General features: G+C 68.5%; 52 protein-coding genes and 1 pseudogene (1 of these 53 cut by a window edge). 23 read left to right on the top strand and 30 right to left on the bottom strand.

What is annotated here, in order from left to right:
* Window positions 1-47 precede the first annotated feature (47 nt).
* Entirely contained in the window at window positions 48-620 is a 573-nt protein-coding gene (locus tag JK358_RS20815; protein WP_201949369.1) for a TetR/AcrR family transcriptional regulator, read from the top strand.
* A 335-nt stretch (window positions 621-955) separates the two neighbouring features.
* Here the strand turns inward: JK358_RS20815 and JK358_RS20810 are convergent, their stop codons facing one another.
* Complete coding sequence (locus JK358_RS20810) at window positions 956-2,164, bottom strand: cation:proton antiporter (RefSeq protein WP_201949368.1); 1,209 nt, start codon at window positions 2,162-2,164, stop codon at window positions 956-958.
* Between the two features lie 567 nt (window positions 2,165-2,731).
* On the opposite strand from JK358_RS20810, the gene JK358_RS20805 reads away from it, so the two are divergent.
* From JK358_RS20805 to JK358_RS20780, 6 genes are all read left to right on the top strand, one after another.
* The gene (locus JK358_RS20805; protein ID WP_201949367.1) at window positions 2,732-3,685 is read left to right on the top strand and encodes an ABC transporter ATP-binding protein; all 954 of its coding nucleotides are present in this window, start codon (window positions 2,732-2,734) and stop codon (window positions 3,683-3,685) included.
* A complete protein-coding gene (locus JK358_RS20800) occupies window positions 3,682-4,494 on the top strand; it encodes an ABC transporter permease (RefSeq protein ID WP_201949366.1) in 813 nt (270 codons plus the stop codon). The genes JK358_RS20805 and JK358_RS20800 overlap by 4 nt, the downstream gene beginning before the upstream one ends.
* Before the next feature lie 5 nt (window positions 4,495-4,499).
* Entirely contained in the window at window positions 4,500-5,633 is a 1,134-nt protein-coding gene (locus JK358_RS20795) for a sensor histidine kinase (RefSeq protein WP_201949446.1), read from the top strand.
* Complete coding sequence (locus JK358_RS20790) at window positions 5,630-6,247, top strand: response regulator transcription factor (RefSeq protein ID WP_201949365.1); 618 nt, start codon at window positions 5,630-5,632, stop codon at window positions 6,245-6,247. The genes JK358_RS20795 and JK358_RS20790 overlap by 4 nt, the downstream gene beginning before the upstream one ends.
* A gap of 243 nt (window positions 6,248-6,490) precedes the next feature.
* Window positions 6,491-6,760 (top strand): three-helix bundle dimerization domain-containing protein, encoded by a 270-nt coding sequence (locus JK358_RS20785; protein WP_201949364.1) that lies wholly within the window; start codon window positions 6,491-6,493, stop codon window positions 6,758-6,760.
* A 231-nt stretch (window positions 6,761-6,991) separates the two neighbouring features.
* Window positions 6,992-7,705, top strand: coding sequence for a hypothetical protein (locus tag JK358_RS20780; RefSeq protein WP_201949363.1), 714 nt, complete (start codon window positions 6,992-6,994; stop codon window positions 7,703-7,705).
* A 13-nt stretch (window positions 7,706-7,718) separates the two neighbouring features.
* On the opposite strand, the gene JK358_RS20775 is transcribed toward JK358_RS20780, so the two are convergent.
* Both JK358_RS20775 and JK358_RS20770 read right to left on the bottom strand, forming a co-directional pair.
* On the bottom strand, window positions 7,719-8,144 hold the full coding sequence (locus JK358_RS20775) for a tautomerase family protein (RefSeq protein WP_201949362.1): 426 nt from the start codon (window positions 8,142-8,144) through the stop codon (window positions 7,719-7,721).
* 36 nt (window positions 8,145-8,180) lie between these two features.
* Entirely contained in the window at window positions 8,181-8,882 is a 702-nt protein-coding gene (locus JK358_RS20770; RefSeq protein ID WP_201949361.1) for an SDR family oxidoreductase, read from the bottom strand.
* Between the two features lie 93 nt (window positions 8,883-8,975).
* Here JK358_RS20770 and JK358_RS20765 point away from each other — a divergent pair, with 93 nt between their 5' ends.
* From JK358_RS20765 to katG, 3 genes are all read left to right on the top strand, one after another.
* Window positions 8,976-9,455 (top strand): winged helix-turn-helix transcriptional regulator, encoded by a 480-nt coding sequence (locus JK358_RS20765; protein ID WP_201949445.1) that lies wholly within the window; start codon window positions 8,976-8,978, stop codon window positions 9,453-9,455.
* A 142-nt stretch (window positions 9,456-9,597) separates the two neighbouring features.
* Complete coding sequence (locus JK358_RS20760) at window positions 9,598-10,014, top strand: Fur family transcriptional regulator (protein ID WP_201949444.1); 417 nt, start codon at window positions 9,598-9,600, stop codon at window positions 10,012-10,014.
* A gap of 10 nt (window positions 10,015-10,024) precedes the next feature.
* A complete protein-coding gene (gene katG / locus JK358_RS20755; protein WP_201949443.1) occupies window positions 10,025-12,235 on the top strand; it encodes a catalase/peroxidase HPI in 2,211 nt (736 codons plus the stop codon).
* Window positions 12,236-12,343: 108 nt separating this feature from the next.
* Here the strand turns inward: katG and rho are convergent, their stop codons facing one another.
* The 13 genes from rho to JK358_RS20690 form a co-directional block, all read right to left on the bottom strand.
* The gene (gene rho, locus JK358_RS20750; protein ID WP_201949360.1) at window positions 12,344-13,492 is read right to left on the bottom strand and encodes a transcription termination factor Rho; all 1,149 of its coding nucleotides are present in this window, start codon (window positions 13,490-13,492) and stop codon (window positions 12,344-12,346) included.
* Window positions 13,493-13,732: 240 nt separating this feature from the next.
* Window positions 13,733-14,920: a TetR/AcrR family transcriptional regulator gene (locus JK358_RS20745; protein ID WP_201949359.1), complete on the bottom strand. Its 1,188-nt coding sequence runs from the start codon at window positions 14,918-14,920 to the stop codon at window positions 13,733-13,735.
* Window positions 14,921-15,013: 93 nt separating this feature from the next.
* Complete coding sequence (locus tag JK358_RS20740) at window positions 15,014-15,844, bottom strand: SDR family NAD(P)-dependent oxidoreductase (protein ID WP_201949358.1); 831 nt, start codon at window positions 15,842-15,844, stop codon at window positions 15,014-15,016.
* 27 nt (window positions 15,845-15,871) lie between these two features.
* Window positions 15,872-16,285, bottom strand: coding sequence for a MaoC/PaaZ C-terminal domain-containing protein (locus JK358_RS20735; RefSeq protein ID WP_201949357.1), 414 nt, complete (start codon window positions 16,283-16,285; stop codon window positions 15,872-15,874).
* The gene (locus JK358_RS20730) at window positions 16,282-16,740 is read right to left on the bottom strand and encodes a MaoC family dehydratase N-terminal domain-containing protein (protein ID WP_201949356.1); all 459 of its coding nucleotides are present in this window, start codon (window positions 16,738-16,740) and stop codon (window positions 16,282-16,284) included. The genes JK358_RS20735 and JK358_RS20730 overlap by 4 nt, the downstream gene beginning before the upstream one ends.
* A gap of 4 nt (window positions 16,741-16,744) precedes the next feature.
* Window positions 16,745-17,929, bottom strand: coding sequence for a lipid-transfer protein (locus JK358_RS20725; protein WP_201949355.1), 1,185 nt, complete (start codon window positions 17,927-17,929; stop codon window positions 16,745-16,747).
* 94 nt (window positions 17,930-18,023) lie between these two features.
* Window positions 18,024-18,392 (bottom strand): DUF3703 domain-containing protein, encoded by a 369-nt coding sequence (locus tag JK358_RS20720; protein WP_201949354.1) that lies wholly within the window; start codon window positions 18,390-18,392, stop codon window positions 18,024-18,026.
* An 85-nt stretch (window positions 18,393-18,477) separates the two neighbouring features.
* Window positions 18,478-19,260: a helix-turn-helix transcriptional regulator gene (locus JK358_RS20715; RefSeq protein WP_201949353.1), complete on the bottom strand. Its 783-nt coding sequence runs from the start codon at window positions 19,258-19,260 to the stop codon at window positions 18,478-18,480.
* Between the two features lie 95 nt (window positions 19,261-19,355).
* Window positions 19,356-20,762: a lipase family protein gene (locus tag JK358_RS20710; RefSeq protein ID WP_232851568.1), complete on the bottom strand. Its 1,407-nt coding sequence runs from the start codon at window positions 20,760-20,762 to the stop codon at window positions 19,356-19,358.
* Between the two features lie 282 nt (window positions 20,763-21,044).
* Window positions 21,045-23,651 (bottom strand): winged helix-turn-helix domain-containing protein, encoded by a 2,607-nt coding sequence (locus tag JK358_RS40065; RefSeq protein ID WP_307817644.1) that lies wholly within the window; start codon window positions 23,649-23,651, stop codon window positions 21,045-21,047.
* Window positions 23,652-23,896: 245 nt separating this feature from the next.
* Window positions 23,897-26,542, bottom strand: a complete 2,646-nt coding sequence (locus JK358_RS20700) for an AAA family ATPase (RefSeq protein ID WP_201949352.1) — start codon at window positions 26,540-26,542, stop codon at window positions 23,897-23,899.
* Between the two features lie 156 nt (window positions 26,543-26,698).
* Entirely contained in the window at window positions 26,699-27,208 is a 510-nt protein-coding gene (locus JK358_RS20695) for a TerD family protein (RefSeq protein ID WP_504739718.1), read from the bottom strand.
* Between the two features lie 112 nt (window positions 27,209-27,320).
* Window positions 27,321-28,340 (bottom strand): DNA topoisomerase IB, encoded by a 1,020-nt coding sequence (locus tag JK358_RS20690; RefSeq protein WP_201949350.1) that lies wholly within the window; start codon window positions 28,338-28,340, stop codon window positions 27,321-27,323.
* A 146-nt stretch (window positions 28,341-28,486) separates the two neighbouring features.
* Here JK358_RS20690 and ligD point away from each other — a divergent pair, with 146 nt between their 5' ends.
* Both ligD and JK358_RS20680 read left to right on the top strand, forming a co-directional pair.
* Entirely contained in the window at window positions 28,487-29,452 is a 966-nt protein-coding gene (gene ligD, locus JK358_RS20685; RefSeq protein ID WP_201949349.1) for a non-homologous end-joining DNA ligase, read from the top strand.
* Window positions 29,453-29,511: 59 nt separating this feature from the next.
* Window positions 29,512-30,117 (top strand): TetR/AcrR family transcriptional regulator, encoded by a 606-nt coding sequence (locus JK358_RS20680; protein ID WP_201949348.1) that lies wholly within the window; start codon window positions 29,512-29,514, stop codon window positions 30,115-30,117.
* Here JK358_RS20680 and JK358_RS20675 read toward each other — a convergent pair.
* Together JK358_RS20675 and JK358_RS20670 are read right to left on the bottom strand one after the other, a co-directional pair.
* Window positions 30,111-31,580, bottom strand: coding sequence for an aldehyde dehydrogenase family protein (locus tag JK358_RS20675; protein ID WP_201949347.1), 1,470 nt, complete (start codon window positions 31,578-31,580; stop codon window positions 30,111-30,113). The genes JK358_RS20680 and JK358_RS20675 overlap by 7 nt on opposite strands.
* Entirely contained in the window at window positions 31,577-33,262 is a 1,686-nt protein-coding gene (locus JK358_RS20670; RefSeq protein ID WP_201949346.1) for an FAD-dependent oxidoreductase, read from the bottom strand. The genes JK358_RS20675 and JK358_RS20670 overlap by 4 nt, the downstream gene beginning before the upstream one ends.
* Window positions 33,263-33,377: 115 nt before the next feature.
* Here JK358_RS20670 and JK358_RS20665 point away from each other — a divergent pair, with 115 nt between their 5' ends.
* The 3 genes from JK358_RS20665 (at window position 33,378) to JK358_RS20655 (ending at window position 36,557) form a co-directional block, all read left to right on the top strand.
* Entirely contained in the window at window positions 33,378-34,811 is a 1,434-nt protein-coding gene (locus JK358_RS20665) for a cytochrome P450 (protein ID WP_201949345.1), read from the top strand.
* Between the two features lie 26 nt (window positions 34,812-34,837).
* Window positions 34,838-36,079 carry an oxygenase MpaB family protein gene (locus JK358_RS20660; protein WP_201949344.1) on the top strand — a complete coding sequence of 414 codons (1,242 nt, stop codon included), beginning with the start codon at window positions 34,838-34,840 and terminating at the stop codon, window positions 36,077-36,079.
* A gap of 205 nt (window positions 36,080-36,284) precedes the next feature.
* A complete protein-coding gene (locus tag JK358_RS20655; protein ID WP_201949343.1) occupies window positions 36,285-36,557 on the top strand; it encodes a hypothetical protein in 273 nt (90 codons plus the stop codon).
* An 8-nt stretch (window positions 36,558-36,565) separates the two neighbouring features.
* Here JK358_RS20655 and JK358_RS20650 read toward each other — a convergent pair whose 3' ends face one another.
* Genes JK358_RS20650 through JK358_RS20635 form a run of 4 tightly spaced genes read right to left on the bottom strand, consistent with a single transcriptional unit; the run spans window position 36,566 to window position 40,119 of the window.
* Window positions 36,566-37,534 (bottom strand): glycine betaine ABC transporter substrate-binding protein, encoded by a 969-nt coding sequence (locus JK358_RS20650; protein ID WP_201949342.1) that lies wholly within the window; start codon window positions 37,532-37,534, stop codon window positions 36,566-36,568.
* The gene (locus JK358_RS20645) at window positions 37,531-38,310 is read right to left on the bottom strand and encodes an ABC transporter permease (protein WP_201949341.1); all 780 of its coding nucleotides are present in this window, start codon (window positions 38,308-38,310) and stop codon (window positions 37,531-37,533) included. Before JK358_RS20645 ends, JK358_RS20650 begins: the two co-directional genes overlap by 4 nt.
* Window positions 38,307-39,479 carry an ABC transporter ATP-binding protein gene (locus tag JK358_RS20640; protein WP_307817643.1) on the bottom strand — a complete coding sequence of 391 codons (1,173 nt, stop codon included), beginning with the start codon at window positions 39,477-39,479 and terminating at the stop codon, window positions 38,307-38,309. The genes JK358_RS20645 and JK358_RS20640 overlap by 4 nt, the downstream gene beginning before the upstream one ends.
* Window positions 39,472-40,119, bottom strand: a complete 648-nt coding sequence (locus JK358_RS20635) for an ABC transporter permease (protein WP_201949440.1) — start codon at window positions 40,117-40,119, stop codon at window positions 39,472-39,474. Before JK358_RS20635 ends, JK358_RS20640 begins: the two co-directional genes overlap by 8 nt.
* Window positions 40,120-40,250: 131 nt before the next feature.
* Here JK358_RS20635 and JK358_RS20630 point away from each other — a divergent pair, with 131 nt between their 5' ends.
* Window positions 40,251-41,915 (top strand): bifunctional 3'-5' exonuclease/DNA polymerase, encoded by a 1,665-nt coding sequence (locus JK358_RS20630; protein WP_201949340.1) that lies wholly within the window; start codon window positions 40,251-40,253, stop codon window positions 41,913-41,915.
* A gap of 16 nt (window positions 41,916-41,931) precedes the next feature.
* On the opposite strand, the gene JK358_RS20625 is transcribed toward JK358_RS20630, so the two are convergent.
* The gene (locus JK358_RS20625) at window positions 41,932-42,189 is read right to left on the bottom strand and encodes a hypothetical protein (RefSeq protein WP_201949339.1); all 258 of its coding nucleotides are present in this window, start codon (window positions 42,187-42,189) and stop codon (window positions 41,932-41,934) included.
* 181 nt (window positions 42,190-42,370) lie between these two features.
* Here JK358_RS20625 and JK358_RS20620 point away from each other — a divergent pair, with 181 nt between their 5' ends.
* The 3 genes from JK358_RS20620 (at window position 42,371) to JK358_RS20610 (ending at window position 45,920) form a co-directional block, all read left to right on the top strand.
* A complete protein-coding gene (locus JK358_RS20620; protein ID WP_201949338.1) occupies window positions 42,371-42,907 on the top strand; it encodes a hypothetical protein in 537 nt (178 codons plus the stop codon).
* Between the two features lie 105 nt (window positions 42,908-43,012).
* On the top strand, window positions 43,013-44,497 hold the full coding sequence (locus tag JK358_RS20615) for a glyceraldehyde-3-phosphate dehydrogenase (RefSeq protein WP_201949337.1): 1,485 nt from the start codon (window positions 43,013-43,015) through the stop codon (window positions 44,495-44,497).
* A gap of 166 nt (window positions 44,498-44,663) precedes the next feature.
* Window positions 44,664-45,920, top strand: coding sequence for a cytochrome P450 (locus tag JK358_RS20610; RefSeq protein WP_201949336.1), 1,257 nt, complete (start codon window positions 44,664-44,666; stop codon window positions 45,918-45,920).
* Between the two features lie 9 nt (window positions 45,921-45,929).
* Here JK358_RS20610 and JK358_RS20605 read toward each other — a convergent pair whose 3' ends face one another.
* Complete coding sequence (locus JK358_RS20605; RefSeq protein ID WP_201949335.1) at window positions 45,930-47,327, bottom strand: ABC1 kinase family protein; 1,398 nt, start codon at window positions 47,325-47,327, stop codon at window positions 45,930-45,932.
* A 312-nt stretch (window positions 47,328-47,639) separates the two neighbouring features.
* Here JK358_RS20605 and JK358_RS20600 point away from each other — a divergent pair, with 312 nt between their 5' ends.
* Complete coding sequence (locus JK358_RS20600) at window positions 47,640-47,870, top strand: hypothetical protein (RefSeq protein WP_201949334.1); 231 nt, start codon at window positions 47,640-47,642, stop codon at window positions 47,868-47,870.
* Between the two features lie 33 nt (window positions 47,871-47,903).
* Here the strand turns inward: JK358_RS20600 and JK358_RS20595 are convergent, their stop codons facing one another.
* The 5 genes and pseudogenes from JK358_RS20595 to JK358_RS20575 form a co-directional block, all read right to left on the bottom strand.
* Window positions 47,904-48,728: a TIGR03619 family F420-dependent LLM class oxidoreductase gene (locus JK358_RS20595; RefSeq protein ID WP_232851651.1), complete on the bottom strand. Its 825-nt coding sequence runs from the start codon at window positions 48,726-48,728 to the stop codon at window positions 47,904-47,906.
* 46 nt (window positions 48,729-48,774) lie between these two features.
* Window positions 48,775-49,281, bottom strand: a complete 507-nt coding sequence (locus JK358_RS20590; RefSeq protein WP_201949332.1) for a winged helix-turn-helix transcriptional regulator — start codon at window positions 49,279-49,281, stop codon at window positions 48,775-48,777.
* Window positions 49,278-51,526, bottom strand: a pseudogene (locus JK358_RS40060) (molybdopterin-dependent oxidoreductase). The gene JK358_RS20590 and the pseudogene JK358_RS40060 overlap by 4 nt, the downstream one beginning before the upstream one ends.
* 55 nt (window positions 51,527-51,581) lie before the next feature.
* Window positions 51,582-52,589, bottom strand: a complete 1,008-nt coding sequence (locus JK358_RS20580) for a serine hydrolase (RefSeq protein ID WP_201949331.1) — start codon at window positions 52,587-52,589, stop codon at window positions 51,582-51,584.
* Window positions 52,586-53,461, bottom strand: coding sequence for a LysR family transcriptional regulator (locus JK358_RS20575; protein WP_201949330.1), 876 nt, complete (start codon window positions 53,459-53,461; stop codon window positions 52,586-52,588). The genes JK358_RS20580 and JK358_RS20575 overlap by 4 nt, the downstream gene beginning before the upstream one ends.
* 234 nt (window positions 53,462-53,695) lie before the next feature.
* Between JK358_RS20575 and bla the strand changes: the two genes are divergently transcribed.
* Window positions 53,696-54,559 carry a class A beta-lactamase gene (gene bla, locus JK358_RS20570; protein WP_372440693.1) on the top strand — a complete coding sequence of 288 codons (864 nt, stop codon included), beginning with the start codon at window positions 53,696-53,698 and terminating at the stop codon, window positions 54,557-54,559.
* 299 nt (window positions 54,560-54,858) lie between these two features.
* Window positions 54,859-55,410 (top strand): cutinase family protein, encoded by a 552-nt coding sequence (locus JK358_RS20565; RefSeq protein WP_201949328.1) that lies wholly within the window; start codon window positions 54,859-54,861, stop codon window positions 55,408-55,410.
* Between the two features lie 17 nt (window positions 55,411-55,427).
* Here JK358_RS20565 and JK358_RS20560 read toward each other — a convergent pair whose 3' ends face one another.
* Complete coding sequence (locus JK358_RS20560) at window positions 55,428-55,928, bottom strand: hypothetical protein (RefSeq protein WP_201949327.1); 501 nt, start codon at window positions 55,926-55,928, stop codon at window positions 55,428-55,430.
* 356 nt (window positions 55,929-56,284) lie between these two features.
* Between JK358_RS20560 and JK358_RS20555 the strand changes: the two genes are divergently transcribed.
* A protein-coding gene (locus JK358_RS20555; protein ID WP_201949326.1) for a non-ribosomal peptide synthetase crosses the window boundary here: on the top strand, window positions 56,285-57,272 show its start. The gene runs 2,042 nt beyond the window's last position; only the first 988 of its 3,030 coding nucleotides appear in the window; its start codon is at window positions 56,285-56,287; its stop codon lies off the right edge, out of view.

The raw sequence follows: 57,272 nt of genomic DNA, 5'->3' as shown, positions 1-57,272 counted from the left end.
ACCAAGCCGTGTGCGCTACCTCGCACTTCGATTGGTACGGTGACCGCATGGCTCGACCCAGACAGTTCAGCGAAGCGGATTTGCTCGACGCCGCGACCGAGCTGTTCTGGACCAAAGGCTTCGACAGCACCTCGGTCGAGGACGTCTCGCGCGCCAGCGGCATCGGCAACGGCAGCATCTACGGTGCCTACGGCAGCAAGCGCGGTCTCTTCCTGGCTGTCTTCGAGCGCTACTGCGACGGTCGCACCCGCTTCATCCGCGACACCCTGGCCGCCGCACCGGGCTCGGCGCGCACCGGGATCCAGGTTCTCCTTCGAGCCGTGATCGACGACTGCGCCGCCTACCCGGACCGCCGCGGCTGCCTGATGATCAACAGTATCGCCCAGCTCGGCACCAGGATCCCCGAAGTCTCCACCATCGGCACGATCACCACGACGGCCATGGAACAGGCTGTCGCCGAACACCTCCGACGCACCCCGGGCTCCGACACCACGGACCTGTCGGCCCTCAGCGCCAACATCATCGTGGTAGCCCAGGGCCTGATCCAATTGAGCCGCTTGGGAACCACACCCGAACGCCTCCGCGCAGTAGCCGACGTCTCCTGCGCGTCGCTCCCCTGACCTGACCCCATGATTTCGGTCCGGTGATGTGACTGCCGCCGCCCTCACCTGGCTCGGAAATCGCTGACGTCGGGCTTTCACACCGAAGCGGCAGTCGTCGAAGTGATTGCGCCGCGTGGTCTTTCCGCTCCGTCCCAGCTTTCGGTGGCCAGGGTGAGGAGTACTACGCCATGTGGTGTCAGGTTCGAAGTAGCGCCGCGTGCCGTACAGGATTTGACCGACGACCTGCACAAGTCCGGTTCATCCATTGCCGTTGCCCTTCAACGGTTGTCCGGTTCACTGATGGCTGCCGCCTGGTGGAAGGGCAGTGAGGACCATGCGAATCCCTTTGTCCCTCAATGTAGTAACTCTACGCGCTGGTCAGGCGGAGACGGGGTGCGGTTGTCGAATTTTCGGAGGAGGGGCTCGACTACGCGGGCGGCCACCGGGCCGAGGACGGCCATCAGGAGGACGTAGGTGGTTGCGAGGGCGGCGAATTCGGTGGGGACCGCGCCGGCGGAGACGGCTAGGCCCGCGATGACTATGGAGAATTCGCCTCGGGCTACGAGGGCGGCGCCGGCTCGGGCGCGGCCGTAGCGGGAGGCGCCGGCGCGGCGGGCGGCCCACCAGCCGGTGAACAGCTTGGCTGCCGTGGTGGTGATGGCCAGGGCTATGGCCCAGGCGAGGACCGGGGGGATGCTGCGGGGGTCGGTGCTGAGGCCGAAGAGGACGAAGAAGAGGGCGGCGAAGAGGTCTCGGAGGGGTTCGAGGAGTTTGGTGGCGTTGTGGGCGGTGGAGCCGGAGATGGCGATGCCCAGGAGGAAGGCGCCTACGGCTGCCGATACCTGCAGGGAGGAGGCGATGCCTGCTACCAGCAGGGCTGAGCCGAGGAGTTTGAGGAGGAAGATCTCGCGGACTTCGCTGTCGACGATTTTCGACACGTACCTGCCGTAGCGGAGGGCTACGACCAGGACGACGGTGACCGCGGTCAGCGCGATACCAACGGTTTTCATGCCCGCGAGGAAGCCCGCGCCTGCCAGGACCGCGGTGAGGACCGGGAGGTAGGCGGCCATGATCAGGTCTTCGAAGACGAGAATCGAGAGGATGGTGGGGGTTTCGCGGTTGCCCAGGCGGCCGAGGTCGGCGAGGACCTTGGCGACGATTCCGGAGGAGGAGATGTAGGTGACGCCGGCCATCGCCACCGCGCCGGTGAGGCCCCAGCCGAGCCACAGGGCCACCAGGATGCCGGGGGTGGCGTTGAGGACCAGGTCGAGGACGCCCGCTGCCCAGGAGTTGCGCAGGCCGGTGACGAGTTCGCTTGCGCTGTATTCCAATCCGAGCAGGAGTAGGAGCAGGACCACGCCTATCTCGCTGGCGAGGTGAATGAATTCGTCTACGTTGCCGCCCAGTTCGATGAGGCCGCCCTTGCCGAACATCAGGCCGCCGACGAGATAGAGCGGGATCGGGGACATTCCGATGCGGGCGGCCAATTTGCCGAGCAATCCCAATCCGAAGAAGACCGCACCCAGCTGCATGAGCGCGAGCGCGGTGTCGTGTGCCACCATGTATCTTTCCGCCATCCATCACGAAATCAGCGGGGGCCGAACGGCTTTCCGCTGTGCCAACAACTACCGGGACGTCATCGTGGATCGGGAGGGTCCGCGGCGCTGTCGTCGGCGCACCGCGATGATCGGGGTGGCGACAGTCGGGTACGACGCCGTTGTGCCGGTGGTGCAGGCGGTTTCGGCGTGCGGGGGAGTGGAGTGGCTGCGGGGAAGGCTCGGGTCAGCAGCCCGGAGACGGGGGAAAGAGGTATGACATTGTCGAGTACGCGAGATGCGTGAATGCCACGGGCGGCTCCTCTCGGTTCGATTCGCCATGAAACGGACGTACGGAGTCAGGTTGCGACAGCAACTCGCCGGAGCACCTGCTTGGTAATGATTCCGTAAAGGCGCACCACGTGCAAATCGGCGTGGAAGCGCAGATCGATCAAACTCCCGCGGGTATGGGTCAACCTCGATCCCGGCATCTCCGGCGATGACATTTGTCATGGCTCACCCATGCGGAACCCGCCGGAGTTCGGTGACTGCGCTTACTACTCGCGGCGGGCGGCGTCCGCGAGGGTTGAAGGCATGAGAAGTACGAATCAGCCTGCGCACGAGGTTATTACGGCGCGGGGTCTGCGCCGGACCTACGGGCAGGGCAAGAATGCGTTCGAAGCCGTACGGGGAGTGGATCTGAGCGTGCGGGAGGGGCAGGTCTTCGCGCTGCTGGGCACCAATGGCGCGGGGAAGACCTCGACCCTCGACCTGCTCGAGGGACTCGCCGCACCGTCGGCGGGCGAGGTCGAGATCTTCGGGCTCGATCCGCGGCGGGATCGGGCCCGGGTGCGCGCGCAGGTCGGCATCATGCTGCAGTCCGGGGGACTGCCCGCCGAGCTGACCGTTCGCGAAACCCTCGAGATGTGGCGGGGGACATGCACCGCGCCGACCACCGCCGATCAGGTGCTTCGGCAGGTCGCGCTGGTCGACCGGGCCGAGGTCCGGGTCGGCTCGCTGTCGGGCGGCGAGCAGCGGCGGGTCGATCTGGCGTGCGCGCTGCTCGGGCAGCCTCGGTTGCTGTTCCTCGACGAGCCGACCACCGGACTCGATCCGGAGAGCCGGCGCGGCACCTGGCAACTGCTCGCCGATCTCAAGGCATCCGGGGTGACCATGGTGCTCACCACGCACTATCTGGACGAGGCCGAGGCGCTGGCCGATCGGATCGCGATCATGCACCGGGGCGAGGTGGTGCGCGCGGGCACGCTGCGCGAGATCGTCGAGGGGCATCCGTCGCGGATCGCGTTCGATCACCCCGGGCTGCCGCTGCCGACCCTGCCCACCGCGCGGGTCGACGCGGGAGCGCGCGTCATGGTCGATACCCATGATCTACAGGGGCACCTGTTCGACCTGCTCGTGTGGGCGCGTCAGCAGGGCGTGCCGCTGGGCGGGCTCGAAGCCCGCGCCGCCTCCCTCGAATCGGTCTTCCTGGATATCGCCAGCGAATCGGCCGGAACCCCCGTCGAATCGATCGGAGCACTGCGATGACCACCCTGACCCCTGCCCGGAACTCGCGCCGCCGCCCGCTGACGGCCCTCGCGAAGGCCGAATATCTGCAGTTCCGGCGGAACAAGACGCTGGTGTGGATGGCGCTGTTCTTCCCGGTCGGCATCTCGCTGTCCATGTATTCCATTGCCACCCGCCACGATGCACCGACCGCGTCCACCGTGGCGATGACCTTCGAGCTGATCGCCCTGGTCGCCCTGTTGTTCGTGCAGTACTACTCGGTGCTGTCGATGGTGACGACACGCCGGGGCGAGGGTGTGCTGAAACGATTGCGTACGGGTGAGGCGGCCGACTGGCAGATCCAGACGGCCCCCGCCGTGCCCGGCGCGCTGGTGACCATCGCCTCGGTACTCGTGGTCGCCGCGGTGGTGTACGGGACGGGCGCGCCCGCACCGGTGAACCCGCTCGCGATCGGGCTGGGCATCGTCGGCGGAATCGTGCTGTTCTCGCTGCTGGCGCTGGCGACCAGTGCCGTCACGAAGAATGCCGAGGCCGCGCAGATCACCTCGCTGCCGGTGATAACGGTCGCGATGCTCGGCGTCGCATCCTTCCGCGGCGCGCTGCCCGATCGCCTGGCCGAGCCGGCCGACTGGACGCCGTTCGCCGCCATCTCCGATCTCGTCTCCCTCGGCGCGGCAGGGCGGACGGCCACCGCCGCGGACACCGAGCAGGCGCTCGACTTCGCGGGCACCTTCGGCGAACTCGGGCGGCCGTTTGCCACACTGGCGATATGGACGGCCCTGGCATTCGTGCTGACTCGCAAGAGCTTCCGCTGGGACGACCGCGGTTGAGCAGCGTGACATCCTGGTGGCAAGCGCTGCCGGGATCCGCCAAGTTCCGGCTCTACAGCCGGATCACCCTGCAGATGGGTCTGGTCGTGACCGTCCTCGCGATGGCGGCCACGGCCGGCACGGTGTGGTCGGCGGCCGGACTGCTGGTCGCCGGTCTCGCGGCGATCGCCGCGGTGGAACTGCAACCCGAATTCGCCCTGTCGCCGCCCAAGCAGCCGTGGCGCTGGGTATTCCTTTGTGCCTCGGTGATTCTGGCGGTGGTGTGGGGCGCCTCCGCCGTGGCCATCCGGCTGGCGACGAGTGAGCCGGTCGTCGACTCAGCCCGTCTGACCGGGATCTATGTGGCGGTGCTCGCCATGTTCTCGGTGGTGCCGTTCGCCCGCCGCCGGTGGTGGACCGTGTTCGGTCTCAGCGTGGCCACGGGCCTCGCATTCGGCACATCGCCGCCCGCCGGAGCCCTCACCGCGCTGGTGACCTTCCTCGTGGGCGGTTTCGTGGTCGGGACGACCCTGCTGACCATGTGGGGGCTGCGGGTCGTCGCGGAACTGGACCGGGCGAAGGCGGTCGAGGCGGACCTGCAGGTGGCCGAGGAGCGACTGCGGTTCGCGCGGGATCTGCACGATATCGTCGGGCGGGGATTCTCCGCGATCGCGGTGAAAAGTGAACTGGCGGCGGCCTTGTCACGCTCCGGGGAGGCCGAGCGCGCGGCCGCCGAGATGGACGAGGTGAAAACGCTCGCCGTCGAGTCGATGGGGCAGATGCGCACCCTGGTGCGGGGCTATCGCGGCATCGATCTGCGCACCGAGGTGGCCGGTGCGCGGTCGCTGCTGTCGGCCGTGGGCTGCGGACTCGTGGTCGAGGGTGATCCGGCCGCGGTGCCGGCGCGGTTTCACGAGGTCGCCGCCTGGGTGGTGCGCGAGGGGACGACCAATATCGTCGAGCACTCGGCGGCCACCTCCGCGACGCTGGCCTTCGGGGCCTCGGGGATGTCGCTGCGCAATGACCGTCCGCACGGCCCGCCGGGGGAGCGATCCGGGCTGCGCGGCTTGGCCGAGCGGCTGGCGCCGGTCGGCGCGACCCTCGGCGCGCGTGGTACCGATGCGGAGTTCGTGCTCGAAATACTGTGGGAGAACGCATGATTCCCGTATTCCTGGCGGACGACGAGACCCTCGTCCGGGTCGCGCTGGCGACCATGCTCGGGCTCGAGGCCGATCTGGAGGTGATCGGGCATGTGGGTTCGGGTGAGGAGTTGCTGGTCGCCTGGCGTGCGCGCGATGCCGACGGGCCGAGGGCGGTGGCCGTCATCGACCTGCAACTGCCCGGTATCGACGGTATCGAGACCGCTGTCGAATTGCAGCGGCTCACACCGGGAGTCGGCACCCTGATCGTCACCAGCCACGGCAGGCCCGGCTATCTCAAACGCGCGCTCGCCGCGGGCGTGCGCGGCTTCCTGCCCAAGACCACGTCGGCCGCGACGCTGGCCGAGGTGATCCGCACCGTGCATCGCGGCGGCCGATACGTCGATCCGGAACTCGCCGCCGAGGCCATCAGCGCGGGCGACTCCGTTCTCACCGCGCGCGAGGCCGATGTGCTCGAATACGCCCTCGACGGCGCGTCGGTCGAGGACATCGCCCGCCGCGCCCATCTGTCCCCGGGCACCACCCGCAACTACCTGTCCTCGGCCATGGCCAAACTTGGCGTCTCCAATCGCTACGAGGCCGCGCTCAAGGCCCGCGAGAAGGGCTGGATCTAACCGGTGGCGGTGGCCGCGCCGCGGCGTGCGAATCCCCGGGAAATCGCAGTCTGTATTGCAGGTGCAATTTCATTTGAGGGGCACATTTGCACTTGTCGAGGACCTGTGGTGCCGAATGCCCGACGTGTTGTGCCAGAAGCGAATTCGGTGAAGAATAAGCGCCGCGTTGATATGACACTCAATGAGCGAGGCTCGAACGAGAGCCGATCTCAATCGTTTGCTTATGGAGGCGAGACAACAGTTATGACGGCACGCGAAGAGGAGCTGCAGATCACCGAGCTCGTCGCCCGGCTGGCCGATAAATTCCCCCACCTGGCGGCAGGCGTCGTCAGCGAGGAAGTCCGCGGTATCCACCGCGATTTCGACGGCCACCGTGTCCGCGAATTCATCCCGCTGCTCGTGGAGCGGATCGCGGAACGCCAGCTGAGCCGGCGGGTGTCCTATTGCGCGAACACTGTTCTGGGCGATCCGTTAAGAAAGCGGGTGCAACCATCATCACCGGCTTACCTCTGAGTTCGCGGCCGCAGGTTCATCGAGCCTGCGGCCGCTGTGTGTCGGTGGCCCGCCGGGTGGGGCCGGCCGGGGTGTGAGGTAGCGGGGCGGGGGATCCGGGGTGGTCGTTCCAGGGGAGGGAATCCTGGCCGAACCCTGCCGCGCGGGGTGCGATCGCAATACAATTCGAGGACAGCTCATTGCGTTCGAGAATTCGTGAAGTTTCGACCCTCGAAAGAGGTGGTGCCCGAAATGATCACCGCGAGAATCGCCGCCGTCCTCCTAGCCGTGGTCACGCTCACCGGCGCGCTGCTCACCGGGGGAACGGGCACCGCCGCCGCCTTCTTCGGTCCGTGCGTGCCCGGGAATCAGCTGCAGCCCACCGCGGAACTGTTCGCCACCACGAACCGGGATGTGATCACCGACCCCGCGGATCCGCGCATGGCCGACCCGCTCACCGGATTCGACGTGGAGGTGCGGGCCACCGCGATCATGGAGTGGGGGCTCGCGGTGCACTCCGAACCCGTGGACGGGGTGTTCTGGTCGGAGGATTCGCGGCAGATCACCTACGAGCCCGCCCGCCGGTTCGAACTGGCCTGCACCAGCAATGAGAATCTGTGCTGGATCGCGGACGACCTGCGGATCCGGCATCAGCAGGAAGCCGTGCTCGGCATCGCGTTCCTGCCGCCCGAGCACGAGAAGGCCGACGGATTCCTGGTGCGCGTGCCCGGCGTCGACGTGGCCCGGCTGCACGACGCCCTGCTCGCCGATCCCGCCGCACGAGACCGGCTGGGTGGCGGCTCGGTGACCGAGGACGGCACCCTCATCCTGGTCGCGGATCGCGCCGACTTGGGCGCCGTGCAATCCTTCGTCGAAGGGCTCGGCGCACACTGGGATTCGGGCGCCGTGCGCTACGGCGACAAGGAACTCGTCACCGGGACCTGCATCCAGGGCGTCCTGTTCTGACCGGTCGGGCCGGTCAGTAGGGCGACGTCGAATTCTGCTTCGCCCAGCGCTTTTCGGCCGCCGAATCGCCCGGCGGCGGCACCAGGCCGTTGATCATCCAGAGTTCCTCGCTGGTCTCGTCGACATGAAACTCCCAGTGCAGGTCGGGATGTCGTGCCATGGACGGCTGGAGCATGCGATTGATCCACTGGGTGGTGCGGCGGCGGCTCTCCTGATCGGGATTGCGGCGTGCGATGTGGTCGATGGTCACCCGCACGCCGACCGGAGTGGGTTCACCGCCGACATAGAAGTTCTCCGGCGCGGTCTCGTGGAACAGGGTGATCACATAGAACCGGGGCAGTCCCACCTGTTCGTAATGGTCGGCGATCCGGGCCGCCAGTTCGTGCTTCTCGGTGTCGGTGAAGATTCCGGGCGTGTGGTGAACGGTCCACAGGGGCATGGGTTTTCGTCTCTCTTCCGATGAGGGTGTGGTTGTTCAGCCCGCGGCCGCGAAGGTCAGCTTCTCGACCGGTCCGGACAGCGCCGTCTTGACCGCGGCGCTCACCTCGTCGGCCAGCACCTCCGTCCGACCCGCCTCGAGCCCGTCGAGAATCCGTGCGGCGATATCGGCGGTCGTGGCCTTCGGCCGCTGGATCGCGGACACCATGTCCGTATCGATGAAGCCGGCGTGCACCCCGACCACCTGGGTGTGCTGTCCCGCCAATTCGATGCGCAGCGAGTTGGTCACCGACCAGGCCGCCGCCTTGGACGCCCCGTACGCGCCGCTGCCCGCCAGCCACGACAGCACGGAGTGCATGTTCACCAGCGCACCCCCGCCGTTGGCGGCGAGAATCGGCGCGAACGCCCGCGCCACCCGCAACGGCCCGAAGACATTGACATCGAACGTTTCCGAGATGGCCGCGAAGTCTCCACCGAGTAATCCGGCGGGCAGCAGCACCCCGGCATTGTTGAAGACCAATTCGGCATCCGGGGCGAGCGCGGCCAATGCCGCGACCGAATCCTCCTCCCGCACTTCGAGTTCGGCGGTGACCACCGCGGGTCGCTCGTCCCGGTACGCCGCGCGGGCCGTGGCGTAGACCTTCGCCGCCCCGCGTGCCAGCAGTGCCTCGACCAGTGCCGCGCCCAGTCCGCGCCGCCCTCCGGTCACCACGGCGACCTTGCCCTCTACCGCAACCACAGCATTCCTCCATCTAGGTAACGATGACGTTAGTTAGATGGAAGCACGCCGCCGCTGGATAACGCAAGCGTTAGTTACAATGGCGAGGTGGCTATGGAGTTCGAGGAGAAACTGCGCGACCGCAGCGCCTGGTCGATCGGCGACGGCTGCTCGGCCGAACGCGTCCTGAACCTGCTCAGCACCAAGACGGTCTTCCTCGTGGTCCGCGAATGCTTCTACGGCACAACCCGATTCGAGGACTTCGCCACCCGTATCGGCACCTCCGCCCCCGCCGTCTCGCGGGCGCTCAAGCAGTTGGAGTCCGCCGGGGTCATCGCCCGTGTGCCGTACCAGGATCCGGGTAAGCGCGCGCACGACGAGTACCGGCTGACCGAGTCCGGGGAGGATCTGCTGCCGGTGTTCCTGTCCCTGATGCAGTGGGGCGACAAGTATCTCCAGGGTGGCCGCCCGCCGTTGCGCTTCGTCGACTCCGGCTCCGGCAGCCCGCTGCGCGTGCGGGTCACCGATGCCGAGGTGCCGGATGCGGCATCCGACGATATCGAGATCAGGCTGAATCCGGGACGCCGTCGCTGATCATTTGCTGGCTTCCACACGCCGCGGCCGGGCCGTGACGTGTGCCCGAGGGGCGCGTAACCCGGGTCACAACTAATGCTTGACTCATTCCAGATTAGCGACGAGACTGCAGGGCGTGCCCACGGTCGCGGAGTTCCAGCAGATGTTGCGCGGCGCCGCGCTCCGGGTGACTGCTCCGCGGGTAGCGGTGCTGAGTGCCGTACACGCGCAGCCACACGCCGATACCGATTCGATTATTCGGGCGGTGCGATCGGACCTGGCCGCGGTGTCGCATCAGGCGGTGTACGACTCCTTGCGGACACTGACTGCTGCGGGGTTGCTGCGATGCATTCAGCCCTCCGGTTCCGTGGCGCGGTACGAGACCAGGGTGGGCGACAACCACCACCATGTCGTGTGCCGGGAGTGTGGGCGGATCGCCGACGTCGACTGTGCGGTCGGCCAGGCGCCGTGTTTGACCGCGTCCGACGGCCAGGGCTTCGCGATCGACGAGGCCGAGGTCATCTACTGGGGACTCTGTCCCGAATGTGCGGCGTCACACGCCAATTCAAAACGTCCCTGATCGCAGCCCGATTACATATTCAGGAAGGAATGTCGTGACCGACAGCCGCAGCACCAGCGAGAGTGAGAACCCGGCGATCCCCTCGCCGACTCCCAAGGCGCACGCTCCGTTCACCAACAAGGACTGGTGGCCGGAGCAGATCGACGTCTCGGTACTGCACGCGCACTCGTCCAAATCCAACCCGCTCGGCGAGAACTTCGACTACGCAAAGGAATTCGCCAAGCTCGATGTCGAGGCCGTGAAGGCCGACGTCGCGGCGGTCCTCACCGACTCCAAGGACTGGTGGCCCGCCGACTACGGCAACTACGGCGGCCTGTTCATCCGGCTGAGCTGGCACGCGGCCGGCACCTACCGGACCTTCGACGGACGCGGCGGCGGCGGTCAGGGCGCACAGCGCTTCGCCCCGCTCAACAGCTGGCCCGACAACGGCAACCTGGACAAGGCCCGCCGCCTGCTGTGGCCGGTCAAGCAGAAGTACGGCAACAAGCTGTCCTGGGCCGACCTGCTGGTGTTCGCCGGCAACGTGGCGCTGGAATCCATGGGCTTCAAGACTTTCGGCTTCGCCTTCGGCCGCCCCGACATCTGGGAGGCCGAGGAGGTCTACTGGGGTCCCGAGGGCACCTGGCTGGGCGATGAGCGCTACAGCGGCAAGCGCGATCTGGCCAACCCGCTCGGCGCGGTCCAGATGGGCCTGATCTACGTGAACCCGGAAGGCCCCAACGGGCAGCCGGATCCGGTCGCCGCCGCGCACGACATCCGCGAGACGTTCGGCCGCATGGCCATGAACGACGAGGAGACAGCCGCGCTGATCGTCGGCGGCCACAGCTTCGGCAAGACCCACGGCGCCGGTGACGCCGGCCTGGTCGGCCCCGAACCCGAGGCCGCCCCCATCGAACAGCAGGGCCTGGGCTGGAAGAGCTCGTTCGGCACCGGCAAGGGCAAGGACGCCATCACCTCCGGTCTCGAGGTGGTGTGGACCTCCACTCCGACCAAGTGGGGCAACGGTTTCCTGCAGAACCTGTACGGCTTCGAGTACGAGCTGACCAAGAGCCCGGCCGGGGCCTGGCAGTGGGTGGCCAAGGACAGCGAGGCCACCATTCCGGATCCGTTCGGCGGCCCGGCGCGCAAGCCCACCATGCTCACCACCGACCTGTCGCTGCGCGAGGATCCGGCCTACCGGGCCATCACCAGCCGCTGGCTGGAGCATCCGGAGGAGCTGGCCGAGGCGTTCGCCAAGGCCTGGTACAAGCTGCTGCACCGCGATATGGGCCCGATCAGCCGCTACCTCGGCCCGTGGATCCCGGAGCCGCAGCTGTGGCAGGATCCGGTTCCCGCCGTCGAGGGCGAACTCATCGGCGAGCAGGACATCGCGGCGCTCAAGGCCAAGGTGCTCGAATCCGGGCTGTCGGTGGCGCAGCTGGTCAAGACCGCGTGGGCCTCGGCGGCCAGCTACCGCAGCACCGATATGCGCGGTGGCGCGAACGGCGCGCGCATCCGGCTCGAGCCGCAGAAGAGCTGGGACCTCAACGAACCCGCCGAACTGGCCAAGGTGCTGCCGGTATTGGAGCAGATCCAGCAGGAGTTCAACGCGGCCGGCGGCAAGAAGGTCTCGCTCGCCGACCTGATCATCCTGGCCGGTTCCGCGGCCATCGAGAAGGCGGCCGCGGACGCGGGCCACCAGGTCACCGTGCCGTTCGCGCCCGGTCGTACCGACGCCACGCAGGAGAACACCGATGTGGAGTCGTTCGCGGTGCTCGAACCGCGCGCCGACGGCTTCCGCAACTACGTGCGCCCCGGTGAGAAGACCCCGCTCGAGCGCCTGCTGCTGGACCGCGCCTACATGCTCGACGTGACGGCCCCCGAGCTGACCGTCCTCGTCGGCGGCCTGCGGGTGCTGGGGGCCAACTACGGCGGCTCCGAGCACGGCGTATTCACCGATCGCCCAGGCACTTTGACCACCGACTTCTTCGTCAACCTGCTCGACATGACGACGGAGTGGAAGGCGTCGGAGTCCGCGGAGAACGTCTTCGACGGCGTCGACCGCGCCACCGGCGAGCGCAAGTACACCGCCACCGCCAACGACCTCGTCTTCGGCTCGCACTCGGTGCTGCGCGCCATCGCCGAGGTCTACGCCCAGGACGACAACCAGGCCAAGTTCGTGAACGACTTCGTCGCGGCCTGGGTCAAGGTCGTCGAGAACGATCGCTTCGACCTGCGCTGAGCGGAACGCACCGCGCTGACTGAAAAATACCGAGGCTGAACAACTTCCGGCCTCCGGTCGCTGACGAGCCCCCATCCGGCCCCGCGCCGGGTGGGGGCTCGGTCGCTGTCACCTACCGCGCATGATGTTGGCCAGGAACTCGGCATTGCTGCCGGTGCGGCGCAATCCGTCGAGCAGCAGGTCGAGTGCGCGCTGGTCGTCGAGTTCGGCCAGGGTGCGGCGCAGCGTGTCGACCGCCTGGCGTTCGGCCGGGTGGAACAGCAATTCGTCACGGCGAGTGGAGGATCGGGCGATATCGACGGCGGGGAACAGCTGCCGGCTCGCCAGCGTGCGGTCGAGCTTGAGTTCGGCGTTGCCGGTGCCCTTGTACTCCTCGAAGATGAGAGTGTCCGCGAGCGAGCCGGTTTCGACCAGGGCGGTGGCGATGATGGTGACCGAGCCGCCCTCCTCGAAGTTGCGGGCCGTGCCGAGGAATTTCTTCGGGGGCAGCAGCGCGGCGGAATCCATTCCGCCGGAGAGGATTCGGCCCGAGGTGTGGCCGGTGAGGTTGTAGGCGCGAGCCAGGCGGGTCAGGGAATCCAGCAGGATCACGACATCGCGGCCCTGTTCGGCGAGGCGCTGGGCGCGTTCGACGGCCAGTTCGGCGAGTACGGTCTGCTGGGCGGGGGAGTCGTCGAAGGTTGCGGCGATCACCTCGGCGGGGACGCCACGGGACAGGTCGGTGACCTCTTCCGGGCGCTCGCCGACCAGCACGAGCATGAGGTGCGCTTCAGGATGATTGGCGGCGATACCGTGCGCGATCGCCTGCAGCACAGAGGTTTTGCCCGCCTTGGGCGGGGCCACGACAAGGGCGCGCTGCCCCTTGCCGATGGGCATGATCAGGTCGGTGACGCGGGTGGTGAGCTTGCCGGACGTGGTCTCCAGCCGCAGGCGCTCCTTCGGGTGGATGGGCGTCAGCTCGGTGAACCGCGGGCGGAACTTGATCTCGGCAGGCGGCAGCCCGTTCACGGTGTCCACGCGGACGAGCGGAATAAGCTTGCCGCCCTTGGTATTCGGCTGCGCGAGCCCGGCGACCAGATCGCCGCGGCGCAGGCCGTGTTCACGGATCAGGCGGTTCGGAACATGGATGTCGCCGGGGCCGGGCAGGTATCCGTCCCGGCGCAGGGCGGCGTTCTGACCGCTGAGGTCGAGGATTCCCGTTGCGGGAACCAGGGTTTCGATGGTTTCGAGGGCCGGTGTCGGCTCCAGTGTTGTCATGAGGGTGCTCCTTCGGAACGCAGAGTTGAGGAAAGCGGCTGAGCCGCGGGAGATTCCGAGTGGACAGGCACGGGAGCACTGCTGCACCGGCGGGTTCCGAACTCGGGAGGGAAGAAATCTCGGGGGAGGGACTACGGTCGACCTACGTCCGCGAGATTGCGACAATCCGACGGTACGCCACCTCCGAGATTCGCGCAATCCTCATGATCGGCGTCACAGGTCAGCGGACATACCGCGTGCTCAGCGGGTGCGCAGCAGGGCCCGGCAGACGGCGACGGCCGCCGTGCCGATGTTCTCGAGGGCGCGCAGGTGCGCGGTGGCGGCGGTGTCGTTGACCACCGTGAGGGCCGCGTGGACGCGGATGCGGGTTTCGGTCGGGTCCCAGGCGGGATGGAGTTCACGCAGCAGCTGGGACCATTCGTCGATGTAGGCGTGCTGGGCGACGCGGGAGTCATGGCGGTCGTCCGGGGGGAGCTGGTCGATCTCGGAGACGAGCAGACGGATGAGATCGGGGTAGTCCATGGCGAAGGCGCAGTAGCTGGTGATGAGGCTGTCCGCCGCGTCGGCGGCGTCGCGGGCGCGGTCGAGGCGGCGGATCATATCGGCGCGCAGCAGGTCGTTGCCGCGCAGCATGGCGGCGGTGAGGATGTCGGATTTGCTGGAGAAGTGGTTGTAGACGCTGGGACCCGCGATGCCGACGGCCGCCCCGATGTCCTCGATGCCGACGCTGGTGAAGCCGTCGCGGGCGAACAGACGGGTGGCGGCGCGCAGGATGGCCTCGCGGCGGTTGGGAGACCAGGCGGGCGCGGGTTCGTGGCGGGCGGCCGGGCTCAGCGGCGGCAGGGCGACGGCGGTTGCGGCGCGGGAGAGATCGGCGATGAGCCGGAGGAAGCGGTCCGCCGGGAGCTCGAGGTGATGGTAGGAGACGCTGGTGGTGACGGCCAGCAGGCACCAGGCCAGGTATTCGGCCTGCGCCGGATCCAGCTCGGGCCGCCGGAGTCGCTGAATCTCGGTGAGCCGCGCGACGATTCCGCGCAGCTGCCGGCGCAGTTCGGTGCGCGCGTCCCGGCCCAGGTGCCGGGATTCGGAACGCCAGATCACCCCGACCCCGCGATGTGCCAGCATGGTGGCCGCGAGGGCGTCGGCCGGATCCGCCGCGGGGTCGGCGAGCAGTTCGTCGAGCACCGCTTCCACGGTCCGGAGTGCCTCGGCGACAACGGCATACAGCAGATCCTGCTTACCGGAGAAGTGCCGGTACAGTGCGGAGGGCCCGATGGCGACGGCGTCGGCGACATCCTTCATCGCCACCGCCGCGTACCCGTCGCGCAGATAGAGTTCGGTCGCCGCCGCGATGATCAGCTCGCGGCGGTTGGCGGGGCGGGTGCCGCGAGCCGGGCGCTCCGGCCGCCGGGTCCGGCTCGCGGTCACCCGCACCTCCTCATGATCGTCTCGCGACAGGCTACAGCGAGCATCCGGCCGATCCGTGCACGCCGGTGCGACCGTGCCGTCGCCCGCCGGATCTCAGATGGTGAATCCGCCGCCGCAGATGAGCGTCTGCCCGCTGACATAGTCGGATTCCGGTGTGCACAGCAGGTATACGGCGCCCGCCGCTTCGGCCGGTGTGCCCGCACGGCCCAGCGGGATCATATGTTCCATGGCCGCGAGCAGGTCGGGATTGACGCCCACCTTCAGCTCCCGGCCCTGGATGTCGATCGTGCTGGATCCGTCGGCGGGCGCGGCGGTGAGCCGGGTCTTGATGAGCCCGAACGCGACCGCGTTCACGGTCACGTTGTAGCGGCCCCACTCCTTGGCGAGCGCGCGGGTCAGCCCGAGCGCGCCCGCCTTGGCCGCGGAGTAGTTCGCCTGTCCCGCATTGCCGCCCGTGCCCGCCATGGAGGAGATGTTCACGACCTTGCGGCAGGGCACCGCCGCACCCGCCTCCCTGGCCTGCTTGACCAGTCCCGCGATCACCGGCTGGGCGGCGCGCAGGATCTGGAACGGGGCCTTGAGGTGCACGTCGAGGATGGCGTCCCATTGTTCGTCGGTCATCTTCTGGATTACCGAATCCCAGGTGTAGCCCGCATTGTTGACGATGATGTCGAGCCCGCCGAACGCGTCCACGGCCGTGCCGATGAACCGCTGCGCGAAATCGCCGTCGGTGACGCTGCCCGGCACCGCGACCGCCCGCCCGCCGAGCGCCTCGATGGCGGCGACGGTCTCCTTGGCCGGGTCGGCGTCCAGATCGTTGACCACGACCCGCGCGCCCTGCGCGGCGAACTTGAGCGCGATCTCCCGGCCGATGCCGCGCCCCGATCCGGTGACGACGGCGACCTTGTTGTCCAGATTTCCCATGGGTGAATATCCTTGTCCGGTAAAGGGTTACAGCGCGACGACGGCCGAGCCGGTGAGGGTGACGGTGCCGTCGGGCAGGGTGACGGCCAGCTCGAGGGTGGCGCGGCGCTCCCCGTCCACCTCCTCGATGGCGGCAACCGTCGCGGTGGCGGTGGGTTCGGCCAGCACCGGCGTGATGGCCCCGAAGCGCACCCCGTAGGACAGGATCGCCTCGGGCGCGAACCAATCGGTGAGCAGCCGCCCGAGGAACGCCATCGACAGCATGCCGTGCGCGAACACGTCACCGAGCCCGGCCGAGCGGGCGAAGTCGATATCGATGTGCATCGGATTGTGATCGCCCGACGCCCCGGCGAACAGGGCCAGCGTGGTGCGGGTGATCCGTCCGGCCGCCAGCGGCGGCAGCGTGGATCCGACCGTGAATTCTCCTGTGCCGGTGCTCATTCCCCGCCTCCGATCCGGCGGATGACGATGACCGAGGTCAGGTCGGCGACCGCGCTGCCGTCCTCGCGGGTGACGGCGGTGTCCTTGACCAGGAACTCCAGCGCGCCCCCCTTGCGGCTGTAGACGTCGCTGATCCGCGAGCGGGCGATCACCGTGTCACCGGCGTGCGCCACCGAGTGATAGGTGAACCGCTGTTCGCCGTGCAGGATCCGGCGCAGATCCACGCCCAGCTTCGCCAGCCAGGCGAACGAGTCCGGCTGCTCCAGCTCGATGGCGAACAGGAAGGTCGGCGGCACCGGAAGCCGGTCGTGCCCAGCGGCTTTCGCGGCCTTCTCATCGGTGAAGATCGGATTCGTCTCACCGATGGCCTTGGCGAAGAACCGCAGCCGTCCGGCGTCGACGGTGAGCCGCACCGGCGGCGTCTCGGTCCCGATGATGGTGGGGTCCAACGACATTGCCTCAGCCCACCTTCTCGTAGAGGGTCACCACGGCCGCGCCGCCGAGCCCGATATTGTGCTGCAGCGCCAGATTCACGCCCTGCACCTGCCGATCCCCGGCCTGTCCGCGCAACTGCCACACCAGTTCCGCGCACTGCGCCAGCCCGGTCGCGCCCAGCGGATGCCCCTTGGACAGCAGCCCGCCCGACGGATTGGTGACCACCCGCCCGCCGTAGGTGTTGTCCCCGTCGGCGATGAACTTCTCCGCGGTCCCCTCGGCTGTGAGCCCCAGCGCCTCGTAGGTGAGCAGTTCGTTGGTGGTGAAGCAGTCGTGCAACTCCACGACCCGGATGTCCTCGGGGCCGACGCCCGCCTGTTCGTACACCCGCAGCGCCGCAGTGCGGGCCATGTCGTAGCCCACGATCCGCACCATGGAATCGCCGCTGAAGGTGGCCGCCGAATCGGTGGTCATGGCCTGCGCGGCGACGGCCACATCGGTTTTCAGGCCGTGCGCCCGCGCGTACTCCTCGCTCACCAGCACCGCCGCGGCCGCGCCGCAGGTGGGCGGGCAGCACTGCAGCCGGGTGAGCGGGCCGTAGATGTGCGGCGAGCCGAGCACCTCCTCGACGGTCACCGGATCGCGGAACACGGCGTACGGATTGTTGGCCGCGTGCCGGCGGGCCTTCACCGCGATCTGTGCGAAGACCGCCGGATCCATCCCGTACCGCTGCGCGTACTCGCGGCCCGCGCCGCCGAAATACTGTGCGGCGAACGGTGCGTCGCTGGGCTCCTGCACCCGCGCGACGACCTGCCCGAAGCTGTCCATGGGCGTCGGCCGATCAGTGAAGGCCAGCGCCAGCGCGCCGCGCTGCATCTGCTCGAAGTCCAGCGCCAGCACCACATCGGCGACGCCGTGCTCGATGGCCTGGCGGGCCAGGAACAGCGCCGACGATCCGGTCGAACAGTTGTTGTTGACGTTGACGACGGGGATCCCGGTGGTGCCGACCCGGTACAGCGCCGCCTGCCCGGAGGTCGAATCGCCGTACACCCAGCCCACATACGCCTGCTGGATGCGGGTGTAGTCCAGGCCCGCATCGTCGAGCGCCGCGCGCACCGCGCGTTCGCCCATCACGTCATAGGTCCCGGAGGTGCGCGGGGTGGTGAACGGGATCATTCCCACACCCGCGACGAGCGTCCTTGCTGTCATGGCTCAACTCCTGAAGATGGCTATCGGAGGTTCACTTAATGAAGCATCAGACGCTGTTCGTGTCAATGACCACCTATCGGAAGTTCACTTGTACCTAGCCTCGAGTGACTCCGCCCGGCGCCGGCTCGCCCAGGATGCGCGCGAGATCATCCGGAATGGGCATGGGCGTCATGATTCCCACCGTGGCGCGCCCGGTATTGCCGATCGGCACCCGCCCCAGCGACGAAGCCAGCCCCGCTCCCGACAGGCGCACCGCCTGTCCGAGGGCTTCGCGGCGGTCCCGGGTACGCAGCGCGAGGCTGAACATGTGCCAGTGGGCGCGGGTGTGCGGCCACGGCCACCGCTGCGACAGGATGTGCGCGCGCTCCAGCGCGCGCCACATCTCGTCGAGGTCGGAAGTTGTTCGTGCCCTGTGTAATTCGGACTCGAAAGCGGTTCGGATATGGGATGGCATGGCGGCCATGATCGGCACCTCCGGCGGTCGGTCGACTGTGTCGCGATCAGCATCGCCCCACCTGGCCGCATCCGCCTTGAACAAACCTGCTGCGCTACGAATCCTGCTCGTCGAGCCACCGAATGCCATCGAATTGGGATGGCGCCGAACCGAACATGCTGCGGCACACCCGGTTCAGATGAGCGCTGTCGCTGAAACCGGCGCCGTGCGCGGCCGCGGTGAACGTGTGCCCGGCCGCGACGAGCTCCACCGCGCGCAGCAGCCGCACCCAGCGCACATAGGGCCGCAGCGGCAACCCCATCTCGCTGGTGAACAGGTGTGCCAACCGGCTTTCCGACAGATGCACCTCGCGAGCCAGGTCGGCGAGCCGGACCGGCCCACGCGCGGCGCGCTCGCCGAGTACAGCGAGCGCCCGGGCCACGGCTGGATGATGCGGGCGGGCGGACCCGGTGACGAGTGCCGGTCGGAATTCCCCGTCGCGGAACCACTCCGGGCTCTCGGCGACGCCCGCGCCCGCACGGCACCAGGCACCGACCGCATCGGCGGCCTCGACCAGGTCGATCAGACGCCGTCCGTCGGCCGATTCCGGATCGACGTGGATGATCAGCCCGCGGGCGCGGCTCTCGGGTATGGCGTGCACCCGATCGGGCGGAACGACGGCCGCGTGCGTGCGCATCGACCGCCCGGAGGCGTCGGCCAGGACGAACTCGCCGTCGCGGGCCACCATGATCTGCACGGTGTGATGGGAATGCGGTGCGGCCGTGCCGATGTCGACGTCGAGCAGCAGCAGTCCCGGTCGCAGCAGCGCGGTGCCCGACCACTCGGGACCGGCCGCGGTGGAGGCTTGCGCACCGGCGTTCGTGTCGTCGGCGCCCATCGCGCGAGTCTAGCCGGGCCGCGGCATACCCCGGAAACGACCGAACCCCAACCGGATTGCGGCTGGGGTTCGGTGGTGACGAGGAGGTCGGCGGGTCAGGCCGCGCCGATCGGCTTGCCGAAGAAGGAGGCGACGGTCTCGCCGAGGGTCTTCGCGATCATGTCGAGCTCGCCCGGGGTGCCGAGCATGGTGGGCATATCGGTGGTGGAGCAGCCCTGCGGCGCGGCGACGCCGTCGAGGCGGTCGAAGAGCCACATGAGGGCGGCGGGTCCGCCGACCACCTCGGCGACGACGTGCTCGCTCGCGCCGTCACGGGTGTAGGTGACCTGGGCGGCGGGATCCTTGCAGTAGGTGTCGACCATCTGGTTGGCCGCGGCCAGCGGGAGGATCTCGTCCCACTGCGAGTGCCAGATGAACAGCGGCATATCGGGCAGGGTCTTACCCAGGCGGGTGTCCTCGAGCATGGCCTGAACCGCCGGTTCGCGCAACGGGTCCGGACTGTTGATCAGGCCGGTGATATTCAGGAACGGCAGCAGCGCCGTCTGATACTGCACGCAGAGTGGGGCTTTCACCGCGCGCAGGACCTGGCCGAGCGGATTGAGCTTCTGATCCAGCAGGGCATCGAATTCCGGGTACTCGCGGGCGAGGCCGGTCACCGCGCCGAAGACCAGTCCGGAGGTGGCCTGGTTGTTGGCCATGAGCAGGGCCGCGCCGAGGTCCGCGCCCGTGCCGCCGGACGCCGCGCCGACGATATTCAGTTCCGGCGCATAGGTTTTGTGCAGTTCGGCCGCGTGCATGGTCGGCATGGAACCGCCCGAGTAGCCGTACATGGCGACCGGCGAGTCGGCGCCCACCTCGAGCGGCGCGAACGAGGTCGCGGCGCGAATGCCGTCCAGGGTGATGCGCCCGCCCAGCGGACCGGCCGCGTACGCGGAGTTCGGCCCCTGATGATCGGGGATCACGACCGCCTCGCCACGCTGCAGGGCCGCCTGCGCGAACAGGAATTCGGCGGGCGCGACGATCTGGCCCACGAAGGTCGACACCGAAAGATGTTGCAGCGCATAGGAGGGGCTGCAGTAGCCCTGGGTGGAGTCCTCGGCGATCTGCACCGACAGCAGCTTGCGCGGATTCGCCGCCGTGCCACGCGGTTTGATGAGCGTCGCCACGGCCGCGATCGGCTCGTCCCGGCTGTCGTTGGAGCGGTAGGACACCTGCCAGGCGTCCACGTTCAGCGGAATGATGCCGAAGTTGGCGACATTCACCTGCCGCGCCTTGATGACCGCGCCCGGCGCGGTGGCCGCGACCACCTCGGCGGGCGGATTGTAGAAGCCGGGATCCAGTTCCGGCGGCAGCGGCACCACCCGCACCGCCTCGATCGCCGGGGTGGCCGGCGCGTCCGGTTCGGCACCCGCCGGGGTCGCCAGTGCCATGACTGCCGTGAGCGCGCTGATCGGCACGACGCACCACCGCGTCATCCGGGCCGCGAATGTCCTGGTCCTCATCGACCTACTCTCTCCACACAACTGTGTGAGACCTAACGGTCTCAGTTTGTATCGGTGAAGACAGTACGTCATGAATGTGCGCGCGGTCACCCCCCTGTCGACGCGCGGTATAGGTCGCCGTATAGGTCATGTCCTGGTGGCGTCGCCGCGACGACGCCAGGATGGCTGTGCCGGTCGATGTCCCCACAGATCGCCCGGAGCCCGCGGGGGAGAAGGACCGTACTTCAACCCCTTCCAGCACAACCGCCGCCGGAGGCGGTTCGTCTCTCCCGCGAGAAGGCTCTACAGCAGGCCGACCAGCCGTGCCCGCTCCACCGCGTGTACCCGGGTGTTCGCATCCAGCTTGGTGTAGATGCCGCGCAGGTGGGTCTTGACCGTATTGATGGACACGCCCAGGTCCGCCGCGATCTGCCCGGTCGTGCGTCCCGACGGAAGATGTTTCAGCACAGTCGTTTCCGAGGCCGTGAGCGGCGGCAGCGCACCGTGCCGGACCGCCGCCGGATGATGGCGCAGCCGGTCGGCGAAGGCGTCGAGGCGGCCGAATCGCCCGGCGTAGATATCCAGCAGCTCGATCGCCTCGGGCACATCGAGCCACGGCGAGATCAGCGTGTCGCGCTCGGCGATCCGCAGTGCGGTCTCCAGCGCCTGCGCGGCCTTCGACGGCAGGCCGAGCCGATGCAGGGCGCTGGTGTACCGCAGCCAGGCGCACACCTCGGTCGGCGGGTAGATCCGCCCGGACCCGCGCAGCAGCAGCGGTTCCAGCAGCGCCCGCACCGATCGCGGCTTCTGCTCGGTGGCGGCGAGCATGGCCTGGCCCAGAATCACCTCGGGGGTGTCGCCGAGCGCCGTGCGCGCCCGGTCCAGCAGTTCCCGCGCCGGTTGGATCTCACGCAGTTGCAGCAGCGACCGGAGGGCGCCGGGCAGCACTACGCCCTGACTGCCCGCCGGCAGCGGATCGCAGGCCAGCAGCTGCATCAGGTTCGCGCGCAGGCGATGGACCGCGTCGAACAGGTCGGGCGCGTCGCGGCGGCTGAGCAGGTAGTGGCAGGCGACCAGGGTGGGTAGTCCGGCGACCGGCATCCCGGATCGCTCCGACGCGTGCCACTGCGCCAGGATCTCGGCGACGCCCGCGGTGTCGATGTCCTCGCCCTGGGCGTAGCGGGTCAGCGCGATGGCCAGCCGCATGCGCGGGACGTCGGCGGCATCGTGCAGATCGTGTTCGCGCGCGTACTCGACGGCGTTCTCGGCCCGGGTGCGTGCGGTGGTGATCGCGCCCGCGTAGATCGCCGATACGGTGAGCCGGGTCAGCGCGCCCAGGACCAGGCGATGCCGGCCGGTTCGTTCGGCGAGGGTGATGCCCGAGCGCAGCAGCGCCTCACCGCGTTCGATCCGGCCGCGCAGCAGCATGGCGCTCGCGGTCTGGACGGCGAGGTAGCAGTCGATGTCGAGGTTGCCGGTCGCGGGGAGTTCGGTGTCGAGATCGTCGATGCTCGCGCCGGAGTTGAGCACCGCGTCGATGGTCACGGCGAACTTCATGGCGTCGAGCCAGGACTGCGGCGCGAGCGAGGGGATCGAGGCCGGTTGCGACCGGATCAGATCGAGGTAGGCCAGCGCCTCCCGGTCCTCGCCGCGGGTGAGCGCGTCGACCGCGCGCAGCCGCCAGACGAACGGATCGTCGGCGAGCCCGGAACCGGCGCGGTCGATCGCACCGAGCAGCTGCGGACCCGCGCCGTCGAACACCAGCCCGAGTCCGTTGTCGCACACGAACTTTCGCAGTGGATCCCGGTCGATCAGGTCCAGCAGATGCGGGAGCGCGGCCAGCGGATGCCCGGCGTCGCAGAGCCACCGCGCGGTCCGCCGCCGCAACTGCGGCAGTTCGTCGTGCGCCTGCGCCCGGGAGCGCAGGTAGGCCAGCACCAGCGGGTGATAGACGAACCAGAGCTCACCGCCCTCCGAACGGCGGGTGAAGGGGAAACCTCTGTGCTGCAGTTCATCCAGCGTCTCGCGGGTGCGCGCGCCCACCAGTTCGTCGGCGAGGGCCTCGGTGAAAGCGTCGGGAATGCTTGTGCGGAGCAGGAATTCGACGATGTGGTCGGGCAGTGGGTGCAGTAGCTCACCCACGATGAAGTCGGCCACGCCCGGAGCGGGCCGCGCCAGCAGCGCCAGCCCGGCATCGCTGTCCTGCGCGTCGCGGCTCATCAGGAGCGCACCGAGGCGGACCATGGCCGTCCACCCCTGGGTGATCTCCAGGACGGTGTCCAGTTCGGGCTCGGTGAGGGCCCGCCCGTGCTGGCGGAACAGTTGCGCCGCTTGGGATCTGGTGAGCGCCAGGTCGGCCGTGCCGATCCGGGTCAGCCGCCCCTCGAGGTCGAGGGCGTGCCAGCGCAGCGGCGGGCGATGCCGGCCCGACAGCACGATGGTCACGGTGTGCGGCGCGTGCCGGACCAGGTATTCGAGACCGGCCAGCAGGAAGGAGTCGGTGATGAGGTGGACGTCGTCCAGCACGAGCACGGTGGGGGTGACGCGGCCGGTGAGCGCCTCGACCAGATACGCGGCATAGTTCACCGGCGTGCTGAGATCGGGCGGCGGCGGGGTGCCGAGCGCCTCGCACAGTGCGGCGGCGACGACGGGGAGGCGACCGGGATCCCGATCGAGCGCTTCGGTGACGGTGAGCCAGGCGAAGGTGGTCGCGGGCACGTTCGCGCGCAGCCGTCGTTCGATCCAGTCCTGCACGAGCACGGTCTTGCCGGTTCCGGCCGGGGCCTGGCAGACCACGATGTGCGCACCGTGCTGTGGCACAACGGTTTCCAGCCGGTCGAAGAGTTCGGACCGGGGCAGGGGGTCGCAGGTGAGCAGGGGCGGACGGCACGGAGCGGAACGCTGCAGCACCGATCGCGGACAAATCGAAGTTCGTTGTGAGGTGGTCACCGAATCCTCCGGCTCGGGTATCGACACTTCACAACCGCCACCAGCGACTTTACTGCAACCTCAATTTCGGGCGGGTGGACCATGACGTTCTTCACACGGGCGGCAGGCGGACGATAGCCGCCCGACCTCGGGTTCGTTATGCCGGCGATAGCCGCTGTTCACCTGATGGTCATTGGATCCGCGCTGGTGCGCAGGCGCTGCCCGGCTCAGGGTGCCAACCGGAAGCCGTTCTCGAAATCGATGTTCGCCAGGTCTTCCCGGCCCGCGAGGCCCAGCTTCGCGAAAATGCGCGACAGATGGTGCCCGACCGTGCGCGGGCTGATCAGCAATCGTGCCGCGATCTCCCGATTGGTCAGACCGGTGGCGGCCAGCCGGGCCACCTGCAACTCCTGCGCGGTGAGCAGGGCGGCGGTATCGGCGTCCGGCGGGGCGGCGGCCGCGATCGTGCGGTCACCGGCCATGACGATCTCCCGGGCCGCGCGCTCGGCCCACGCTCGTGCGCCGAAGCGCTCGAATGCGCTGTGCGCCAGGCGAAGTTGCTCCAGGGCCGCGCGCCGATGGCGGGCCCGACGCAGCGATTCGCCGTACAGCAACCGGATGCGGGCATAGGTGAACGCGCGCGTGGTGGGCATGGTGGCCAGGGCCTGAGTGAACAGCGACTCGGCCTCCGCGTCGGTCGACAGCTGGGCGCGTACCCGCGCCGCGTCACCCGATGCCCAGGGGGCGCGGGTGAGTTCGGCGTGCGCGGTGAGCAGGTCGAGGTATGCGCGAGCCCGGTCGAGGCGGCCGAGCCGGACCGCGGCCTCCGCCGCGTCGGCCGCGCTGAGCACCGCGAGGGTGGGTTGATGGGCCTCGTGGCCGGGGGTGGCGATGGGGTCCAGCCAGCCGAAGGCGTCCTCCGGCCGGCCGGCGCCGAGCGCGGCGAGCCCGCGGCACCAGTGTGCGGTCGCGGTGACCTGGTAGGCCCGGCGCGGCAGGGAGTAGTCCAGGGCTCGGGCGGTCAGTTCGGTCGCGGTCTTCTCGTCGCCGCGCAGGGCGGCGATGAATCCCATGGTGTTGTAGCAGTAGGCATTGGTCTGCGCGCCGCCGAAATCCTCGGACAGGCGCAGCGCTTCCTTCGAGTCGGCGATGGCGAAATCCCAGCGTCCGGTCATGAGCTGCAGGATGGCCTGCTGGGCCAGCGAGTAGCCGAGCCAACTGATCGGTCCTTCGGTGCGCATGCGCTCGATGCTCTCCCGGTACAACCGCAGCGCGTGCGGTTCGTCGCCGAGGGCGATCGCGACCTCGGTCACCGGCAGCCGATGGGGCGGCAGCCGGGTTCCGCTGTCGGCCGTGCGACCGGCGATGTCGGCGAGCATGGCCAGGGTGAGCGGTTCGCCGATGGCCCAGGCGGCCCGCAGGGCCAGATGCCGCAGTTCGTCGCGGAAGCGTGGTTCGGCGGTTTCCGCGTCCCGCAGCAGCATTCGGCGGGCGTGCTCCGGATTGCCCAGTCCCAGTTGGAGCAGACCGGCCAGGCCGCCGGCCGCGGCGCCGGTCGCCTCGGGGCCGACGCGCTCGTCGGCGACCGCCAGCAGTTCCCGGGCCGACTCGATATCACCGCCGTCCCACGCCGCGCGGGCGGCCCGCGCCAGCCGGCTCGCGGCGGCCGTCGAATCCGGTGACAGCGCCGCCGCCCGGCGATAGAGCTGTGCGGCGGACAGTGCGCCGCCGCGGGACCAGGCGCGCTCGGCCGCGGTGTCGAGGGTGGTGGCGATGGACTCGTCCGGCTGGGCGGCGGTGGCCGCGAGATGCCAGTCGTGCCGGTCCGGATCGCGCTCGGCGTAGACCTGTGCGAGGGCGGCGTGGACGGCTCGCCGCTGCTCGGGATCGGCGGTGTCGTACACCGCCGCGCGAATCAGCGGGTGATCCACCGTGATTCGGCCGTCGGAGACCCGCAGCAGGTCGGAATTCACTGCGGCCGACCAGCTTTCGCCGGTGATCCCGAGCAGGATCGCGGCGCTGTGCACGGTGTCGACGTCCGTGCCGTCGGCGGCGGCCGCGATCAGGGCGACGGTGCGTTCATCGCCCGGCAGGGCGCGCAGCCGGGTGTCGAACGAGGCGCGCAGCCGTGGGCCGAGGGCGAGATGGCGGTCGGCGGTGAGGCCGAGCAGGGTGCTCGCGCCGCGCCCCAATTCCAGGAGGGCGAGCGGGTTTCCGCCGGTGAGCTCGATCAGGCGTTTCGTTCGCGCCGAACTCATTTCCGGATTGTGGGCGGTGACGAGCTGGGCGGCGCTGGTGGCGTCGAGCCCGCCGACCGGCAGTCGCGGCGTCTGCTCGCCGCTCGGGTTGAGGGTGCCGGGGTGGGCCGCGATGAGCATGGCGATGGGTTCCTCGGTGATCCGCCGCGACACGAATCGCAGGCAGTTCCGGCTGGGTTCGTCGAGCAGATGCAGGTCGTCGATCACCACCAGCACCGGTTTCTCGTCGGCCAGTTCCGAGAGCAGGGTCAGCACCGCGACGCCGATGAGCAGCCGGTCGTCGGTGTGCTCGCCCAGGCCCAGCGCGCCGCGCAGCACCGCCGCCTGGGTGGCGGGCAGGTCCTCGATGCGATCGAGCACCGGCCAGAGCAGTTCGTGCAGGCCGGCGAAGGCCAGTTCGGTTTCGCTCGGCACGCCGCGGCAGTCCAGCACCCGGAAATCCGCGGCCCGGGCCACCGCGTAGCGCAGCAGGGTCGTCTTCCCGATCCCCGATTCTCCGATCAGCACGAGCGCCGATCCGTGCCCGCCGCGGGTTTGTTCCAGCACCCGGTCCAAGATGTCGCGCTCCTGAGTACGCCCGTAGAGGCGTGGTGTGGACACTGCGCGCTGCGGCATCGGAGAGGAACGTTCCCTTCTCGAACGATCGATGCGGGCCGGTCTCGTATCAGAGAGTATTCCGGAGACCGCCGCCGCCAATGCTGAACGGTAATGTCCAACAAGCTGTGGATCGTATCGGGCGAGGGATCCGCGCCGCCGTGAGGGGCCTACGGTTCAGGGAGAGCCGCGCAGATAGTCGGTGAGACCCCCGACCGCCTCCACCGGATGCTGGGCGGCGATGTCGGTGGCGATCTCGTGGAACCGCCAGACGATGTCGTTGCGATGCAGCGCGCCCATGACCAGGCCGGTGCTGGGCCGCTCGCTCAGTTCGTAGCGCACGATCTCCGCGCCGGATCCGGCGTCCACGAGCCGGCAGAAGGCATTGCCGACCGCGGTGAAGCTCTGGCCGCTGTAGCTGGTGACGAGGAGGAACACCGAGGTGACAGCCGGCGAGAGCCGGGTGAGATCGACGGTGATCACCTCGATATCGCCCACCCCCTCACCGGTCACGCTGTCCCCGTGGTGGCGCACCGACCCGTCCTGCGAAATCAGCTGCTCGTGATACACCACATCCACCAGCGAGAATCCGCTGAACAACAGCGCGCTGGCATTCAGATCGATATCGCGGCGTGCCGATCCGAACGCGCTCCGCCGAACCGCATCCCACCCCAAACCCATACTCACGCAATCGAACCCGGTCCCATCAGCGGCACACAGCGGGATATCCACACAGTTTCCGTTCCTCGGGCGACCACGCAGAAACTCCGCACCATCACCAGCCGTCATTTCCCTCACTCTAAACTCCGTTTCCCTGCGCACCCGACCGGCGCAGCAGCCGGATTACCGCGCGATCCACCCTGTTTCGCCGCTCATCCGCCGAATCCCGGCGTCGGAGAACAGAAGCGATGGTGGCGCCGTTCTCATAGGCGCGCACCACGCGTGGATCGACATAGGAGTCGCGGACGACGACCGGCGTATTGCCCAGGACCTCGGCGACATTCGTCATCACCTGCCTGATCACCGCGGCGCGCCGGCGTGCCGAATCGGGCCGCTCGCGGGTGGCGAAATCGGCGGCGGCCAGCACCGTCGCCTGCCAGGTGTGCAGATCCTTGACGCTGAATTCTGCTCCGGTCAGTTCGCGGAAGCGGGAATTGACCGCGTCCGCGTGGATTTCGTGCTCGGTCGCGCCGTCACGGCAGACGAGTAATCGCGCGGAGGCCGGGCGATGGTGGCGCAGGGCCCGAATCGCCGTGGCGAGCAGATCATCTCGAAGGGTGGCGCGGTGCCGGATACCGCCCTTGGCGGTGTGGTCGAAGGTGATGTCGGAGCCCGATGCCCGCGCGTGCTCGCACAGCAGCGTGGCGACGCCGTGGGTGTCGTTCGCCTCGGCGTATTCCTCACCGCCGAACCGGAATTCACCCGAATCGAGCAGGGTGATCGCCACCGCCAGCACCCGGTGTGGGACCGCTCCGCGCAGGGCGAGATCGGCCCGCAGTTGTTCGCGCATACCCGGGAGCAGCGCGGCCAGTTCGAGCACCCGGTCGAATTTCTCCTCATCGCGTTCCCTGCGCCACCGGTCGTGATACAGGTATTGCCGACGGCCCGCATTGTCGACCCCGATCGCCTGGATATGCCCGTTGGCGTGCGGGCATATCCATACTTCGCGCCAGGCGGGTGGAATGGCGAGTGCCCGAATACGTTTCAGCGCGTCGTCGTCGGCCAGTGGAGAACCTTCGGTGGTGGCATACGAGAATCCGCGCCCGCGTCGCCTGCGGGTGAATCCGGGGCCGTGAATGATGCTTCGCCGCAGTCGCATGGTCCCTCGTCCCTTCTGCGGTCTTTCTCGGGCCGCGGCGGTGCCGCCGTGTGCGGCTGTACAGCCGCAATAGCCGATCTCGGAGTGATCAACCGGGGTGGCGGGAATGCACACCGTCGGGTCGGTTTCCCGGTACCGTCGAACGGGTGACCAGTAAGTCGGCCTCACCGGCCGTGGAACTGAAGGTCGGCGAGCACACTGTCCGCGTCTCGAACCCGGATCGCGTCTACTTCCCGGAAACGGGCGCGACGAAACTCGATCTCGCGCAGTACTACCTGAGCGTCGGGGACGGGATCGTGAACGCGCTGCGCGAGCGGCCGTGCATGCTGCACCGGTTCCCGAAGGGCCTGCCCGGCGGCAAGGTGCACCAGAAGCGCATCCCCCACGGTGCTCCGGACTGGATTCCGACCGTGCAGCTCTACTTCCCGCGCTACGGGCGTACGGCCGACGAGCTGTGCGTGCAGAAGCTCGCCGACGTCCTCTGGGCGGTGCAGATGTCCACGGTCGAATTCCATCCCTGGAACTCTCGCCGCGCCGACACCGAACTTCCCGACGAATGGCGGATCGACCTCGACCCCATGCCCGACTGCCCCTGGTCGCGGGTGCAGCGGGTGGCCGGCGTCGTGCACGAGGTGCTCGACGAACTGGGCGCGGTCGGCTGGCCGAAAACCTCCGGCGGCAAGGGTCTGCACATCTACGTCCGGATCGACCCGACGCACGGTTTCCAGGAGGTGCGCAGGGCCGCACTGGCTTTCGCGCGTGAGGTGGAACGCCGAGCCCCCACCGAGGTGACGACGGCCTGGTGGCGCAAGGACCGCGACCCGGGCCACCTGTTCGTCGACTACAACCAGAACGCCCGCGATCACACCATCGCGGCGGCGTACTCGGTGCGCGGCGTCCCCGAGGCCACCGTCTCCACCCCGGTCCGCTGGAGCGAGATTCCCGACATCGACCCACGCGACTTCACCATGGCCACCGTCCCCGCCCGCTACGCCGAACTGGGCGATCTGCACGCCGGTATCGACGACGCGGTATTCGAGATCGACCCGCTCCTGGAATGGGCCGCCCGCGACCCGGTCGACCTGGATCAGGACGAGGAAAGCCGCGGCTGAGCGCCTCGTGCGTGTGCTGTGAGGACCGGCCGCGGGTGCGGTTGAATGGATTGATGGTGGTGACCTCTTCGCGTCGACAGTTGCGCAGTACCGCTACGCCCGAGGAGCAGGAGGACGCGATCCTCGCCGCCGCGACACAGGAATTCACCGAGGTGGGGGTGCGCCGGGCGAATATGGACGAGGTGGCCCGCCGCGCCGGAGTCAGCCGCAGCACGCTGTATCGGCGCTTCCGGAGCAAGGAGGAGTTGCTGCTCGGGGTGGCGCGCGGGGTGTTCGAACAGCTGGGCGCGCGACTCGCCGCGGTGACGCGAGGCCACGAACCACAGGCCGCGGTGGTGGAGGCCTTCGTGGAGGCCTCGCGGCAGCTCGGCGGAGATCCGCTGCTGCGCCGCTGGTTCACGACCGAGGTCGAGATCCTGGGCACGCTGATCGATCTGATGGCGGGCACCGAGCAGCGGCTGTTCGACGACGCGGTGCTGCTGGTGGCGGGCACGCTGCGGCACGCGGGATCGGTGCTGCCGCAACAGGAATTGGAGACGGTGTCGGAGGTCATGGTGCGGGTGGTGGGCTCGCTGCTGCAGATCCACTCCACCCGGGTGGACATTCTCGATCCGGAATCGGCGCGCGGATTCGCGCAGCGGTATCTCGCGCCGCTGGTTCACTGAGGCGGCGGGGCCAGTCGCCGACCGTAGCGGGTCAGTGCGGCGGCGCTCATGCGCACCGAATAGTTCAGCAGCCCAGCGTATTTCGGTGACATCAAGGCCGTGGACAGGGCGGACGCCGGCTGCGCGGCGATGGTGCGCTGCTGGGAGAAGGTCAGAAATCCGGCATGCCCGTGGTAAGCGCCCATCCCACTGCGGCCCACGCCGCCGAACGGCGTATTGAAGGCCAGATTCGCCATGAACGCATTGACATTGACCGAGCCGCTGCGGGTTTCGTTCACCACCCGGTCGAATCTGTCGTTGCGCGGGCCGTACCAGTAGAGGGTCAGCGGCAGTTCGTTGCTCGCGATATGGGTGATCGCCTGCGTCAGATCGTGATAGCGATGCACGGTGAGCACAGGACCGAAGACCTCCGTGGTGGCGACGGCCATGGAAGCGGTGACGCCGGTCAGCACGGTCGGTGCGATCTTGCGGGTCAGCGGGTCCGGGAGCTTCTCGAACTCGGGCACCGCCTCGTACTTCACGGCCCCCTGGGCGACCGCGTCGTCGATCAGACCGAGGATGCGAGAGTAGTTGGCGTCGTTGATGATCGCGGTGTATTCCGGATTGTCCACGATGCCCGCCGCGAGATCCGACCGCCAGGTCGCCAGCACCTGCTCGACGAACGCGTCCGCCATATCCTCGGGGACGAACACGTAGTCGGGCGAGAGGCAGATCTGCCCGCTGTGCCCCAGCCGCCAGCGGGCCACGGCGCGGGCGGCGGCGCGCGGGTCGGCCGCCCGGTCGACCACGACCGGATTCTTGCCGCCGAGCTCCAGCGTCACCGGCACCAGATTGGCCGCCGCATCGCGCGCGACCGACGCCCCCACCTCCGGGGATCCGGTGAAGAACAGACTGTCGAAACGCAGTGCGGAGAAATCGGATCCGCGGCCGTGCGCGGGGGAGATGATCGCCAGCTCCGCCACCGGAAAATAGCGGGGCGCGAGCCGCGCCAGCGTGCCGGTGACACCGGCGGTGACCGAGGACGGCCGGATCATCACCCGATTGCCCGCCGCCAGCGCGTCGATCGCGGGGGACATGGTGAGCATGACCGGAAAATTCCAGGGCCCGATGATGCCCGCCACGCCGCGCGGATCGGTCCGAATCTGCTGCGCCATTCCGGGAATTCGGGACAGGCCCGTGCCGCGCGGCCGCATCCACCGCGACAGCTGGGATTTCACGTACGCCGCCTGCGCGACACAGAAACCCACCTCGCCCGCGACCGTCCAGAAGCGGGGGCGCGAGCCGTAGTCGGCGTGCAGCGCGTCCGCGATCTCGTCGACGTTCTCGGCCAGCAGGGCGGCCAACCGATCGAGCCGATCTCGGCGCACCGCCGCGTCGGGGATGCCGTCGGCCAGGAACGAGAGACGTTGCCGGGACAGGATTTCCGCGAGCGTGAGTGCCTGCGCGGTCGAGGAGGTGCTCATGGGTTCGTCTCGCTTTCGCTGGGGCGCGCCGCCGCGCGCAGGTCGGCCGGGTCGACGAGTTTCACGCGCGGCCGCCCGGCGCACGCGCCGGCGTTCTGCTCCGCGGTATCGATGCGCTGCCATCCGGCGCTGTCGATCACCTCCGCCCCGCGGCGTGCGGCCAGTTCCGGCAGATCCGAGGGGGACAGTCGCGGGATGGCCAGCGCGCCGCGGATGAAATCGGTCAGCAGCGCGGTCGCGGTCTCGATGGCGCAGTGCCGATTCAGGCCGATGCCGCCGCGCGCTCCGCGCTCGGCCCAGCCTGTCACGTAGACGCCGCGCAGCGGATCTCCGCCGGGCCGGTCCAGTACTCGGCCGTGGTGATTCGGAATGCCGCCGCGTGCGGAGTCGAACGGAACGCCGGGGACGGCGCGGCCGCGGCTGCCGACCGCGCGCACCACCAGCCCGGCGTCGAGCGTTCGGATATCGTCGGTGACAGCGATCCGCGCCTGTCCATCCGTGACCCGCACCGTGTTTCGCGCCAGCGAGAGGGTGGTGACACCGCAGGCGCGCGTCACGGCCAGCGGTGTGACCAGGAACCGGAACACCAGCCGCTTGCGGCCGCCGCCGACCGGTCGCGCCGCGAACTCCCGTGCCACGCGCAGCCGGGTGGCGACGGTGCTGTCGAGGATCCCCGCCGCCTCGGCGGCCCGGGTCGGTTCATCGAGTGCCAGCTCCGCGGGATCGAGGACGACCTCCACGCCGGGCAGCTCGCCCATCGCCAGGAACTCGCCGATGGTGAAGGCCGCCTGCGCGATCTCGCGCCGCCCGAGCACCTCCACCTGTTCTATCCGGCTGTCCCGTAATCGATGCAGCGCGTGATCGGCGATCTCGGTGGCCGCGAGCCGATCCGGATCGGTGAGCAGTATGCGTGCCACGTCCAAGGCCACATTGCCGTTGCCGATGACGACCGCGCATCGACCCGAGAGATCGACCTCGAGCCCCGCGTACTCGGGATGGCCGTTGTACCAGGCGGCGAAGTCGGTCGCGGCGAGCGTGCTCTCTTCGCCGGGGATGCCGAGCCGTCTGCTCTCGGGTGCGCCCACCGCGTACACCACGGCGTCGTACCGCCGCAGTAGTTCCTGATGCGAAAGATGCGTCCCCACTTCGATATTCAGCAGATACCGGAATCGGGGATGTGTGGTGAGGGCGGAGAACGCGGAGTCGGCGGATTTGGTGAGCGGGTGATCCGGTGCGACGCCCGCGCGCAACAGCCCGTGCGGGGTGGGAAGCCGATCGAATACGTCGACCCGCGCCACTTCGTAGGTGAGCAACTCGGCCGCCGTGTAGAGCCCCGCCGGTCCGGCGCCGACGATCGCCACCCGCAGCGGCTGCCCGAATCGCGGTACGGGCAGTGGCCGATGGTGCGACAGTCCCTGCGCCACATCATGATCGGTGTAGTAGTCGGCATTGATCCGCAGGAATCGCGCACCGTGCGCGTCGAGGCGATCCTCGGAGGCTATTGCGCCGACCGGACATTCGAGGACGCACAGGCCGCAGTCGATGCAACTGGCCGGATCGATGTACAGCATCTCCGCCGTGGCGAAGCCCGCTTCCCCGGGTGTGGGGTGAATGCAGTTCACCGGGCATACGGCCACACAACCGGCGTCGCCGCAACAGGATTGGGTGATCACAAACGTCATCGGCCGTGCGCCTTCCGGGCCTTCCGCGGGCGGACCGGTCGGCGACTGTTGCCTGACCCAGACACCCGCTTGTACCATAGGAACAGATTTATCCCGTTGTCTCAAGGGGGGATCGATGCGGATCACCCGACGACCCGGCGAGCCCGAACAGGCTGCGCCGCAACGCCCGCTCGCGCCCGCCGTCGCACCGCGGGATCTGGCCCTGATCGGCTGGCGCATCCTCGCGGGCAGTTCCCCGGGCGACGCGTTCGGCCCGGCGCGGCACAAGTACGGACCGCTGCTGCGGGTGCCGCTCACCAAACTCGTACTCACCACCGAGGCCGACCTCGCGCACGCGGTGACGATGAACCAGCGGGCAGCCTTCTCGGCCGAGCCGGCCTGGACTATGGCGCTGCTGCCGTTCTTCCGAAAGGCACTGCTGCAGCGGGAATTCGGTGAGCATCGCAACGATCGACTGCTGATCCAGCAGGCGCTGACCCCCACCCGGATCGCCGAGTACGCGGACCGGATGGGGCCGCGAATCCGCGCCGCCGTCCTCCAGTGCCCGGTCGGCGACGGCGTGGATCTGCGGGTGCTGTTCAAGCGGATCGCCATGCGCGTCGCCCTGGAGGTCTTCGTCGGCGGCGAGTTCTCCGACGCGCGCGTCGATCAGGTGGGCCGATGGTTCGATCAGGTGGTGCACTGGAATGTCGTTCGTGCGCAGAAGGCAAGGGTGTCGCTGTACCGCTTCCTCGCCGCGTACCTGCCGGGGAAGCGGGCGGTGCGCTCCCCGGATCTGATGGCGCACCTGTGCCATGCGACCTCGCACGACGGCGATCCCTTCACCGACAGCGAGATCATCCATCACATGATCTTCTTCCTGTTCGCCGCGCACGACACCTCCACCATCACGATGACGAATATGGCCTACTACCTGGCCATGGATCCCGATCGGCAGCAGCGGGCGCGCGCTGAATCACTGTCCGCCGCACGGGTGCTGGACAGTCGTGAGCTCCGTGTGTCGCTGGGGGAGCTGGACCGGATCGTGCGGGAGACGCTGCGGTTGCGCCCGCCCGTGCCGTCGGCGTTTCGCACGGCGGTCGTCGACACCGACGTGGGCGGGCATCGAATTCCCAAGGGCACCTTCATGATTGTGAACATGTGGGGCCACCACACCGATTCCGAGATCTGGCCGGACGCGCGGCGGTTCGATCCCGACCGATTCCGGATCGAGCGGCGCGACGACCCGGAGCAGCGGGGCGTCTGGATGCCGTTCGGCGGCGGCGTGCACAAATGCATCGGCATGTACTTCGCGCAGATGGAGATTCTGACCGTATTCCACGCGCTGCTGCGGGATTTCGAGTGGACGATCCCGCCGGGCTACGTCCTGCCGACCTTCGAGAACTCGCTCGGCTCTTCCCGCGGATTCCCGGCGACGGTCCGCCGCCGGGATCCCGACGCGGTCTGCGCACCGGTCACGCCCGCCGTGCCCGGTGAGGTGCGCTGGGGCGTCGCGCCCAATCTGATGAAACGTTTACACAAATCTGTCTCCAGGTCTTCCTCGGCGTGAGGTCGCACCCGGCGGAAGGGAAAACAATGACCGACATGATCGAACACGATCAGGTGGTGGGTAGGAACGTCTTCTACGCCGGCACCCGCATCCCCGAGCGCAGCGGCGACGACAGCCTGCGCCCCGCGGACCGCGCCCAACGCCCGGTACCGCCGGACTCCCTGCTCTGGAAGTACGTCGGCGATCTGTTCCTGGCCGCCGCCGTGGGCCAGCGCGCCGCCATTCTGGAGAACATGTGGCCGCAACTGGGCCAGGGCGTCTCCGACCACTCGGTCGTGATCTCCTCCCATTCGAACGAGGTGCTCGCCCAGCGCGCCCGCAATTCGTCCAAGACCATCGGCGGAATCCTCTACGCCGCACCGGATACCGCGCGCAGATACGGCATCCAGGTGCGCAATTTCCACAAGTCCATCAAGGGCGATATGCCCAATGGCCGCACCTACCACGCCATCAACGCCGAAACCTTCTACTGGGCGCACGTCACCTTCTTCGAGCAGATCCTGCGCGCCAGCGACCTCGGCCTGTTCCCGAAACCGCTCTCCCGCGCGGAGAAGGAGCAGATCTTCGAAGAATCCAAGGAGTGGTTCTCCATGCTCGGCGTGGACGACCGCGCCCAGCCGCACACCTACGCCGAATTCGAGGAGTACCTCCACCATGCCCTGCATCGAGATCTGGTGAACTCCAAGCTCTCCCAGTACACGATCGGGCTGGCCCGCCCCGGGCTGTGGAAGACGAAACTCGTCCCGGATCGCCTGCGCCCCGTGGTCCGCGCCCTGGACCCGGTGGTAACCATCGCCACCCGTATGCTGACCGTAGGCAATCTGGAACCGGTCCTGCGGGCCGAACTGGGCCTGTCGTGGACGGCCCGGGAGGAGCGCCTGTTCCGCCGCTATATTGCCGCGTTGCGACTGGCCCGGATGGCAGCCGCCCGGCTGAACATTCCCTACCGCTATCGCTACCTGCCCGCGGCGGCAGCGGCGTTCGACCGCGAAGGCATCGATCCGGACCGGATCACCCTCGAATCCGCCAGGGCGGCTTTGCGACTGGCGCGAGCCGCGTGCCCGGAGGCCGCCCCCGCGCTGGAGGCGACCGCGATAGCCGATGCCCCCGAGGGTGCTGTGTGCTCGAAATGTCAACGCGGACTACGCGATTGCGAGGAATGTGACGGGACCGGCCGAGCCGGTGGGGAACCGTGCGATGTCTGCCGGGGCGCACGACGCGGCTGCCCGGTTCATCACGGCGACTGGCGCGCCCCGCTCAGGCGCTAGCGCTCGGAGCGAATGTCGAATCGACGCCGAGGCGGTTACGAATTTTTTGAAACACCGTTTAGCGTCGATCATATCTGGTACGCATAAGACGTACCTCGAATAAGACTGCCGAGTTCGTTTTTCGACAGCCACTTCTACCGGTCGGGAAGAAGGAGCGATGAAAATCAAACGGTGTGCAGCAGGCGCGATGATCACAATCGGCCTCATGATTCCCACGGTCGGCGTAGCCGGCGCGCAACAGGCCGACGAACCCCTCAACGTCGATCCCGCACCCGCCGTCGTCACGCCGGTCGAGGATCCGGATGTGACGATGCATCAGTGCAACGCCCTGCTCGGCGCACTGGTCGGCGGCGTCATCGGCGGTACGGCCAGTGCCCTGCCGGGCGCCCTGATCGGCGCGGCCATCGGCGCCGCGATCGGCTGGACCCTGCTCTACCCGCCGGGACCGCCGCTGGCCTGCTGGGAGCCGAATCCGTAGCGCCGGATTCACCGGGCGCTGACGAATCCCTGGGCCACCATCCAGTCACGGGCCACTTCGGCCGGTTCACGCCCATCCACGTCGACCTGACGATTGAGTTCGGTAATGGACTCGTTGGTCAGCAATTCGGAGATGGGCGCGAGAATGGTGGCCACCTGCGGGTGGGCATCCGCGAAATCCTTGCGCATGACGAGGGCCGCATTGTATTTGGGAAAGAATCCCAGATCGTCGCGGAGTAACTGGAGGCCCAGGGCCGGAATACGCCCGTCGGTGGCGGCGACCGAACCGAACCGGCACTGCCGGGCATCGGCGACCGCCTGGTAGACGATCGCGTCCTGAACGATCTGTTTGGGCACGCGGCCCGCGTCGATACCGTATTTGGCGGTCAGTCCGGGGAAACCGTCGCGGCGCACGTTGAATTCGGTGCCGACGCAGGTCGCCGCGGCGTTCGGGTCCGCGGCGACCAGGGCGGCGTAGCCGGAGATGGTGGTCACGCCGGTCTGCGGCGTGGTCGCGATGGCGTAGGTGTTGTTCATCGGCGCCATATTCACCCAGACGATCCCGTGCGCCGCGAGGTCGGCGTCGCGGACCGCCTCGAACTGGGCCACCTCGTCGGGGATGGGCGTCTCGTTGCCCAGGTAGTTGATCCAGCCGGTGCCGGTGTACTCGTAGGAGATGTCGATCTGCCCGTGCAGCTGGGCGTCGCGAACACTGTTGGAGCCCTGGATATTCGTGAGGTCGCGGACATTCGCGCCCGCCGCCGACAGGGCGAACTCGATGATGTAGCCGAGGATGTTCTGTTCGGTGAAATCCTTGGAGCCCACCGTGATCGCGACGCCGTCGAGTTCCGGCACCGGCTCGATACTGCCGGGGCCGACGCGCAGCGGGACCGCGCCACCGGACTGCAGACCGCACCCGGCCAGGAGCACCAGCGCTGCGGCGCAGGCGAATCCACGCAACCGGGCGACGGGTGTCATCGCAACCCCTTCGGTCCGAGGTAGCGTTCGGCCAGGGCCCCCAGCCAGTCGACCAGCAGCGCCAGCGCCACCGCCAGCACCGCGCCCAGCACCAGGGTGACATTGTCGCGCAGCTTGTAGCCGGTGTCGATGAGGATGCCGAGCCCGCCCGCACTGACCAGGAACGACAGCGTGGCGGTGCCGACCGCGAGCACCAGCGAGGTCCGCAGGCCCGCCAGAATGAAGGGCACGGCGAGCGGGAATTCGATGCGCCGCAACACCATTGCCGCCGACATGCCCTGACCGCGGCCCGCGTCGATCAGCGTGCGATCCACCTGCTGATAGCCGAGGATCGTATTGCGCAGCACCGGCAGGATCGAATAGAAGGCGATGGGCGCGACCCCGATCCAGAAACCGGTGGTGCGGGTGGCCAGATAGAACAGCACGATCAGGCCGATGGCGGGGGCGGCCGCGCCGATATTCGCCAGTCCGACGAAAAACGGTGCGAGACGGCGATATCCGGGGCGGGTGAGCAGCGTGCCCAGCGGCACCGCGACGGCCAGGACGATCGCCATCACGGTCGCGGTGATCAGGATGTGCTCGCCGGTGACGGTGGCGACATTGTCGGCGTTCACGCTCGCCTGCTGGGTGGCGGTGAGGTCGCGGGCGAACGCCCACACCAGCACGCCCGCCGCCAGCGCGAGCACCACCACCGGTTGCAGGAACAGCCGGAGCCGATCCGCCCGGCGTTCGGTGGCGGGGCGGGCGTCACCGGTGGGGCGCAGCGTGGAAGTCATACCGCACCACGGGATTCGGCGCTGTCGGTGGTTCGGCCGGGCGAGTCCGCTGCGGCGCGCGCATCCGAAAGATGGCCCACCAGAGTGTCTATGGTCACGACGCCCGCATACTCACCCTGCTCGCCGACCACGACCGCGGTGGCGGTGCGGTCGGCGAGCAGGGCATCCAGGGCATCCTGCAGGGTCGACTCCAGGGGCAGCGTCCGGCCGACGGGGGAACCGGTGTCGCGCAGGCTGTTCGCGTGCGTGAGCTGCGGCGCCGACACCCGCCGCAGCGGCCGCCGCCGCGCGTCCAGGACCAGGCCCCAGTCACCGTCGTCGAGGGCGGCGCGCAGGTCATCGGGCGGATCGTTCTCGCCGGCGGTCGGGCAGTCGCCGAGCGCCACCTCGCGGACCCGGGTCAGCGTGAGCTGTTTGAGCGAGGCGTCCGCCCCGGCGAAGTCCGCCACCGTCGCATCGGCCGGAGCGGCGAGAATCCTCGCGGGAGTGTCGTATTGGAGAATGCTGGAGCGATCGCCGAGGACCGCGATCCGGTCGCCGAGCTTCACCGCCTCGTCGAAATCATGGGTGACGAATACGACGGTCTTGCGCAATTCGGCGTGCAGGCGCAGCAGTTCGTCCTGGAGCAGGCCGCGGGTGATCGGGTCCACCGCACCGAACGGCTCGTCCATCAGCAGGATGGGCGGATCGGCCGCCAACGCCCGCGCCACCCCGACCCGCTGCTGCTGACCACCCGACAGCTGCCGGGGATAGCGGTCGCGAAAGACCCCGGGATCGAGGCCGACCAGGGCCAGCATCTCGTCGACGCGGGCGGCGATCCGCTTGCGATCCCAGCCCACCAGGCCCGGCACGGTCGCGACGTTCCGGGCGACCGTCATATGCGGGAAGAGTCCGGCCTGCTGAATGGAATAGCCTATGCCCCGGCGCAATTCGTCGGGATTCATGGCGGTGACATCGCGTCCGCCGATGGTGATCGTGCCCGAGCTCGGTTCGATCAACCGGTTGATCATCCGCATGGTGGTGGTCTTCCCACAGCCCGATCGGCCGACCAGCACCACGATCTCGCCCGCCGGAATTCGCATCGAGACCTGCTCGACGGCCGGATCCGGTTGCCCCGGATAGTATTTGGTGACCGAGTCGAGCACGATCTCGACGCCGCTGTCAGTCACGGATCCCCCTCGTGGTGAAACGTCCGACGAGAACGTAGATCCCGTCCAGAACCAGCGCCAGCACCACGATCAGCACGGTGCCGACCAGTGCCTGCGGCACCGCGTTCGGACTGCCCAGCCGGGCCAGCCCGGAGAAGATGAGATTGCCGAGTCCGGGGCCCTTGGCGTACGCGGCGATGGCCAGAATGCCCATGATCAGCTGGGTGCTGACCCGCATGCCGGTCAGCACGGCGGGCCAGGCCAGCGGCAGTTCGATGCGCGTCAGCACCTGCAGCCGATTCATGCCGACCCCGCGCGCCGCGTCCACCACCGTCGGATCCACGGCCGACAGTCCCACCACCGTATTGCGCAGAATCGGCAGCAGCGCGTACAGCACCAGCGCCGTAATCGTCGGCGCCACACCGAGTCCCAGGAACGGGATGAGCAGACCCAGCAGTGCGAACGAGGGCACGGTGAGAATCGCGCTGGCCGAGGCGGTGGCCAGGGCCGAGGCGAGAGCGCTGCGATACACCGCCACCCCGAGCAGGACCGCGACGACGGTGGCCACCAGCACCGATTGCACGACCGCGGACACATGGAGATAGGAATCGATCAGCAGCTGATGCCGCCGGTGCACGATGAAGTTCCACAGCGTTTCCAGGGTCCCACCTCCCCGCAGGCCGGTCCCTGGGAGACTAGCGCGGTTTCGGACAACCCGGACGGTATTGCGAACGACGGCGTCGGACTCCTGGTTGACCGAATGTGTCTGTGCCTGATGCGAGACTCTGGCACATGCGATGGGCGATAACCGAGACGGACGACGGTGGTGCGCGTCTATGTCCGCTCGATACCGAGGGTCGCCCCGCGGGACCGGTGGTCGAGGAAGCCTCGCTCGCGGACGCGGTGCGGTCCCGGCCCGAGGTGGAGCGCTGGGTGTGGCGCTCGACATGCGAGATGTACCGGCGGCTGCTGGCGGCCGGGGTCCGGGTCGAGCGGTGCTACGACGTGGAAGCCGCCGAGGCGCTGTTGATCGGGCACGAGGAAGGGCAGTCGGGTCAGGCGCGCTCACTGGCGGCCGCCTGGGCGCGGCTGCACGGGCTGCCGGTCCCCGCCGACGCCCCGCTGCGCGCGGTGGAGACCCAGCCCTCGCTGTTCGAATCCGGCCCGGCGCCGCTACCGGGCGGGATCGACGAATTCACCGCGCTGCTGGAGGTTTACGCGGACCAGGTGGCGCGCACGGCGAAGACCGAGCACCCCGAACGGATGCGCCTGCTGCTCGCCGCCGAATCCGCGGGCCTGCTGGTGGCCGCCGAGATGTCCCGCGCCGGCATTCCCTGGCGCGCGGACGTGCATCGGGAACTGCTGGAAAGCATGCTGGGCGAACGTATTCCGGGTGGCGAGCCGCGCCGGATGGTGGAGCTGGCGGGGGAGGTGTCGCGGGCCTTCGGCGACGGCGTGCGGGTGCGACCGGATCTGCCCGCCGAGATCGTCAAAGCCTTCGCCCGCGTGGGCATTTCACTGTCCTCCACGCGGAAGTGGGAGCTGCAGGAGATCGACCATCCGGCGGTGGCGCCGCTGCTGGAATACAAATCGCTCTATCGCCTCTACACCGCGCACGGCTGGTCCTGGCTCGAACAGTGGGTGCACGACGGCCGCTTCCGGCCCGAATATCTGCCGGGCGGCACGGTCACCGGCCGCTGGACCACCAATGGTGGTGGCGCACTGCAGATTCCGAAGGTGGTTCGGCAGGCGATCCGCGCCGATCCGGGCTGGAGCCTGGTGGTCGCCGACGCCGATCAGATGGAACCGCGTGTCCTGGCCGCCATCTCGCGCGATCGGGGTCTGATGGAGGTGGCCGGGCGCGGCGAGGACCTCTACGCGGATCTGGCCGCGCGCGCCTTCGGCGGCGACCGCGCCCAGGCCAAGATCGCCATGCTGGGCGCGATCTACGGCCAGACCTCCGGTGACGCGCTGACCCATATGGCCGAACTGCGCCGCCGCTATCCGGCGGCGGTCGCCTATGTCGACGACGCGGCCACCGCCGGAGAACAGGGCCGCCTGGTGCGAACCTGGCTGGGCCGCACCTGCACCCCGGCCTCGGTGGCATCCGCGGAGGCGATCGATCCGGAGGATTCGGCCGACTACGGTTCCAGCGCCCGCGCCCGCGCGCGGGGCCGGTTCACCCGGAATTTCGTCGTACAGGGCAGTGCCGCCGATTGGGCGCTGCTGGTGCTCGCGGGCCTGCGTCAGGCCATGGCACAGGCCGGGCTGCGCGCCGAACTGGTGTTCTTCCAGCACGACGAGGTGATCGTGCACTGCCCCGAGGTGGAAGCCGCCACGGTGGCCGCGATGATCGCCGCGGCGGCCGACGCCGCGGGCCGGATCGCCTTCGGCCCGACGCCCGTGCGCTTCCCGTTCACCTCGGCGGTGGTGCAGTGCTACGGCGACGCCAAGTAGGCGCGTGCCGCGTGGCTCATTCGTCGCGGAACTGCTCGGCCCGATGCGACAGCCGCTCGGCGAAACTGTCGGTCCACGCCGCCGATTCCGGATCGTCGGGAATCGCGGCGCGCCGTCGCACGGGTGCGGGGCGTGCCGAAACTCCGTGCCGCCCAGCGCCTCCCGCGCGGGCCTGCAGCGCGAGCAGCCGCACGCTCCAGGCGATATAGGCCTCGACCCCCATACCCGCGCATTCGGCCGCGTCCCGCAGTGCGAGCCAATCGCTCTTCTTCACCCGTATCGAGATCTCCCTGGCTGCCATGTTCGGCAATAACCCGGCTGCGGCCGCTCAACCCTTCTCATGGTCAATTGATCGAATTGCACACGAGATCATCGCTGCCTAGTCTCGAACCAAAGACGATGTTGTTGTTGCCACTCCAGTTCGATCAATGACGATCACGAGAGAGGTGCGGGACATGTCGATTCTTCGAGCGACCCTCGGCGCGGCGGGGGCGTCGGCCCTCCTGATCGCGGGGGTCATCACCAGCGGGAACGCGGCAGCCGAGGGTTTGGATACCGGTGGCTGCAGTGCGGGAACGCTGACCTGGCAGGCGAACGGCCCCGGGTACTCGGGCAGTTCGCAGGCGCCGGTGGGCAGCAATGTCGGCGGGCACCTGGTCGGCTGTCAGGGCGGCCCCACCGATATCGGGGTCGGGACCATCATCGGCAGCAGCTTCGAACCGGCGGCCACCTGCTACGGCAGCCGCGGCGGGCGCGCGGACCTGCTCGTCATCTGGGACAACGGACAGAACAGCCATGTGATCGGGTCCTGGGAGTGGACGCTCGGACAGCAGATGACCAATAACCTCAAGATCGTCGGAGGGCTCGGTTCGGGCAAGATGCTGCAGGTCCTGACCGGTCCGCCGGAGATCAGCCCCGGTGCGGTCACCGGGTGCCTGGTGGGCGGTTATCGCGCGGGCAGTTTCCAGGTGCTCGGCGTGAAAGTCGTGTGACGCAGCTCTCGGACGTCCTCACCAGGGGGTATCCGGTCTCTGTGAAATCTCGGGCCTCACTAGCATCGAAGGGCGAACACAATTCGAGAGACCCGAGGACCTGTCTTGAATACCGAACAGCTCGATCGCTGGAACGCGCAGGAAGCCGCCGCGGAGGCGATGATTCCCATCATCGGCACGTTGTATCGGGCCAAGGGTGTGACGATCCTGCTGCACAGCCGGTCGCTGGTGAACAAGTCGGTCATCAGCATCCTGCGCACACACCGCTTCGCCCGGCAGATCGAGGGTGAAGAGCTGTCGGTGGACGAGACCCTGCCCTTCCTGCAGGCGCTCAGCGAACTGGATCTGGGACCGTGCAAGGTCGACCTCGGCCAGCTGGTGACCGCCTACCGGGTGGACGGACGCGGACTGTCCATCGCGGAGTTCACCGCGGTCGCCCTGGCCGACGTGATCGGCGGCAAGGCGCAGGCGCCGGGCCCGAAAGATGTTGTGCTGTACGGCTTCGGCCGCATCGGCCGGCTGGTGACCCGCCTGCTCATCGAGAAGGCCGGCTCCGGCAACGGGCTGCGGCTGCGGGCCGTCGTGGTGCGCAAGGGCGGTGAGGGCGATCTGGTGAAGCGGGCCTCGCTGCTGCGCCGGGACTCGGTGCACGGTCAGTTCAACGGCACCATCAAGGTCGACACCGAGAACAACACGATCATCGCCAACGGCAATGTCATCAAGTTCATCTACAGCAACGACCCGGCCGCGATCGACTACACCGAGTACGGGATCGACGACGCCATCCTGATCGACAACACCGGCAAGTGGCGCGACCGCGCCGGGCTCGAACAGCATCTGCGCCCCGGCATCGCGAAGGTCGTGCTCACCGCGCCCGGCAAGGGTGACGTGCCGAATATCGTGCACGGCGTCAACCACCGCGACCAGGACGTCACGCAGCAGATCTTCTCCTGCGCCTCCTGCACCACCAACGCCATCGTGCCGCCGCTCAAGGCCATGGACGACGAGTACGGCATCCTGCGCGGGCACGTGGAGACGGTGCACTCGTTCACCAATGACCAGAACCTGCTGGACAACTACCACAAGGCCGATCGCCGCGGCCGGTCCGCGCCGTTCAACCTGGTGCTGACCGAGACCGGCGCGGCCTCCGCGGTCGCCAAGGCCATGCCGGACTTCAAGGCCAAGATCACCGGCAACTCCATTCGCGTCCCCACGCCGGATGTGTCGGTCGCGATCCTCAACCTGCAGCTCGAGCGGGAGACCACCAAGGAGGACGTGCTGGCCTACCTGCGCGGCGTCTCCCTGTCCGGTCCGCTGAGCCGCAACCTGGACTACACCGCCGCCACCGATGTCGTCTCCAGCGACTTCATCGGCTCGCGGGCGGCGTCCATCATCGACGCCAACGCCACCATCGTCGAGGGCGACACCGCCATCCTCTACGTCTGGTACGACAACGAATTCGGTTACTCGTGCCAGGTCGTGCGGACCGTGCAGTACATCTCGGGGATCGAGTACCCGACCTATCCGCTGCCCGCGGCACTGTCCACGGTCGCCGAGGAGCGCGTGCTGTCCGCCGCCGACGCCGGCTGATCGCGGCGAAACATCAACTGCCGCTGGGCCGGAGCGATCCGGCCCAGCGGATTGGTGGCGAAATCCACACCTCTGGCCTTACGCGTCGGTAAGGTGACGTCGTTCCACGTCCGGGATGTGCGGTGTTCGGCGGGGGGAATGTCGTTCACCGCGTGGAGTTCGTTCGATGTCAGAGTCAGTTCCCGCGGTTTCCGTTCCCGCGGCCCGTGATCCGCATGCCGCCTCCTTCGAATCCGGTGTGCGCGTACCGATGTACACACCCGAGTTCGCGGCCGACCCGCATCTGGCGTATCGGGAGATGCGCGCGAAGTTCGGCGCGCTGGCCCCGGTCGAACTGTCGCCCGGAGTACCCGCCACCCTGGTGCTCGGATATCGCACGGCGGTACAGATTTTCAACGATCCCGACCGCTTCCCGGCCGACCCCCGCGTCTGGCAGGAGGGCGTGCCCGCCGACTGCCCGGTGCTGCCCATGATGCAGTGGCGGCCGAACGCGTTGCGCAACGCGGGAAATGAGCACGCCCGCTACCGGCAGACCAATACCGCGGGACTGACCGGCATCGACCGGTACCGGCTGCAGGGCACCGTGGAACGCGTCGCCGTCTCGCTGGTCAACTCGTTCTGTGCGGCGGGAACCGCGGATCTGGTGCGCGACTACGCTTTTCCGCTCGCCTTCCAGGTGCTCAACAGTCTGCTCGGCTGCCCGGTGGAGATCGCCGGACAGGCGGCCGAGGGCATGCGGGCCGTCTTCGAAGGCGTCGGCGCGGAGCGGGGCAACAAGCTGCTCGTCGACGCGCTGCTACGACTGACCCTGCACAAGCGCGCCGAACCCGGTGAGGACGTCACCACCCGCATGCTGCGCCACCCCGCCAACCTGACCGACACCGAGATGGTGCATCAGCTCGCCACCCTCTACGGCGCGGGCATCGAGCCGCAGCAGAACCTGATCGTGAACACCCTGCTGCTCATGCTGGTGGACGACCGCTTCGGCGACAGCGTGCTCGGCGGCACCCTCGCCACCCGCGACGCCCTCGACGAAGTGCTCTTCGACGATCCGCCGATGGCCAACTTCTGCATCAGTTTTCCGCGCCAGCCCGTCTTCCTGGAGGACACCTGGCTGCCCGCGCATCAGCCCGTCGTCATCAGCATGGCGGCCTGCAACACCGACCCCGCCATCCGCACCGGCGATTTCGCCGGCAACCGCTCGCACCTCGCCTGGGGTGCGGGCCCGCACGCCTGTCCCGCCAGCTCGCTGGCCTACCTCATCGCGCAGGAGGCCGTCGATCAGCTGCTCGACGCGCTCCCGGATATCAGCCTCGCGGTCACCCGCAGCGAATTGACCTGGCGGCCCGGACCTTTCCACCGCGCGCTGACCGCCCTGCCGGTCACCTTCGCCCCGTCGCCGCCGGTGCCCACCCGAAGCTGAGCGGCCCGGCTATCGTGCGGCGGACTCGTGTCGGCGGACCACATCGGCGAGTTCCGGTAGCCAGGCCAGATATTCGTCGCGCACCGGGCCGACCGTGCGGAGCTGGCACATCATGCCCAGACCGGTGACGGCCGCGCGGGCGAGCGGAACCAGGCCCGGCGGCAGGGTGAGGTGACGGAAGACGTTGGACAGCCGGATATCGGTGACGGAATCGACGCGTTCGCGCAGCCAGTCGGTGTCGAGACGGAACTCCGGGAGCAGCAGGATATCGAGGAACGGGGCGACGGCGGCGGTCAGCTCGACCGGGTCGAAATCCTGACCGGGACGCAGGAATCCGTTGCGGCGCATGGCTTCCACGACCGCCTGGGGATTGCCGCCGTACAGCGCGTCGGCGAGTTCGGCAATGATCGTGTCGAACTGCGCGGGGTAGGTGTCGCAGGCTCCGAAATCCACGATGCCGAGCCGGCCGTCGGGGAGCCGGAGGAAATTGCCCGGATGGACGTCGCTGTAGAGACGGCCGCTGCGACCGTACGCGGTCTTGAGGAAACGCAGCACCAGCAGACCCAGGCGGCTGCGTTCGGCGGGGCCGAGGGCGGGCATGGCCTTGGACAGCGGTGTGCCCGCGAGCCATTCGCCGACGATCACTGTCTCGCCGTGCGCGATCACCCGCGGCACGGCGAACTCGGGATCATCGGCGAAGACCTGCGCGAATTCGCGCTGGTTGGCGGCCTCGCGCGGATAGTCGAGTTCGGTGCCGACGCACAGCGCGAGGGTGTCGAGCAGCGCGCCGATATCCGCGCCGGGGAAGATCGATCCCAGGATCCCCGACAGCTGCCGCAACTGCCGCAGATCCGCCGCGACAGCCTCCCGCGCACCGGGATACATGACCTTCACCGCCACCGGTGTGCCATCGGACCACACGCCGCGATGCACCTGACCGATCGTGGCCGCAGCCGCGGGCCGATTCTCGAATTCCCGGAACAACGCCCGCCATTCGGCACCGAACTCCTGCGCCAGCACCTGATGCACGACCGCCGGATGCATGGCGGGCGCGGCATACTGCAACCGGCTCAACGCCTCCCCGTAGGGCTCACCCAACCCCAGCGGCAACGCTTTCCGATAAATCGCCAGCACCTGCCCGAGCTTGGCCGCGCAGCCCTTCAACTCGCCCAGCACCTCGAAAAGATGCTGCGCCGTACGCATCTCGATATCCGCACGCACCTGCGCCGCCGACTGCCCCATGACCCGGCGCCCCACCCCGGCGATCTCGCGCCCGGCGTGCGCCGCCGGCAACTGAACGAGCTTGGCACCGCGCACTATTCGCCCGGTCGGCAACTGCCCCTCGGAGCGCGGCCGCCGACGCCACCGCCGCCACTGCGCGTCATCCCCGGAACCCGAATTCACCATCACCCACCACTGTCGAGCAACCCCTCAGCAGTGAGTGTTCCACAGCACCCGCGCACTCGTCACTGTCCGCCGGTCACGCCACCGCCCAGAACCTGGAATCTCCATGGTCGGACTCCCCGGCAACACACGCTGTCGGGGCGCGGGTTCGGCATCGGCCAACAAGCTGTTGGAGAACGGTTGGAAGCGGGCTCGGCGGCCGCCGACGACCGGATCGGTTCGGTGGCGTGCGTTCTATCGATTCTCTATCCATTGCCTTGTCAATGCTGAACTGCCGCGTTCCTAGGCTGAAAAGCGTTGGAAGGAGGCGAGATCGTGATGAAATCCTTGGTCGCCGACCTGCCCGCCGGTTCGTCCGGGCCGCTGTCGGACGCGGTGCTGGAGGCGTGCGGGCCGATCTATCACACGCTGCTCTTCGTGCGAATCGGGTTGGGCTGGACGGTGGAACGCTGTGCCGACGCGATGGGGCTGAGCCCGGACACGGTGCGGGTCATGCAGCATCGGGCGCTGACGCGGCTGCGGGAGGAACTGCTCGTCAGTTCGTGAGCAGTGCCGGGGCCAGGCCGCAGGTGCGGCGGGTCAGCCGATGAGTGCGGCGTGGGTGGTCAGCACCTCGTCGATGGAACCCGGCAGCGAGGCCGGGTGAATGATCAGCTGCTCGACGCCGAGATCCTCGTACTGCCGCACCACCGAGGGGGTCAGCGGCTCGGTGGCCGCCACCGTGATCGTGAGGGCGCCGAGTGCGGCCGGGCGGTCGACACCGGCCGCCACCTCGGCGAGCCGGTCGAGGTTCGCCTTCGTCTCGGCGACCGTGCCGATGCCGAACCATCCGTGCGCACGGGTGACCGCCCGCCGCAGCGCGCCGCGGCTGTGCCCGCCGACGTAGACCCGCAGACCGGACGGACGCGGATGCGCGTCGACACCCTGGAACGACACGTACTTGCCCGAGAACGACGGATTCGGCGTATTCCAGAGCGCGTCCATCGCATCGAGGTATTCATCGGTGCGCCGGCCACGATCCGCGGTCGGCACGCCGAGCGCCTCGAACTCCGGCTCCAGATATCCGGCCCCGACACCGAGCCGGAACCGCCCGCCACTCAATACCGACAGGCTCGCCGCCTGCTTGGCCAGCACCAGCGGATTGCGCAGCGGCAGAATCACCACCCCGGTCCCCAGTTCCAGCCGGGAGGTCGCGGCTGCCACGAAACTCAAATGCACCAGCGGATCGATGATCTGCTCGGTCGGCTCCGACGGCGACGGATCCACCCGCGGTGACGGCAGCACCACATGATCGGAGGCCCACCACGACCGATATCCGAGCGATTCCACCAGCGCGGCAAGCCGTTTCGTCTCCTCGGGGCCGGTGGTGTCCTGAATGTTCAATGCCTGTACGCCGAAGTCCATGCTCACCGGAACCTCCGGGTGTCCCGAGGCATTCCGGCTCCGGGGGCTAGCTCGGTTCCGGGGCCTTGAATCGGCCGGTGGCCAGGGCGATATCGCGATGCCGGTCCGGGAAGCCCGGTCCCAGGCGGGCGGAGACGTCGGCGTGGCGCAGCGGTTCGCGGCAGTGCGCGCAGACGACCTCGGCGTGGGTGTCGTGGTCGCAGGTGCTGTGGTGCAGGACCACCGGGGGGCCGTCGGGGGCGAGCCAGCGGTCGCCCCAGGCCATCATGGCGGCGATGACGGGGAAGAAGTCACGGCCCTGCTCGGTGAGACGGTACTCGTGGCGGGGCGGGCGGTCCTGATACTGCGCCTTTTCCAGGAGGCCCTCCTCGACCAGGCGGGTCAGGCGCTGGGTGAGGACATTGCGGCTCAGGCCGAGGGTGCGCTCGAATTCGTCGAAACGCTTTGCGCCGTAGAAGGCTTCGCGCAGCACCAGGGGCGTCCACCAGTCACCGATGAGGTCCACGGTGCGGGCCACGGTGCACGTCCAGTTCGCAAAGGTCGTCCGCTTCATGCGTCCACGGTATCCAGCCGGGCCGGGATGTACTTGTGCCACGGGGTGCCGACCCATTCGTCGCGGGAGTCGAATTCGGTGAGTTCGTTGGGGGCCGCGCCGGTGGTGACCTGCGCGCCGGTGTCGTCGGCGACCGAGAGGCCGAAACCGTTGGGCAGCGCAAGATGACCGGGGCGCATCCGATCGGTGGGGTCCACCGGCACCTCGACGCTGCCGCGGCGGGTGCTGACCCGCACGAGATCCCCCGCGGTCAGGCCGAGACGGTCGGCGTCGGCGCGGCTCATGCGCAGTGTCCCGCCGCCGTCGCGCTTGCGCCACTGCGGATCCCGCACGATGGTGTTCGCGGTGAACGCGCGGCGCTCGCCCGCCGACAGCACGAACGGCCACGGGCCGGGGGAGAGGTCGAGGTCGGGCAGATCGGCCAGCACCCGCAGCAGTTCCGGGATATCGAGCTGGACCTTGTTGTCCCGCAGCCGGTTCCAGGTCACCTCGTAGTCGTCCTCGGTGATCACGATGCCGTGCTTGCCGGTGAGAATGGCCTCGAACAGGCGCTCACCGGCTTCGAGACCTGTTCCGTAGCCGGCGCGTTCGACGCTCTCGGGGAACTTGCGGGCGCAGTTGTAGGCCGCCGCCCACAGCATGGCGGCCGCGGCCGCGCCGTCGGGCAGGGTCGGTCCCAGCGTCCGATACAGCAGTACCGGCGCGAGTTTCGCCTTGCCGCGATCGGCGAGCACGCCCAGGAACGCCAGGGCGAACGCCTCGCGCCCCTGCGCGAGCGCGGCCCGCAGCGGCGCGTAGTCGTCCTCGCTCAGCGCGCCCGAGGCTTCGACCAACCGCGCGTGGATCTCCGGTTCGGCCAGTACCCCGTCGGGCGCGGGCAGCACCGGATGCCGCAGGTGGAAGATATTGCGCGGGAAGTCGAAATTGAAGAACGTGGCCTCGTACTTCTCGAATTGCGTTGCCGCGGGCAGGATGTAGTCGGCCAGCCGCGCCGTCTCGGTCATGGCCACATCCACGACCACCACCAGTTCCAGCGATTCCAGTGCCGCCCGCATACGCGCCGAATCCGCCAGCGAGTGCACGGGATTGCTGCTCTCGATGAACATGGCCCGATATCGCGCCGGATGGTCGGTGAGGATCTCCTCGGTGATCACATTGCACGGCACCAGCCCGCTGATGATGGGCGCGCCCGCCACCGGGCTGGTCGGCCACTGTCCGGCCGCGTGGCCGCGATCGTGGCCGATGGCGGACATACCGGTGAACGCGTACTGGGTGCCGGGCTTGCCGAGGTTGCCGGTGAGCAGCCAGACCAGCTTCTCGATATAACTGACCACCGTCGAGTACCGGTTCATCTGCACGCCGAGATCCTCGAGCGCCGCCACCGAGCGGGCCGCCGCCAGTCGCCGGGTCGCCGCCTGCACCAGTTCCGGATCGACATCGGCGATGGCGCAGTACTTTTCGATGGGCACCGCGCGCAGCACGGTCAGCACCTCGTCGAGCCCCTGGGCGTGCTCGGCCAGCCACGCGGTGTCGATCAGGTTGTCGCGCACCAGGATCGCCGCCATGGCCGACAACAGGTAGACGTCGGTGCCCGGCCGCAGTTGCAGATGAAAATCGGCGAGCTCGGCGGTCTCGGTGCGCACGGGATCGAGCACGATCATGGCGCGATCCGGATCCTTGGCGATCTCCTTGAGCACCGTGCGGGCTCGCGGAAACCCGTGGGACTGATAGGGATTCTTGCCGACGAAGAACGCGACCTCGGCATGCTCGACGTCCGCGCGCACCGGATGCCCGAACATGCGCGCGCCCACCCAGAAGTCGCCGGTCTTCTCCTGCGCCAGCGCGCTGGATTGGTACTTCATGCCGAAGGCCGCCATGGTCGCGGGCGCGTACGCACCGCCCAGGTGATTGCCTGCCCGCCGCCGCCGTAGTAGAAGATCGACTCACCGCCGTGCCGCAGCCGGATCTCCTGCAGTCGCGCGGTGACTTCGGAAATCGCGGTCTCCCAATCGATTTCCTCGAACTCGCCATCGGGCCGCCGGCGCAGGGGCGTGCTGATCCGCCCGGTGCGGCCGTTCTGGTAGTGATCCAGCCGCAGCGCCTTGTTACAGGTGTATCCGGCCGAGGCGGGATGCAGTTTGTCGCCGCGGATCTTCTCGAAGGACCGGCCGTCCGGCCCGAGCAGCACCTGGATGCCGCAATTGCACTCGCACAGGATGCATGCCGTGGGCTGCCACTCCGTCATGGGGACAGCGTAGGCGAGTCAGTTCACTTGCGCTACTAACTATCGCCTGGGCTTTCTACTCCGCGTCGAGCGGTCGGCGCAGTTCGGTGACCGCGATCCGGGCGGCCTCGCCGATGGCCGCGTCGACCACGGGCAGGTTCGGGTCGGCGCGCGCCGCGCGCGTGAACACCGCTACCGCGATCGGATATTCGCCCGGGAACTCGACCATGGCGACCTCGTTGCGGATCACGCCGATGGTGCCGGTCTTGCCCGCCACCGACACACCGCGATGGGCGAAGCCCGAGGAGATCCGATGCTGCCACACCTGCTGGCGCATCACGCTCTGCGCGAAGATCGTCTGCTCCGCGGACAGCACCTGCCCACCCCACAGCGCGCACAGGAGCCGGGTCATCTCCTCCGGTGTCGTCGCACTCGCGTACGACGGGTCGTAGGCCGATACCGACCAGGCCTCGTCGTTGTCGGCCAGCGCCGCGAAAGCCTCAGCGGTGGAATGGGTATCGGTTTCGAGCACCAGGCTGCGATGGACATCGGCGGTGCCGCCCACGATCCGCGTCTCGCGGAGCCCGATCTCGGCCAGCAGCTCCTCGATGGCCGCCAGGCCGACCTCCCCGAGCAGCATATCCGCGGCCGCGTTGTCCGACACCGTCATCATCGACGCGGCCAGATCCCGCCGGCTCAGCGTCACCGGATCCCGCAGTGCCGCAAGCCCCGTCGGCCCCGGCGTGCATTCGGGCGGATTCACCGTCAGCCGCGAGCACGGGTCGATCCGCCCCGCGTCCACGGCCCGGCAGAACGCCAGAAAAAGCGGGAGCTTGTACACCGACGCGGTGACCACCCGATCCCGCCCGTCGACATCGACCTCGGCGGCGGACCCGAGCGCGGCGAGGGAGCCCGAACCCGTTCCCGCAGCGGTGGCGTGGGCGGTGCGTTCGGAAGGCACGCCCTGACTTGCCGCTGCGGCGGTAGGACACCGGCGGGCGTGTACCCACCCGGTACAGCCGGCATCGGCGAACACGGCCCGGATCCGCTGGACAGCAGTCCGCGTCGAGGGCGCGGCACTCATCGGATGCGCTCCCGGTAGAGCACGCGGTCGACGGCGGCGGCGAAGGGTTCGGCTCCGGGGCGGCGAATGACCCGTGCCCGCAGGGCGAGCGCGTGGGGTGCCAGGCGCAGCCATGCGATGCCGGGGGTCGCGGTCGGCGCCGTGGTGGTGACCGCGAAGCTGGTGCCCGCGGCGACGGCCGCGAACAGGGTGCGGTCGTCCGCGGCGAGGACGGGGTGGGGGTCGAGGCCGCGTTCGCGGAACAGGTCGGTCAGGCTGTCGAAGGCCGGGGGATTCGCGGCCCGCGGTGAGTGGGCGAAGGTCAGCCCGCCCAGCATGGGGAAGGTGGGGCGCTCGGCGGCGGCGACGGGGTGGTCCGCGGGGACCACCAGCCAGCGCGGGAGCTTGACGACCGGCCCGGACTCGACGCCGTCGACGAGAGCGGGATGTTCGATGACCGCGATATCGCAGACGCCGGCCCGGACCTCGCCGACGAGTTCGACGGTCGACCCCACCGTGGTCGAGACGGCCGCCCCGGAGTCGACGCTCGCCCGCAGGGCGCTCACCCCGGCGGTGACCAGCGCGCCGGGCAGGGCCGGGGTGACACCCCAGTGCACCGCGCCGCGCGATTGCGCCAGGCGCTGGGATTCGGCGAGCAGTTGCTGGGCGTCGTCGACGAGCAGGCGGGCGCGGGGGAGCAGCCGCGAACCGGCGGAGGTGAGCATCGCGCCCTGGCGGGTGCGGTGCAGCAGCTCCACGCCCAGATGTTTCTCCAAGCGCTGGATGCCCTGGGACAGCGGTGGCTGGGTCATGTCCAGGGCGGTCGCCGCGCGGCCGAAATGTCCCTCGTCCGCCACGGCGACGAAGAAGCGGAGGTGGCGGATCAGGTCCATACCGTCATTGAACCAGCAGGATCGCGCCGGGCCGGACGGTCGGCGGTCCGGGACCGATGCCGGGCCGCGCGCGTGCGGCACTACCTGCGGCGATATGGAGAGCGACTCGCCCGCGCGGCGGCTCGATATTGGAATCCGATGCCCGGTCGGTGGTGTCTTGTGACGGTGACTTCCGCATTCCGAATCCGTCCGGCCTCGCGCCGCTTCGTCGCTGCCGCGCTGTCGGTAGCCGCCCTGTCGCTGACCACCGCCTGCGGTTCCGGCGGCGACTCGACCACCGTGGCCATCTCGTCGAATGCCATCGCCGCGACGGACGCCGCGCGGACCTTCGCCGACCTGGAGACGAAACACGGTGCGCGGCTGGGCGTCTACGCTGTGGACACGGCCACCGGCCGCAGCGTCGCCTACCGCGACGGCGAGCGCTTCCCGATCGCCTCCACGTTCAAGGGCCTGGCCTGCGGTGCGCTGCTGGACGCCCATCCGCTCTCCTCGGGCTACTGGGAGCAGGTGATCCGTTATCCCGCAAGCGAACTCGTCGAGTACTCACCCGAGACCGAGAAGCATGTCGACTCGGGGATGACCGTCGCCGAACTGTGCCATGCCGCGATCACCCTGTCCGACAACACCGCCGGCAATCAGCTGCTGAAACTCCTGGACGGTCCCGCCGGATTCACGGCGTACCTGCGCACCCTCGGTGACGGCGTGACCCGGCTGGACCGCTGGGAAACCGAATTGAACACCGCGATCCCGGGCGACGAGCGCGACACCACGACCCCCGCCGCGCTGGCCGCCGACTACCGCGCTCTCGTGGTGGGCGACGCGCTGCCCGAACCCGAACGCGCGCAATTGAAATCGTGGCTGATCGCGAACACCACCGGCGGCAGCCGCATTCGCGCCGGGCTGCCCGCGGACTGGACCGTCGGCGACAAGACCGGCAGCCCCGCCTACGGTTCGGCACTCGATGTCGCAATTGCCTGGCCGCCCGGCCGCGCCCCCATTGTCATCGCCGTTCTCACCACCAAATCCGAGCAGGACGCACAACCCGACAATGCTCTGGTCGCCGCCGCCACTCGGGCCGCCGTGCAAATAGTCGGTTAAGCGAGTCGCACTCCGGGCGCACGGGTTTCGTGACCCTCGCGAAGTAGACCGGGTTCGGCTTCGCCCAGCACGCCGATAATTTTCCGCCGCGGAGCCACCCGAATATCGCGATACGGCAAACAGTTTCAAGGTCGATACAACCGTTGTGACACAGAACAAGAACGCCAGCAATTTCCGGGTACATACCGATCAGCCGGGCCCGGTCCCGGAGACACAACCATGAAGAAAGCACGACCATGCGTAGAGCAACGGCGCTCTTCGCCGCATTACTGTTGGCCCTTCTCCTTTCCGTCGCCCATGTGGCGACGCCGAAGGCGCAGGCCGATGACTGTGTTGGCGACTGGGCCATAGGTATCGGCGGACTCGGCGACAACACCTCGTCGGTATTCGCACCCTTCGTCAACCAGCCCGTGGGCTACAACTCCATCGACCCGATGTCGGGAGTGAACGAAATCGACCGGCTGTTCTGGCAGCACCGCAACTGGTGCCCGGACGACCACATCCGGTTGATCGGCCACAGCGAGGGCGCGGCCCTCGTGCACACCTGGGTGACCAATCACCAGGATGTCGGTAATGCCAACGCCATTCTGCTGGCGGACCCCAAGCGCGCTCCCGGGCCCGGCTGGGGTGGTCTGTCCTCGACTCCCGGTAATCACCTGATCGGTTATCCGCTTGCGGGCGTGGACGATTGGTTCGGCGGTTTCCCCGTCCTGACCGTCTGCAACCGTGACGATCAGATCTGCGACACCTCCGCAGGCTGGTGGGGTTACCTCTTCGGCGGCGCGCACAGCCGCTACGATTTCAACGTCTGGAACTACGGCGCTTGGGATTCCGGCGTCTGGTACCGGTAGACGGTGAGACATGGGGATCAGTATCCGAACGGGACTGGTCCCCATTGGCTGAATCCGTGCCCCATCGAGGTGCACACAGCCACACCCTTGAAGGTGATCTGACAATTCGCGCCCGCGTACGTGAACGAGTACTGCGGGTCGTGATAGTGCACGGCGGCGAACCGCGGCAGTTCCGGATTTCCGCCCGGCAGTGTGTGACTGCCGTTCGAATCCCAGTGCGGCCGGGCCGGCAATGTCTTCGAATCCACGATGATGGCCGGGACATTCGGGACCGGAACCTGTATTCCGGCGTACAGCACATTCATCGACGCGGCCGGATCGGCGAGGTCGCAACCCACCGTTCCGTCCGCTCGGATCGCACAGTTCCAGTCGCCCAGGGCGAAATAGGCGGTATCGCCGACCAGTACCGGACCGGGAGCGGCCTCGGCGGTGGCCGGGATCGCAGTGAACAGGCCCGCGACCATACCCAGAATTCCCCCGCAAACACCCGCGGCGGCTACTTTCCCAACCCTGGACACGGCATCTCCCTCGATGCGCGACGATAATCAGGTCGAATGACCATAGAGAAAAACTATCACCGAACGGCGCAAAGGCAAGAGTTTCTGTCGAGGGGGCTTGCGTATTGGCTCGAGCCCGGGTGTTCCGACGATTTGATTCCGGTCACAGCGACCGGGTAGCGGAGTTTGTGCCCCGTCCCAAAGAGGTGGGGTGGATTCGATTGCGACAGAGTGAATTTCGTCTCGCACACCGCGGTATCGCGCCTGGTCGGCGGGGGAGTGAGAGCAAACGCACGCCGGGGCGGGCCGGGCGCCGACCCTAGACTGATTCGCGAGTTTCTGGCCGCGCGAATTGTCTTACCGAGGAGTCGATCCAGTTGAGCAGCGCCTTCCGACGCCGCATCTCGCCCACCGAACGGATGTATCTATCGGCACGGGAGGTGTGCCCGCCCTTCCTGATCCAGGTGGTGGTCGAAGGATCCGGCACGCTCGACGCGCGGCGACTGCAGCACGCCGTCGACCTCGCGGCGCGGGCGCATCCGGGCGCGCGGCTGGTGCGCTCCGGGAAGGACTGGGTGGCGGGCGCGGTCACGCCTCGCGTACGGACGGTGGCGCATACCCCCCTCGACTACGACCACCTGACCGAAGACCCCGTCGTGAACAGTCCGATCGCGCGACCGGACTACCTCTCCGACGCACCCCACTGCGAGGTGGTGCTGCTCACCGCGGATCCGGTCACCGTGATCTTCCGGGCCTTCCACGGCGTCATGGACGCCAAGGGACTGCAGATGTGGGCCGCGGACGTCTTCGCTGTGCTGCGCGGCGAGACGCCCGCGGGTGCGCCGGACGCCACCACGGATCTGGAGCTGGCGCAGCGCCTCGGTATACCGGGACGGCCGACGCCCATGCGCATGCGATTCCGCTCACCCGTCGGGCACGGCGCGCCGGTCGCGGGCGGGCCGTTCCTGCTGCGGCATCGGAACCTGCCCGGCACCGGTACCGCCATCGTGGCGCGCATCGGTGAGATCGTCACCGCCGCAACGGGTTCGCAGGCCCGCCTGATGGTGCCGGTGGATCTGCGCCGCCACGACCCGGAGCTGGCCTCGACCGCCAACCTGACCCTGCCGCTGTTCCTCGACACCAGCCCCGGCGAGGGCTGGCGCGAGATCAACGGCCGCATGCTCGCCGGACTCATGCGGCGCGACGAGCTGAACCAGATGAAAAACCCGGGGCTGGAACAGATTCCGGTGCCCGTAGCCACGCGGGTGATCCGCGGCATCGAGGCCATCGGCAGGCGCACCGGCCGGAATCTCTGCTCCGCCATCATCTCCCACGCCGGAAAGGTGGCGCTGAACGACTTCGCCG

The organism is Nocardia acididurans (assembly GCF_016741815.1).
GTDB classification, from domain to species: Bacteria; Actinomycetota; Actinomycetes; order Mycobacteriales; family Mycobacteriaceae; genus Nocardia; species Nocardia acididurans.
Note: the sequence above shows the minus strand (reverse complement) of the source record. Positions and strands in the feature narration are given on the sequence as shown.

What these genes read in the sequence shown, in the direction of transcription:
- JK358_RS20815 (WP_201949369.1), top strand. Translation starts at nt 48, where the DNA reads ATGGCTCGACCCAGACAGTTCAGCGAAGCGGATTTGCTCGACGCCGCG.
- JK358_RS20810 (WP_201949368.1), bottom strand. Translation starts at nt 2,164, where the DNA reads ATGGTGGCACACGACACCGCGCTCGCGCTCATGCAGCTGGGTGCGGTC.
- JK358_RS20805 (WP_201949367.1), top strand. Translation starts at nt 2,732, where the DNA reads ATGAGAAGTACGAATCAGCCTGCGCACGAGGTTATTACGGCGCGGGGT.
- JK358_RS20800 (WP_201949366.1), top strand. Translation starts at nt 3,682, where the DNA reads ATGACCACCCTGACCCCTGCCCGGAACTCGCGCCGCCGCCCGCTGACG.
- JK358_RS20790 (WP_201949365.1), top strand. Translation starts at nt 5,630, where the DNA reads ATGATTCCCGTATTCCTGGCGGACGACGAGACCCTCGTCCGGGTCGCG.
- JK358_RS20785 (WP_201949364.1), top strand. Translation starts at nt 6,491, where the DNA reads ATGACGGCACGCGAAGAGGAGCTGCAGATCACCGAGCTCGTCGCCCGG.
- JK358_RS20780 (WP_201949363.1), top strand. Translation starts at nt 6,992, where the DNA reads ATGATCACCGCGAGAATCGCCGCCGTCCTCCTAGCCGTGGTCACGCTC.
- JK358_RS20775 (WP_201949362.1), bottom strand. Translation starts at nt 8,144, where the DNA reads ATGCCCCTGTGGACCGTTCACCACACGCCCGGAATCTTCACCGACACC.
- JK358_RS20765 (WP_201949445.1), top strand. Translation starts at nt 8,976, where the DNA reads ATGGAGTTCGAGGAGAAACTGCGCGACCGCAGCGCCTGGTCGATCGGC.
- JK358_RS20760 (WP_201949444.1), top strand. Translation starts at nt 9,598, where the DNA reads ATGTTGCGCGGCGCCGCGCTCCGGGTGACTGCTCCGCGGGTAGCGGTG.
- rho (WP_201949360.1), bottom strand. Translation starts at nt 13,492, where the DNA reads ATGACAACACTGGAGCCGACACCGGCCCTCGAAACCATCGAAACCCTG.
- JK358_RS20740 (WP_201949358.1), bottom strand. Translation starts at nt 15,844, where the DNA reads ATGGGAAATCTGGACAACAAGGTCGCCGTCGTCACCGGATCGGGGCGC.
- JK358_RS20735 (WP_201949357.1), bottom strand. Translation starts at nt 16,285, where the DNA reads ATGAGCACCGGCACAGGAGAATTCACGGTCGGATCCACGCTGCCGCCG.
- JK358_RS20730 (WP_201949356.1), bottom strand. Translation starts at nt 16,740, where the DNA reads ATGTCGTTGGACCCCACCATCATCGGGACCGAGACGCCGCCGGTGCGG.
- JK358_RS20725 (WP_201949355.1), bottom strand. Translation starts at nt 17,929, where the DNA reads ATGACAGCAAGGACGCTCGTCGCGGGTGTGGGAATGATCCCGTTCACC.
- JK358_RS20720 (WP_201949354.1), bottom strand. Translation starts at nt 18,392, where the DNA reads ATGGCCGCCATGCCATCCCATATCCGAACCGCTTTCGAGTCCGAATTA.
- JK358_RS20715 (WP_201949353.1), bottom strand. Translation starts at nt 19,260, where the DNA reads ATGGGCGCCGACGACACGAACGCCGGTGCGCAAGCCTCCACCGCGGCC.
- JK358_RS20710 (WP_232851568.1), bottom strand. Translation starts at nt 20,762, where the DNA reads ATGAGGACCAGGACATTCGCGGCCCGGATGACGCGGTGGTGCGTCGTG.
- JK358_RS20700 (WP_201949352.1), bottom strand. Translation starts at nt 26,542, where the DNA reads ATGCCGCAGCGCGCAGTGTCCACACCACGCCTCTACGGGCGTACTCAG.
- JK358_RS20690 (WP_201949350.1), bottom strand. Translation starts at nt 28,340, where the DNA reads ATGCGACTGCGGCGAAGCATCATTCACGGCCCCGGATTCACCCGCAGG.
- JK358_RS20675 (WP_201949347.1), bottom strand. Translation starts at nt 31,580, where the DNA reads ATGAGCACCTCCTCGACCGCGCAGGCACTCACGCTCGCGGAAATCCTG.
- JK358_RS20670 (WP_201949346.1), bottom strand. Translation starts at nt 33,262, where the DNA reads ATGACGTTTGTGATCACCCAATCCTGTTGCGGCGACGCCGGTTGTGTG.
- JK358_RS20665 (WP_201949345.1), top strand. Translation starts at nt 33,378, where the DNA reads ATGCGGATCACCCGACGACCCGGCGAGCCCGAACAGGCTGCGCCGCAA.
- JK358_RS20660 (WP_201949344.1), top strand. Translation starts at nt 34,838, where the DNA reads ATGACCGACATGATCGAACACGATCAGGTGGTGGGTAGGAACGTCTTC.
- JK358_RS20655 (WP_201949343.1), top strand. Translation starts at nt 36,285, where the DNA reads ATGATTCCCACGGTCGGCGTAGCCGGCGCGCAACAGGCCGACGAACCC.
- JK358_RS20650 (WP_201949342.1), bottom strand. Translation starts at nt 37,534, where the DNA reads ATGACACCCGTCGCCCGGTTGCGTGGATTCGCCTGCGCCGCAGCGCTG.
- JK358_RS20645 (WP_201949341.1), bottom strand. Translation starts at nt 38,310, where the DNA reads ATGACTTCCACGCTGCGCCCCACCGGTGACGCCCGCCCCGCCACCGAA.
- JK358_RS20630 (WP_201949340.1), top strand. Translation starts at nt 40,251, where the DNA reads ATGCGATGGGCGATAACCGAGACGGACGACGGTGGTGCGCGTCTATGT.
- JK358_RS20620 (WP_201949338.1), top strand. Translation starts at nt 42,371, where the DNA reads ATGTCGATTCTTCGAGCGACCCTCGGCGCGGCGGGGGCGTCGGCCCTC.
- JK358_RS20610 (WP_201949336.1), top strand. Translation starts at nt 44,664, where the DNA reads ATGTCAGAGTCAGTTCCCGCGGTTTCCGTTCCCGCGGCCCGTGATCCG.
- JK358_RS20605 (WP_201949335.1), bottom strand. Translation starts at nt 47,327, where the DNA reads ATGGTGAATTCGGGTTCCGGGGATGACGCGCAGTGGCGGCGGTGGCGT.
- JK358_RS20595 (WP_232851651.1), bottom strand. Translation starts at nt 48,728, where the DNA reads ATGGACTTCGGCGTACAGGCATTGAACATTCAGGACACCACCGGCCCC.
- JK358_RS20590 (WP_201949332.1), bottom strand. Translation starts at nt 49,281, where the DNA reads ATGAAGCGGACGACCTTTGCGAACTGGACGTGCACCGTGGCCCGCACC.
- JK358_RS20580 (WP_201949331.1), bottom strand. Translation starts at nt 52,589, where the DNA reads ATGAGTGCCGCGCCCTCGACGCGGACTGCTGTCCAGCGGATCCGGGCC.
- JK358_RS20575 (WP_201949330.1), bottom strand. Translation starts at nt 53,461, where the DNA reads ATGGACCTGATCCGCCACCTCCGCTTCTTCGTCGCCGTGGCGGACGAG.